Source organism: Agarivorans sp. JK6, assembly GCF_045277145.1.
Lineage (GTDB): Bacteria > Pseudomonadota > Gammaproteobacteria > Enterobacterales > Celerinatantimonadaceae > Agarivorans > Agarivorans albus.
In genome coordinates this window covers 3,632,967-3,690,637 of record NZ_CP113525.1, presented here as the reverse complement: position 1 = coordinate 3,690,637, position 57,671 = coordinate 3,632,967, and the positions used below count along the sequence as shown (strand labels likewise).

Here is a 57,671-nt window from a genome sequence, read left to right as displayed (position 1 = left end):
AGTGTCGCCAAAATCGGAACACAAACAGCGAGCAGAGATGATTTACCATAAGCTAAATAATGGTAAACATATCGAACCACTATGGAGTGGCAGGGTAGCAAGGGTATGGGCGTCTGCCATTATTTTGCTGATGGGCTTACTTTGGGTGTCGATGAATATAGACAGTCGTTATGCTTTGCTAGAATTGCTGTTTGTGGCTAGTTTATTTTTTCTTAATTTTAATGAGTTAGTCACAACGCCATGGAAGCTTAATAAGCTTAAGCAATCGTTTGATAGCCCTAGCCGTTATATCTACGAGGGCACCGAACTGTTTGATGTGGCTCGTTTCCATATAGGTTTATTGGAAGCGAGAATTAAAACCATACTTGGTCGCACGGCAGATTCAACCAAGCGCTTACAGATCCTTTCCAAAGAGCTCGCCACCATTTCTATCACCACCAGTAAGGCTGTCGATATTGAAACTGTAGAATTAGAGCAGTTATCTGCGGCCATTCATCAAATGTCGATGACCGCGTCAGAGATCAGTAACTCCACGGTAACCGCTACCGATAAAGTGGGTGAAACTCAAAAACACTGTGAGCAAACCCAGATCAATATGAGTGAAACCCGTCAGCAGGTAGAAACCTTGTCTGAGGATGTAAAACAAGCGGCAAACTTAGCCAAAGAGCTAACCGATGATGCTGATGGTATTGCTAAGGTGATGGAAGAAATCCAAGGCATTGCTTATCAAACTAACCTTCTAGCTTTAAATGCAGCCATTGAAGCGGCACGAGCGGGGGAGAAGGGCAGAGGTTTTTCGGTGGTTGCCGATGAGGTAAGGGCGCTCTCTAATCGCACCCATCAAGCCACAAGTTTAATCGAGCAGTCGGTGGATAAAATGCAAAATAGCTTAGCATCTTGGGAAGACAGAATGACGCATAGTAGTGGCCAAGCTGAGCAGTGCTTACTAACCGCAAGTCGTAGCTCAGAATTGGTGGCTGACATTTCTAACATGATGAATGAGGTGCATGACGTTTCTACCACCATATCTGTGGCTGCCGAGCAACAGTCTGTGGTGAGTGCCAATATTTCGGAAAATGTGGCTAAAATCAGCCAACTCAGTCAAGAAACCAAACATCATGCGAGTGAACTTAAAACCAGTAGTAGCGAGCTGGCTAAAAAGTCTAATGACATAGCTTCACTGTCGGATATGTTTGCCTAAACCTTAGTTACTGTAACTACTAATATGTACCTCTGCGGCCTTATCGCGCAGAGGTACAAGCGATTGATAAGTAGGCGAATGGTACCAACTCTCTAGTTGTTCAATACTGGCAAATTCGATCACTACGCTTTGCTCAAATTGACTAGAGCCCGCCAGTTGCTTATGCCATTTACCGCGTAGCAATACCTTGGCTTTATAAGGAGTTAACGACTCTCCCACAGCCTTAACATATTGTTGCCAAAGGGTCGGATCTTTAATGTTAACTTGTCCCAACAAATACGCTGCCATAATGCCTCAAAACTTGTTTTCCTTATTGCTTTTAAAGCTAGCCTTAATATGCTCACTTGGAAACCAATAAAATATCTAAATAAAGCGTAATGGTCTTTTCTCTAAGCGCTTGTATACTTTTGATATGAGTGAAGAAAATTTAGCACTGGTATTAGCCGGCCCAATCTTAAGACAAATCAGCACTACTAAGCTGAGCATGTGGATTGCCACCTCGCAGGCCTTAGAGCTACAACTTAGCTTGCAAGTAAAGGGCAAGCCGCCACAGTTGTTTGATCATCAGCAAATCATGCAAATTAGCCAATGCATTTGTGCTGGTGAGCGTCTTTATTACTACTTAATTGATCTAGAGCTTAAATCGGCTTTGCCTGTCGATACTTGGATTAGCTACGATTTAGGTCTTATTAAAGCTGGTGAATCGGAGCCTTTAACATGGCGAAATTGGGCACCCCAATTGGTGTATCCACCGCACAATTTACCAGGCTTTGTGGTACCTAATAAGGTAAAGCAAATGCTACATGGCTCATGCCGTAAACCGCACTTTGCTAGTGGCGACGGTTTGGTAAGAGCAGATGCTTGGTTAGCCGAACAAGAGTTAGATAACTGGCCAAGTTTGCTGATGCTAAGTGGCGATCAAGTATATGCCGACGACGTTGCTACTCCCATGCTAGTCGCTATTCACCAGTTAATTGCCCGTTTAGGTTTGGCGAATGAGCCTTTTCAAGACAGTAAACTCCCCGCTAGTGAACAGCTTCATGCTCAAGGGCATTATTTGTCTCGCCAACAGTTATTGCCTAAAGAGGGAGTAGAGCTGGCAGCTAATAAAGCCTTATTTAGTGCGGTAAAGAAACCTATCTTCACCTCTGATCATGCTAACAACCATTTGGTTTCTTTGGCCGAAATGCTCGCCATGTACTTGTTAGTGTGGTCACCCAGCGCTTGGTCGAAACTGGATATGAGCCCGCCAGACGCATTAAGTTTGGAGCAACTGGACGAGTTTGTTAAGCAGCGCGAAACCCTTGATGGCTTTGTTGCAGGTTTAGCTAAAGTGCAGCGCTTAATGGCGCATTTGCCTTGCGCAATGATGTTTGATGACCATGATGTCACCGACGATTGGAATTTAACCGCAGCTTGGGAGCAAAGTGCCTACGGTCATCCGTTTTCTAAACGTATTATTGGCAACGCTTTAGTGGCCTATTTTCTGTGCCAAGGCTGGGGCAATGCACCAGACAACTTTTCAGCGAAGTTGATGGGCGAACTACAAGCGAGCTTGTTGGCTCCTGGTGGTCAGCAACATATAGCGCTGATCGATACGCTACTTAGCTACCCCCAGTGGCATTACCATTGGGATACCGAACCTAAGTTATTGGTGTTGGATACCAGAACTCACCGCTGGCGCTCGGAGCGTAACCTTAATTCACCGTCGGGTTTGATGGATTGGGAAGCCCTTACCGATTTACAGCAGCAATTGATTGGACTAGATGCCGTTATATTAGTTTCCCCTGCACCGATGTTTGGGGTAAAGCTTATTGAAGTGATTCAGCGCCTATTTACCTTGGCAGGAAAACCATTGCTGGTGGATGCAGAAAACTGGATGGCGCATCCTGGTTCGGCAAACGCGCTATTAAATTTATTTCGTCACCCGAAAACGCCACAGCACTTTGTGATTTTGTCTGGTGATGTGCATTACTCTTTTGCTTATCAAATTCAACTGCGTGGCAGAGAAGGGGGGCCCGATATTTGGCAAATCACTAGCAGCGGCATAAAAAACCAATTTCCCGAAGGCTTGCTTAATACCCTCGATCGGATCAATCGCTGGCTATATTCACCTCGCTCACCACTTAACTGGTTTACTCGTCGTAGACGAATGCGGATTGTGCCTCACCGACCAGAAAATGGTGCACGTGGTGAGCGCTTACTTAATGCCTCCGGCATTGGTTTGCTTGAATTAAATAGCGATGGCTCTCCCAAGGCTGTGCTGCAATTAACGGCCAAAGGAGAGGCGATAGCGTTTGAAATGTCTGAGCAAGACGCGCGCTGGGAATAAACCTTTTTTGTAACTGATTCATTTTTATTGAAAATAAATTGCGTGTTGCTTGGTCTAGTTAAAAAGGCAGTATTTTTTAGTTAATAAAAGGCGGACTATGCAACAAACCAAGGCCACAAAGTTTATCCTAGGCATGCAACACGCTTGGGTGAAATTTGGCTGGCTGTTGCTGCTAATCGTTGCCTTAATGGGCTTACCCAAACTCAACTTGCAACCCAGCATTCAAGCCTATTTCTCTAAGGATGATCCAGAGCTTATTGCTCTAAGTAAATTTGAACAGCAGTTTGGTGCTGTTGCTAATCTTCAGGTTTTGCTAATCGGCTCTCAAAGCTGGACCAGCCCACATCAACTCGCTTTGCTCCAGAGTATTAGTCAGCAGTTACTGCTGCTTAAGGGAGTCGAAACTGTTAGCCCAACGACCGATTTAGCCTTGCAATCGGCCTTACCTCCCACACTAGCAAAACAGCTAGTTAGCGAAGACCGCTTAAGTGTTTTGCTTAGCCTAAATGTAGCGCCAAGTATTGCTGAGCAGGCGAAGCTTGTACCAGAGTTTTTCTCGCAGCTTGATAGTGTGCTGCAAGAGTTTGCAGCTGAAGGAGTCTCTTATCAATACGCTGGAGAGCTAGCGCTAAGTCAACAATATCTTAAGGTATTGAAGCATGATTTGAGCTGGTTTGCTCCTGCGCTGATCATCAGCTTTACCTTGCTATTTACTTTGGTTATTCGCAATCTGCGGTGGTTAGCTGCCATGGCCAGCTGCGCCTTTTTTAGCTTGCTGCTTACTTTGGGGCTAAGTGGGTGGTTAGGTTTGAAACTGGCGGCGATTAGTGCTTTTATTCCTTTGGTGATAATTAGTCTCATCATGGCCTATTGCAGCCATTTATATTTTGCATGGCGAGAACAGCTAGTAGTGAGCAATGATAGCTATCAGGCTATATTGGGCGCTTTAGAGCACAAGTTCTCGCCTTTGCTTTGGGGAGCGTTAACCACCGCTGCAGGTTTCTTATTATTGAATCTAAGCCCTTCACCACCGATTGCTGATTTTGGCTTAATGGTGGCATTTTCAGTGTTAGTTAATGGCTTGGCCTGTTGCTCCCTGCTGCCTTGGTGGCTAAAAGGCATTACATGTTCAAAAAATATAAACACAAAACAACCCGCTAAATTAGTTAACTTTTCTCTTTTGCTTAAGTATCGACGCGTTATTTTGCTGGCCGCACTTGTTGTGAGCTTAGTGGCGGGGTGGGCGGTAAGTCAGCTGCGCTTTGATGATGATCCTTTGAACTACTTTAAAGCCGATAATGCTTTTTCTTTGAGCAGAGATAAACTGCAGCAACAGTTTTTAGGTTTACATAGTGTGCGTTATCAGCTCAGCGAACAAAGCGATGATCCCTTTGCTCGTTCAGAGCCATTAAGCCGATTGCTAGGCTACTTAAATCAGCAAGCTGAAGTACGTCAAGTAAACAGCAAACATGATTGGTTAGATTGGTTTGCGCAAGACCCTACAGCAATTATGAGTATGTCTACAGTGCAGCAAAGTGGGCTTGATTTAGCTAAACAGGCAGAGTTAATCACGGTATGGTTACAGCCTTTAAGCAATCGCCAGCTTATTGAGTTTGAGCAACGTATTGCACAGTGGGCGGCGGCTGAGCAAATCCAATTATCACCGGCTTATAGCAGCAACCTCATTTTTGCTAAGTTTAACCAAGCTAATGGCCAAGCGATGTTGCTGTCTTTTAGCCTGGCTTTCTTGTTAGTGGCCTTGGTGGTACTAGTGTTAAAACGCAGTGGATATCTAATGGTGCTAGCGCTGCTGGCTAACGCCATTCCGCTATTATGGGTGTTTGCTCTATGGCAACTATTTGGCCAACACTTAAGCTTAGGCAGTGCGGTGGTAATGGGTATGATGCTAGGCATTATTGTTGATGATAGTTTGCACATATTGCTTAAGGTTGATCCGGTTCGTGGTGGCGCACAACTGCAGCAAGGTATGGCTAGCATTACTCCCGCTTTATTGCTTACTTCTGGGGCGCTAACGGTTGGTTTCGCCCTAGCTTATTTATCTGATTTTTTGCCTATTCAGCAAATGGGTTTGCTCTCAGCGCTTACTCTGTTATTAGCCTTAATGGTGGACTTATTGATACTGCCTTTGTGTTTGCCTCATGCTAAAAGCCGCTTGTCAGCAGAGTTAGGGGGGCAGCTATGAAACGACATGCTATGGGCAATTGTTTTGCTGCCAAGCTAGCGACACCGAGCTTAAACTTGCAGCACCCTATTGCCAGTTGGAGCAAGCAATATGCAGGCTCACCATTAGAGTTTTCTTCAGCACATACCGAGGCACTCGCGATACTTATGCCGCTATTATTGTGTGGCGAACAATCAGCCCAGTTGGTGTTTCAGCAGCAAGCATTGCAATTTAGCCAGCAACAATGTGCCGATTCAGTATTAGCCTTAAATGAAGTAGAAGCCGATGAAGCGTGGCATGATGAAGCGCTACAAACGGTCTTTTCTCAACTGCCAGAGCTTGCCGAACAGCATAAGGTTCGCCGCACTGCACAGCGATTTTATGCTGGCTTAGGCCGTAGCTTAAGCTTACAGCAGCAGTTTGTGCGAATTGCCAGTTTAGATGCCTGTGTAACCCAGCTCATGCAGTTGATTGAGCGCGGCAGCATTGGCAGTCGTCATCCTTTTTCTCTGCTATGCGGCTTAATTAAAAAAGACGAAGCCAAGCATGTGTATGTGAGCAAGCACTTTGCTCAGCATCTTGGGGCAAGTGTGAGTGACATGGCAGAGGAGCGTTTGTGGGTGCTTGGTGCATTAATGCAGCTGCTCAAACAGCAAGCCGATCAGTTTGAAATTATAGGCGTTGATTTGGATAAGTTAGAAAAAAGATTGGAGCTAAAATGGCAGTAAAATTTGCAAGCCATTCATTAAACTTATTGGCTGCTAACTGGTTTGTGCCACATCAGCCAGTCGCTAATGAACAGTTGTTGGGCTACTTGGCGGAGCAATGTGGTTGGCGCATGGCACGTAAAGCCAAAATTATTGCCAAACGTTTAGGGGTGGAGCGGCGCTTTTTAAGCCGCAGTTTTGCCCAGCCACGCAGTCAAGCTTCGCCAACTGGCGTGGATATGGCAAAGCAGGTGCTACAACAGTGCTTGCAGCAGTCGGATTTACAGGTTGAGCAACTAGGGTATTTGTTAAGTCATACCTGTACGCCGCACACCCAAGTTCCGCCCAATGCAGCTTGGTTGGCCGATGAGTTGGCATACCACGGCGCTTATGCCGAACTTCGCCAAGCCTGTACCGGTTTTGCCAATGGCTTGCAGCTAGCTAGTGCGTTATGTGCCGCTGACCAAGCGCCAGTGGCTATTGTGGGGAGTGAAACTGGCTCGGTGTATTTCGATTTAGATAAGCAATTTGTCGATCAGCAACAGTTAGTGAATTTTGTGCAAATGGGGGATGGTTGTGGTGGAGTTATTGTTGGCCCCGCTAGCCAGCCAGAGCGACTAATTAAAGACATTTACCTAGGGCAAATTGGTCATAACAAAGCCCCTGGCTTTTACTTAGATGCGGGGGCCAATACTGTTGGTGAGGGCAATATGGCGCGTTTTCATCACAATATTACTCAGGTGAAGAAAACTGGCTCACAGTTGTTCGAATTAGGCTTAGAAGCCGTGCTGTCGCGGGGTTATCAACTCAGTGACTTTAGGTACATTTTGCCGCATCAAGCCAATGGTCATATCGATAAACTACTGAGCAAAGCGCTAAACTACCCAAAAGAGCAAATCATTAATGATGCAAAACTATTCGGTAATCTTGGATCAGCAGCTATTTGGTTAAGCTTTGCTCGTTTACTTGAGAATTGCCCCTTAGAGCCTGGAGACCAAGTATTGGTGCTAGGCGCAGAAGCGACAAAATACCTTTATGGTGGTTTTGTTTATCAGCATTAGGGCCTTATTTGGCTGATTTTTTCTGTGAGTTAACGCGGTACTTGCTGTCTTATTCTGCGAGTAACTATCTCACTGTTTCATTCAGTTTCACTCTCTTTTGAAGTACTTCAATTTTTGCCAATTTAACTCAGACTGAAAGCTGGATTGCTCTTCACTAAGGGTAAGATTAAGCATTGTTAGAGTGAATTGATTTCAAAGTATTTAAGGGTGGGCAAAGTATGCAAGTAGCGGGTAAATGGGCCTTAGTGACTGGGGCAAGTCGAGGTGTGGGATTACGCATTGCCAAAGCACTAGCAGCTAAAGGTGCCAAAGTGATTGTGCACAGTCGAAGCTTGAGTGCATCGCAAAAAGTGGTAGATGAGATTACCTGCCTGCAGGGCTTCGCGGTTGCGGTAGAAGCCGAACTGTCTGATAGCCAAGCTGTAGCCAGTTTGGTGACTCAAGTTAATCAATTAACTCATCAATCTTTGACGGTGTTATATAACAATGCCGCAATTATGACGCCTTGGCGAGATGACGCCGTGGTTCCTGCCTCAGATTATGCCTTAAGTTTTCAAGTAAATTGCATTGCACCAGCAAGTTTATGTGACGCCTTTTTACCGCAAATGAAGCAGCAAGGTGAGGGACGTATAGTTAATGTTACCTCTGGCATTGCCGACCAACCTCAGCTTATGGCTTATAGCTGTTCTAAAGCTGCCTTAGATCGTTATGTGCGCGACATGCTGCCCAGCTTAGCTGGCAGCGGTGTATTAATGAACTTAATGGATCCTGGTTGGTTGCAGACCGACTTAGGCGGAGAGCAAGCGCCAAATCATCCAGATTCAGTATTACCGGGCGCTTTGGTCCCGGTATTACTTGAAGAAGAGGCAGGCAGTGGCCAGCTCTACTGCGCTCAGGATTACCGTTAAGTTCAAACCCCAAGTGTAGGTGGTAGGCGGCCTCGGCCAGTTTTTTCTTTGCTGGCCACAATCAACATATACATGCTGGTACTAGCCAAGACTAACGCGATATATAAGGGCAGTTTAAGCGCCAAGCTTTGAGCGGATTCCGCCAGCAACGGGCCGCTTATTGAGCCTATGCTATAGCTAATTAGCATTAATTCGGTGATAGCGACAATTTTCTCCGCTGGCACATTTACACAAGCTTGAGATATCGCGATGGGGTAAATAGAAAATGCCGCCGCTCCTAATGCAAATAAGCTTACTGACAAGGCTAACCAGGAGTTAGCCATGGCTATCGCCAACGCTGCTAGTACGCCTATGGCTGCTGCGAAAGCTTGTAGCAAGGTTTTGTTTAATCGTGCCGATAAGTAGCTACTTAAGGGTTGAACCAACATTCCACCAAGTACTAAGCTTGCCATTAACACTCCTACCTTGTAGCTCCACTGAGTTGAGCTACTTAAATAGCTGGGCATTAGCCCGTAGATAGGGCCCAGCACCAAACCGGATACAATACAGCCGATAAAGGCTGGCTTACTTAAGCTTGAAAGCTCCTTGATAGACACAGCGCTATGTAAAATCTGGTGGGGTTTGGCTGTGCGCGTAAACAGAGGTGCTAAAATAGCTAAAGCCAGCAGAGTCGCAATGCTTAAAAAGGGCGCTAAGCCCGCGGTCCCGATTGGCTCAATTAACAACTGACCAACAGCACTACCAGCGTAAAGAGTCAGCATGTAAACGCCTAAGCGAGAGGCTCGTTGTTTGTCGTCATCCACGAGTAAAAGCCAAGATTCAACCACCACAAAAATACCTGCGGTTGCCACACCCGCTACTAGGCGCAGGGCTAGCCAAGCGCTCGGATAGGGAAGCAAGAGCATCAATAAAACTGTGGTGAGCAATGCTAACAAACAAAGGATGAAGGCCATCCGATGGCCAATAGCTGCGATTAAGCGTTGCGCTTGTAAGGCGCCGAGTAACAAACCTGTGTAATACGCACTGGCCAACCATGCACTTAACGACAGTGGAAGCGCTAAGGCTGTTAAGGCCAGTGGTAATAGGCTCATGAGGTAGCCCGAGGCTACCGCAAATAAGCCCAAGCCTAACAATGGGCTAAGGATCCCTGAGCTTGGCTGTTGTGCAGAATTGTTTAACATGACGTACCTACAAACACGATTAATAGACAGTGCTTTATCCAAAGCCGCGCGATAATGTCAGTAAGTTTGTTCACGTTGAAACAAAGAATTTTTATGGTAACGATAAGAAAGTTTTACTCAGTAGGGAAATAACTCATTTTTACTTTAAAGCATTGTTTATTAATGGTTATTTGTTTTGTTGGATGGTTTTTACTAGCTGTGAAATAGATTGACGAAAGTAGGGTTTTTTAGCACATTTAAATGGCGGAAAAAGCTCAGCTTAGCTAACTTTTTGTCGCGCAATATAGCCTGTTATATTTTTAGTTAAATTAGGTTGCCAGCGATGAGATTTTCAAGATTTGATGATATTGATGAGTGGGAAGACGAAGACAAAGCCGCTCAGATTAAACACGCTAAAAAAGCCAAAAATAGTTCGCGTACTCGGCGCAGAATAGACGAGTATCATGAGCAAAAACAGTTGGCTTCGTATTTAACGGATTTCAGCTCATTTTCTTAAACACGATTAATGGTGAGACAGCTCAGCTAGCTCAGTTAAGTGCTTAGCAATAAAAAGAAAACGCCACTGCAGAGTGGCGTTTTTGTTTGTGCTTAGGCGTCGTCTGCGGCCAGTTGTTTGGCCAAAGTAAATGCTTCGATTTCTTCGCCTACTAAGTTTTCATCTAAGTCTATGGCCACCAATACTTTGTCTTCATCAAGGCTTGGTAACCATTCTTCAAAAAATTCTTCAAGTTTAACGGCTACTGGCTGATAGCTCGCCCAATCTTCAATACATAAGGCTTGCGCATTTGCTTGCTTAGAAAATAGCGGCATTACGTCGGTGGCTTCAAATTCGATGGAATCCACCACGACAAATTCATCATCGGCGCTAAGCACCCAAAGCTCCCCTGCAGCAATTACTGCTTGGCTAAAGGCTGATAGATTTGTTTCTGAAGTAGACATGTTTTGCTCCGATTTAAGTAATACTGGATCCTTGCCCATTGTTGGCAATTAGGCAATGTTTATCGATGAATTATTTGTGTCGCTTGTTATTGCCTAAGGCGCGTTGTCGGGCTTTACGCTTTTGTACAGAGCGCGAATTACGTTTGTTAGAGGGTGCGGGCTGGCTTAAATCGGGCTCAAAGCCAGGATACCATTGCTGAGGTAATCGGCGGTCGAGTTGGGCTTCTAAATCGTGCAGTAAGTGTTCGTCGTCAACACTCAACAATGTGATGGCAATGCCGCTTTGCCCTGCGCGACCAGTACGACCAATGCGGTGGGTATAGTCTTCGTTTTTGTATGGTAGCTCTAAGTTGATAACACAGGGCATATTTTCGATATCTATCCCCCGCGCCGCTACATCAGTTGCGACTAAGAGGCGTATTTCGGAATCCTTAAATTTAACTAAATTTTGTTCGCGGGCGGCTTGGCTTAAGTCTCCATGTAAAGCTGCAGCGCTTATATCGTTTTGAATCAGCTGTTTAACCAGTTTGTCCACGCCTTGTTTAGTGCGGCAAAATACCAAGGCTTGCTGCCAACTGTCCTTTTTAGCTAATTGGCAAAGTAATGCGGCTTTTTTATCTTGGTCAACGTTGTAAACGCGTTCTTCTATTTTTGCTGCCTTGCTATGAGCTTTGGCAACATCTAGTTGTTTGGCTTGGTTTAACCAAGGTTTAGCAAAGCGGTAAATACTCGCATCTAACGTAGCCGAGAACAGCATGGTTTGGCGCTGCTGCGGTAAATACTTGAATAGGGCTCTTAATTCATCTTTAAAGCCAAGGTCGAGCATGCGATCGGCTTCGTCTAATACCAAATGTTGTAAGTGTTTTAAGTCACAGGAGCCGCGCTTTAGGTGATCTAACATTCGACCTGGAGTCGCCACCACTATGTTGCAGGCTTGCTTAAGAGCTGATTGCTGCTTCTCTATACTCACACCGCCATACACTAATGCGCAATTAAGCTCGCAGCCTTTAGCGTAATTTTCTAGGTTTTGGTGCACTTGCTGAGCCAACTCACGAGTGGGTGTGATGATTAAGGCTTGGATATAGTGAGTACGTTCTTGTTGGCTAAGGGCTTGCAAAATAGGCAAGCAAAACGCTGCGGTTTTGCCGGTGCCGGTTTGGGCACAGGCCATTAAATCATGACCAGCCAACGCCAGAGGTATGGCTTGCTGTTGAATCTCGCTAGCTTGTTGATAGCCCAAAGCGCTAAGGTTTTTAAGTAAGTTAGGGTTGAGAGGCAGTTGGTTAAATGTCATTGGTTCTTATAACACGCTGATTGAGGCTGAGTTAAGTATACCTAATCGCTCACAAAGCTACTGGCTTTTGTTTTTATTGGCTTTTTTGTCACTTATTAGCCAGAACGCGCTAACGCGAGATTATCCAATAGAGACTACACTATAACTACACCTAGCCAGAGGGTTAGCAAACGAATAGTGAAGGAACCTTATGTCGCTCAAATGGCTAGTCTTGCTAATTGTCTCTTTAAGTTTAAGTTGTGTTGCCCAGCCGCTTAGAGTGTCTTTACTGTTAACACCCAAGCAACGCGATAGTTTTCATTTTGTATTTGAGGCTTTTACTCAAGAGACTGGCATTCATATTCAAACGATTATTCGCAGTGATGAAGATTATAAAAGCGAGATCGATAAGTGGCTTAAAGGGGGAGAAAACTCACCCGATGTGCTGCACTGGCAAGCTTCTGAACGCTTGTTTCAGTTTTCTCGTAAGGGCCTGATAAGGCCAATTAATCATGTTTGGCAAGAGTTAAAACTTGCTGATAGTTTTGCTCATTTACAAAGTGGAGTGAGTGAAGAAGGGCAGGTATATGCCTTGCCTTTTGCTTATTATCACTGGGGTATTTTTTATCGAAAATCACTTATCGATAAACATGGTGGCCCGCAACGTTTTTGGGAAGATTTTGTTCGTCAATGCGAACAGCTTAAACAAGCTGGTATTACCCCCATTGGTATTGGTACCAAAAACTATTGGCCAGCCGCAGCTTGGTTTGATCATTTAAACCTGAGAATAAACGACCTTAGCTTTCACCAGCAATTACTTCGAGGGGAAGTCTCTTTTTATGATCCTCGATTAACACCAGTCTATGAACAATGGGCCTCGTTAATCAAACTCGGCTTCTTTAATGCTGATCATCATGATTACGCCTGGGATGAAGTATTACCCATTTTTTACCGAGAACGGATAGCATTTTTGTTGTTAGGTAATTTTGTAGCCACCAAGTGGCCAGCTAAGTTGGAAGACGATATTGGATTTATGCCATTTCCTGTGCTGTATGATCTACCCACCTATGAGGTGGCCCCCACCGATGTGTTTATGATTGCTCAACACACCAAGAAGGTGTACCAAGCTGAAGAGTTTATAAAGTATATGGCAAGGGCAGAGGTACAAGCCCAAATAGCTGAAGGCTTAGGCTATATACCTGCTTCTACTGCGTCAGAAGTGAGTAGTGATAGTTTAGTGAGTGAAGGCGCGAGTATGCTAAAGGAATCTATTGGCGTATCGCAGTATTTTGATCGCGATACCATTCCTGCGTTTGAGCGAATCGCGGTAAAGGCTTTTACGCGTTTTCTAGACGATGCTGATATACCGCGCTTAAAGCGCGATTTAGAGCAGGCAAGGCAGTTTGCATTTAAGCTTTCTGCAAGCCTACCCAAGTCTAAGCTGTAAACAATTATTTCCAATTCTCACCTTAAAGATTTTACGTTTATGTGCTTTTAATTTGACCTTGCTTTGCTGTAGCCTGATTGCGACTTTTTGAGAAAGCCTTAAAGGAATCATAGGCTTAATACTAGCTAAAAGGGATTTTTTGCTAATGAGGGTCTTATTGTTGCTTGGGCTTTACTTGTTGCTAAATACTGCAACGGCTGAGTCAAGAGCGACTTGGCGAGTAGCCTATTCAACAAAGCAACATCTGCTGAGCCACGACATTATGAACTTGTTGGTTAAAGAAGCTCGTGTGGAAAGTGTTAATTACTACTTACCCTTTGCTAGGCGTTTGCGCAGTTTGCAGCTTGGCCAAGTGGACATAACCGCAGGCTTAATTAAAACTGAGCAGCGTGAACAAGATATCTACTTCTTAAAGCCCGCTTACTTAAGCACTGCTCGTCATTATTTCATTATACGTAAAAGTGAACTTCGAAGCTTAAACCAGTATTCAGATCTTTATTCCATGCGGGTAGGCATAAAGCTTGGGGCTAAGCATTTCGCGCGTTTTGATCAAGACCACAAACTATATAAAGTGAAGCTAAATAACCAAAGCGAATGCTTGAAAATGCTTGAACGAAAACGCGTTGATGTATGTTTAGCCGGCGAGACTGGCCGCCATAAAGCCTTGAACTCTTCCTTGTGGGCTGGAAAATTTAAGATTGCTAAGTTTGAAGTGCCTTACGATAGCAAGGTGTATATAGGTATCTCCCGTCAATCAAGCTTATATCAGCAGCGAGAAAAGCTAGAGCACTTGCTTAATTATCTTCATTACTCTGGAAAGCTGACTTCTACAATTGCTAATTACTATCACTCTCAACAGATACCTGTTCCCGCAATGACCAACTAACGGCTTGCTATGTAAGCTGAGCTCGGGAAAATAAATAGGTTAGGCCAATTCTACTTATTTCGGTGTTGAAGCGACTTCCGATAAGCTAGCTATTGGCGCGCAGCTTCACCTACAACTAAGCAAAACTATCTCGCCAGAAACAGGGAGCTAGATTAAATACTGGCTTTTAGAGTTCTCGTCACTTTCTTATCTCGAGTTCAGGTTATGTAATAAGTGTATGAGCTGGCTCACAAAATCACCGCTTGTCTCTGTTTTTAAACAATAATTCCCGAGAAAATCATCAATAAGTAGTTTGGTATTACAAATGTTGGTATGGGAAGGCCAATGCAGGGATTAATCCAACAAAGATTGGAGTAAAACTAACCTGATTTATTTGTGTTATAAGATTACTTATTTTGCGGCTTAGGAGTACCAATAACAGGCTGCAGTTTGCTATCGAAAAGAGACAGTACGGTAAACAAAAAATAAGGAAATTGAACATGTTAAAACGAGTACTATCGATACTCTGTGGGTGTGTATGCTCACTGGTAATTAGCCAAGCCGCTGCGGCCAAGGTCTTGGTGCTTAATCCTGATTTTGAGCAGGGCTGGTATGGCTGGAAGAAGTCTGGTTCAACCGCTATTTCAGGCCAAGGGCGCGATGATGAATCGTCTGCCAAAATAACCGGTGAAAGTGGCCGTTTTGAGCAAGAAGTAACTGTGCGACCCAATACCGATTATACCTTAGCGGTGTTTTTGAAAGGCTCTGGAAAAATAGGGGTGACTGTAACAACCGAGGCCACCGAAGAACAAAAACTTATTAACAAGTTTCAAGAGTTTTCCATCCAAACCTATGCGGACGATGATTACCATGGTGATTGGGAAGTTATTGAAGTCGATTTTAACAGCGGTATTAGCGATAAGGTCACCATATTTGGTGCTTATCGAAAAGGTGGGCAAGGTCGCTTCGATCGTATTAGAGTAAAGCCTAAGCGTGATTAGTCTGACTATAGTATCGCGTAGCTAAAGTTACTTTGTCGCTTCTTGTAATCCGTTAACTAGCTTTTCAAATATCGATGTTACTGGTTAATAGGTCTCTCTGGACTTTTGCTTGTCCATATTAGTTAAATCTTAAAGAACTACAGCATGTATTTTAGTGCTGTAGTTTTTTACTTTGGTAGTTCTTCTTAGATTTCGCTTGATCACAAATTCATCAACCTTTTATTGAGTTTTATATTATTAAATGTAGGGTGCTAAAAAACTATAAAGCTAAGGATGGGAAAGTGAGCATAAGGATTTGGTTTGGGCTAATTTTAAGCCTGTTTGTCGGTAGTGCAAATGCCGTTGTTGGTGGAGAGCAAGAGGCCGATAAAGATTGGCCAAGTGTGGTTTCGCTGCGATATTTTACTGGGCTTGGAAGCCTTGAGACTCACCAATGTGGCGGAGCTTATATCGGCCGGGGTTTGATTGTAAGTGCTGCACACTGTGTAGCTCTTGCTCCTGCAACACGTGCTTATGCTTGTATGGGAGGCAGTGGCACTGCAGCAAAGAATAATTGTTACCCTCTCGCTAAAAGCGTTATCCATCCTCAATATGTGGCTGGCAGCTATGATAAAGATATTGCTGTTTATCAAATGGCAAGTTATCCCGAAAACTATCCAGCGGTTCGATTGATTAGTGAAGCTGAAAATCTACAGTTACAAGCAGGAGAAAACTTAAAAATACTAGGCTTGGGTTCTACAGCCTATGAAAGCTATCAGCCCGCTTATCAGTTGCAAGGGGCTATATCCCCAATAGCAGATATCGATACCTGTAATAACCAAATTGCTGCGGATGTTCCGCATGCCATCGCAGATGAGGACTTTATCTGTTCTGGAAAGCGGACTAAAGGACCTGCCCCTGGCGATAGTGGAACGCCTGCATTTGTGTTTGTTGATGGTGAGGAGGTATATGCTGGTTTAGTGTCGCATGGCTATAACTACATGGGGTTATTCACCCGAATAGGACGCTACTTGGATTGGATTAAGGCGACGCAACTGGAGTTGCTTGGTCCTCTTGATTTTGCAAAAGAAGAAATCTGGCATATCCAAGATCCATATCAAAGCCAGCCTTTAAGCATAAACCTAAAAAATACCAGTGATTCGACAATTGAGCTAAGCGATTTTGACGTGGGCTCTGAGCACTTCAGTATTGTTGATACAAATGAATGTAGCGTGCTAGAAGTAAGTGCGAGTTGTCAGTTGAAGCTGGATGTATTGCTTAACGAAGCTAGTCACGCAGCAGCAGAGCTAACGTTTAACTTGGCTGATGAAGCCCTCACTATTGATCTCTTAGTATTACCGCAAATGCCTTCTGAATTGCTAGCTGTATACGATACTCCGTTTGATGTGTGGAATGTTAGTGGATTGCAGCAATGGAGCAGTTTGCTTGATGAAGGAATTGCTTTCGAATCTGGTAATGAGCAAGTGCGCCAGTATTTAATAGGCGATATTGAAGGCCCTGGGCAGTTGGCTTTGGATGTTTTCCTTGGCAGCTATAGTGGCTCTGGTTCTTTATCCATAAGTGTTGATGAGCATTCTAAATATCAGTTAAGTGGAGATTGTAAGGCTGAACTAGCAGTCGATATACCCGAAGGGGTTCACTCGGTTAAAATTGCTTATCAAGCTGATGCAGCTACTACGACTCAGGTTAATACTAACTCCAGTGTGGGTGCAAAAATGAGCCCTAGCGAGAGGCATTTATATACCCAAATCATGAGACTAGAGTTTGAAGAGGGAGCTAATAAGTCTAGTTCTATAGATTGTGATTTCACCTCAAAATTGGCAGACGAGCTGGTGAACAACAGCCAACCAGCAGCGGAGTCTGGTGGAGGTAGTATTGGCTTTGCCGGTTTAGCTCTGCTGTCTCTTGCTTGGCTTCGCAGAAAACAATTAGCGTAATTTCGAACGTCGCTTAGCGGCGCTTTAAACTGCCATCGTTACTCGGTGTTGGATTAGGTCGCCAAACATTACGTAAGCGCTGTAAGATGTGCTCGGGAATCTCTTTTGAGCACTCTAGGTTTATTTGACGACCTCGGCGCATCCCGTAGATTTTGCCTTTAATTGCTTGGGCGCTGCGCTGTACCAGCTTAATTTCTCGAATAAAATACTCTGGTACTTGTCCCTTACTTACTTCTACTCGAATACCATCTACTTTAATTACAAATTGTGCACTGATCGCTTTTAACATCTTCACCTACTACTGCTAACTTACCCATCTAGTTAGATTTTTAATCATAAAATAATACGTACTCATTTGCTATTTAGCTTAACTGAACGCGCTAGATACTTTTACAAAACCTGAAGTTTGCTTAGCGCATTAATCAAATACTTTCGTTCTGGCTAACTCGAACTTGCAGCTTAGCTAAATTGCTTAGTAAAAGCTTAGTTACTACCTTTAAAGCTCTCTTGTTAAAAACTTAGGGTAATGAATATGGGTAATTTAACACGTGGTAAGTCATTTGTTTATTTAGCTTTACTTACAGCAGTACTCTTTGCTCCGCTGACTTGGGCGCAAACTAAAGCCCCTGAGGGCGCTAGCGTATACATCATTTCTCCTGCTAACGGCGCGGTGGTGAGCAATCCAGTTACGGTGAGTTTTGGACTTAAGGGGATGGGCGTAGCGCCAGCAGGAATTGATAAGGCTAATACCGGGCATCATCATCTACTGATTGATGTGTCTGAGCTTCCTGCGCTCGATATGCCCGTTCCAGCCGATGCTCAACATATACACTTTGGTGGCGGACAAACCGAAACCACTATTGAGTTAGCACCGGGTGAACATACCTTACAGTTGCTGTTAGGTGATATGACCCACATCCCTCATTCTCCGCCAATTCTATCTGAGAAAATAACCATAACCGTGAAATAAGCTTCTCACTGATTAGTTAATCAAGCACAGTGCTGGGGGCTTATCTTTCGAGCTGATTTTTGCAGCCACAAATGCTGCTCGAAGGGTTCGGCTAAAATTGTTTTTTGCTTTGTTAAGCCGTATTTACCTAGAATGCTAGGCTACACCCGCCTTGCCGCGCCTAAAACGATTTTCTCGCGAACAAAATCTTTTCGCGAAAGGTAAACTGCCCCTAGATAAAATAGGGGCTTTACTAGGGGCTGTTGATCTTTGCTGATGGTTTTTGCAGCAATTAATTAGCCATTTAGGCAAGGCAGTGAGTGTGCAGTTAAGTGGGCTTAATAATCACTCGCTAACGCTGAATAAATGGCTAAGAAATGCTGCCCGAAGGGTTCGGATAAGCGGACTTTACTCTTTGTTAAGCACTTCTTGCTTAGCCCACTAGGCTTCTAAGTGCTCGCCGCGATTAAAGCCCGCTTATCTCGAACAAAATTTCAACACCAAAGATCAACAGACCCTAAGGAGTAGGCATTAAAATTCTCAGTTTGAATCTACTTAATTACTTAGCTCCTCCCTATGCGGCGTATGAGTTCGACAATATTTTGGACTCGCAACAATGGCAGCAAAAGCAAGCTTGGTTAAGTAGAATAGTTGCCTTAGCTGATGCCGATGTGATGGCTTTTCAGGAAGTATTTAGCGCAGAAGCGTTGGCTGAGCAATGTAAAAGCCTTGGCTACCCACACTTTTTATCTACACCCAGTAGCCTCGACGAGTCTAGCTATGTTTACCGCAAACCGGGTTTAGCGCTGGCTAGCAAGTATCCGCTTCGTAGTGGCAGCCTTTATAATCCGAATCACTTGAATACTTTTAGTCGTGCTCCTTTAATTGCAAAAGTTAAGTTGCCAGAAGTAGGCTGGATTAAAGCTTATGTGGTTCATCTCAAATCCAAGCGGCCGATCTTAGATGAAGACCTAGTGGGTGAGCCTAGTGATATTGATGAATACATGGGCCGCTGGCAGTCCGATACCTTGCGAGCACAGGAAGTAAGTCTATTGATGCAGGATATCTTAAGTTGTCGTAAACATAAGCTCGAGGCAGTAATGATGCTGGGAGACTTTAATGATGACCTATCTCAAGGTGCTCTTAGCCATGTATTCGACTTGCCTTTAGTGCAGCATGATGAAATTGAACAACACTGGCGAATGCATGACAGTTTCACCTTAAGCCAAACTGACCAGCCACGTTCCGCAACGCATTATTGGGGCGGACAAGGTAGTGTATTAGATTACATTTTGCTATCTGGAGAGTTTTCTCCTGATTATCAACAGCAGTTGGCAGAGGTAGTGGCTTATCGCTGTTTTGACCGCCATCTCACCCACGCAGATTACTCTGTAGACAGCCAAGCCAGTGACCACGCAGCGGTAATGATTGAACTGAGCGCAAGGGCTTAATGCTCTAGCCGATAAGGCTTAAATAGCTGTTGTAAGTTTATTTTGGCGTTTAGTCGGCTTGCCAGTAAATACATGCCACCAATTTTTCGCTGTATTAACAGCACGTCGATGGGGGCTGGGGGATAACTGCCAGTGGGCATGAGTTTGACCAAGCTTATGTCTATTAGGCTGTGATTATTGACCGGAGCGCAAGAGCTTAGTGCTCTAACCGGTAAGGCTCAAACAGCTGCTGTAAGTTTACTTTGGCGTTTAGCCTGCTTGCCAGTAAATACATGCCACCTATTTTTCGGTGGATTAACAGCACGTCGATAGGCGGAGTGTGCCAATAGTCATGTTCATAACTAAGTGCCATGCCTGCTTCGCGTAGTTCTTTAGCTAGCGGTGAGTTTGCAAAGTTGTAGTCGCCAGGGTACTTAAGCGGTTGTATCACCATCTGCAGCATACTGTTTAGGGTGGTTATTTGGCGTTCGGTACTGTTTGAGTTAACAAAACCGAGTTGTTCTAAGGCGCTTACATCTAGAGTAAATGGCTGTGCCAATGCGCTACTCAGTAACTTGCGATAACCCTGGCTAATGTGTGGGGGTATTTGCCGAGTCGCGCCAAAGTCTAACAAAACAATTTTATTTGATTGCGTTGAATACAGGTAGTTGGCAAAGTTGGGATCGGTTTGCATTAGGCCAAACTCAAACAGCTCCATCATCAACAATTTGAATAAGTTATGCATGACTTGGTCACGTAATGCCTGAGGTTGCTGCTGTAATTGATCTATAGCTTCTCCTTCATGATGACTCATGGTGAGAATGTTACTGGTACTTAAATGGCCAATTAGCTCTGGTAATTCAAATTCTGAATGCTTAGCGAGTTTAGCTTGATATTGGCGCAGGTATTCGGCTTCTTGAAGGTAATCAGCTTCTTGGTGAAGCTGTAGTTTGGCGTCTTGAAGAATTTGCTGATAATCAAACTGCTTGGGCAATATACCGCTGATATTGAGCAGGCTTACAACGTTGTCAACATCACTGTCGATGCTGCCTTTAACGCCAGGATATTGAATTTTAATCGCGACTCTTTGTTGTTCGGATAAGTAAGCACTGTGTACTTGTCCAATAGAAGCTGCAGCTATTGGCTGTAAAGAAAACTGTTTAAATTGTTGCTGCCAGTTTTCTCCCCACTCATTGAGCAATACTTGGCTAAGCTGACCAATTGGCATTGGGTCGGCATCTGCGCGCAAACGCGCTAATAGCTCACTCACTTCTTTAGGAAGCATCTCTCCAGCATCCATCGACATAAGTTGACCTACCTTCATGGCTGCACCACGAAGTTTTGCCAGCTGATCGGCCACCCGTTTTACATTGTTGGGGGTAAGTAGTATTTCATTTAGTTTTGGGCGTTTGCCTGCTGCTAATTGGGCGGCGCCTTCTGCTAGCATGCCTCCTGCTACACGCGAGGCTAAAGACCCTAGTTTTCCTAAGCGAGCAATGCGCGAACTGGGCACTTTAGAGGCTTTATTGTTATCTGAGTGGCTGATAATGGTTTATCCCTAATGGTAGGTTACTGCTTAAGTTTACGTCGAAAAGGTGTTTATGGATCTATATCTACCGTATTGATTCCACGTTGTTATTTAGCTGCCTTTTCAATTTACTAATGCATTCATGGTTTATTAAGTCATTACTATTCAAAGCTTTATGTTGATTATTATAACTTGGCTCGTTGCTTGCTCTATCCCAATTAAATGGTGTTATTTGCAACTTGCAAGAGAGGCTTTATGAGAACCCTATTGATGTTTATATACTGCTTACCCTTGGTAAGCCAAGCTGGAATTATTAGCAACGGCAGTTTTGAACAAAATGATGTTCGTTATGGTGGCTGGAGTTTTTTTGCCAGCGAGGATGTAGTTGGTTGGCAGGGACACAATATCGAAATTTGGGATAACTTGTTCAATATTCAAGCGGCGCATGGGCAACAGTTTATTGAGCTAAACGCACACTGTTCTGGCAAAGGCAAAAAGGCCTGCCAACCCGGCAAGTACCATATTTACCAAGATTTTGTTACCGAACCTGGAGCGAAATATCGTTTTGGTTTGGACTATCGTGCACGCACTAACAAACCAGAGGCCTTTACTGTGAGCATTCAAGATAGCAGTGGCAGCGAGGTATTTGAACAAGTTATTGATGATCATGACGCCAGCTCTTGGCGACACTTTTATGGTGACTTTGTTGCAAGCGATTCCTTATCACGGATCCGTTTCGACTCTATGGTAAATGGTTCGTTGGGTAACCTTATCGACAATGTATATGTAGAAGTTATTCCGCTTAGTGGTTTTAGCGCAGCGGCTTTTTCAGTATCAGAGCCAGTGACAATTGTGCTGTTCATTTTTGCCTTGGCGCTGCTTATTGTCACCAGAAAACCTAAGCAATCCTAAACCGAGCATAGCTGTATTTAATCAGCAGCTAGTGCATCGACGATTGGTGGTAACAACAATGAAGGGGAGACTAATGTCTCCCCTTTTATTGATTAGCTAAGTGGTTAAAGCATTAACGCTTTAGGTAGGCTTGCAATAACTCACCACCGGTTGCGGCATTTAACGGTTTGAAAATAAATCCTTGAATGCCTTGCTCTTGGCAGGCGTCAACCACATTGCTGTCGGTGACCGAAGAGAGCATTACGATGGGGGTTTGTTTATCCAGTTGGCGCATTTGGCCCAGTGCTTTGTCGCCATTCAAGCGATTCATTACCACATCCATAAACACAAATTCGGGTTTATGCTCGGTTAATGCGGCTACTGCACTGTCGCCGTCATCTGCTTCAATAACGTTGTTATAACCAATGCCAGCAAGAATGCGTTTCATGGCTTTGCGGATCAATGGGCTGTCATCCACTGTCATAATTAGCGCATCTTTAGCTAAGGTTTCACCGGTGGTAGGTGGAGCAACAATACAAGCGTCAGAATTGAAAACCGCTTCTTGGTAGTCGTTTTGTTGATTAAGCTCGCGTACTAACAAGTTAAAGTAATAGCGGCCAACACCTTCTACATGCACTGGCACAGTAACAATTTGCTGTACGCCTTCTAAGTAACGGCTCATATCGGCTAAATCAAGAGCAACATGGGGGCTGGCAAACTCAAAGCCCAAGTTGTGTTTTTGTAGAATATGGGTAGCCCGACCCACAATGGTATTGCCCCATTCTTCAAGGGCTGCAACTAGGTCGTCATCTAAGCTTTCGCTGCTACTTGCTTCTCCTACTAAGGATTGTTGCACTGCTTGACCAATTGCTACGGCGGTTTCTTGATAGTGGTGCATGAGTACCACGCCATCTAGCTGGCCTTGCATGTCAGAACAAACGGCATAACCTTTAAAGCGGAAGTCTTCAACATTATCGATAAATGGTTCATCGGCGCGGCCATCAAGGCCGGTCATTAGCTTAAGGCTCTGTAAAGATTCTTGGATGAAAGGATGAAGAATAATTTTATGAATGGTTTCTACTGTCATAATTTTCCTTTTTAATAGACTTAAGCTGAATTGGCTTACTCTTCCTAGAGTATTTGTCATATCTTTGATTGCGAGAAACCACTCTAGGCAAGAAGCTATAGCGATTCAAGCAGTCTGATCAAATGTGCGATCCCTGACCAATAATGGCGAGGATTGAGTTAATGGAATACAACACAGATTAAGGAATCCCCATGCCACACTGCGTAATAGAATGCCCTGCTGATTTAGCCCGCATAGTCAATTTTGATGTTTTGGTGGAAGCGGTACACGATGCGGCCGATGCTAGTGGCCTGTTTTCACCTGGTGATGTAAAAGCGCGCTTAGTGTTAGCCAACCACTATCGAGTAGGTGGTAAGCGAGCCCCTTATGTACATACCGAAGTGCAAATTCTAAGTGGCCGTAGTGAGCTACAAAAGAAAGCCTTAGCCACTGATATTGCCCGCGCTGTATGTGAGTTATTGCCCAGTGTCGACATGATTTCAGTGGAAGTACGTGATATCGCTGTTCAAGCCTATGCTAATCGTGCGAGTTTAACGACCTTGAGTGAGGCGGTGTAAACAGCACAGTTTGGAACATCTATAAGCAAAGTTCTGGCCTTGCGCCAGGCTTTTGATTAGGCTGAATATTCGGCAATAACTGCCGAGAGTTGTTATGCCAATTACACTAAGTAAGTGACCAGAAATAACGCAGAAAAATACTTGAGAATAAAGCAGGATTTTTCGATAAGTGCTTATTCTACAATCAAAAATTCTAATGCAGTTATCAAGTATTTTAGCCAGATAGAATGAACAGTTACTTAGTACGATTGGTATTACCCCTTTAAGTAGGAGCGAAATGCTAAAGCCTAAGCAGCAACATTCGAATCTTGGATTAGCAGTAGTGCAAGAACTTAGTGCTACTGCTAAGGCTAGCTTGCAGACAGGTATTCAGCGCTTTTCTGCTCAAGCTGCGTATTCCACGCAAGTTCAGCATGATTGTTTAGCGATAGAAGAGCCCTTGCAGCTTTCTTTGCAATGGTTTTGCCAACGCACCAACCAATATCAGCAGCGGCCACTTAGCCTTACCATGCGCACACCAGGTAACGACGTGGTCTTGGTTCTGGGCTTTTTGCAAAGCCAAAATATTATAGAGTCACTAAACGACATCGACGATATTCGCTTTGCACAAGGAGCTGCGGCTGCGCAAGTTGAAGATTACAATCACCTAGAAATACAACTCAATCGACAACGCCAATTTGACTGGGCGGCACTAGAGCGTAATTTTGCCAGCTATTCGAGTTGTGGTTTGTGTGGCGCGAGCTCTGTTAAGGCCTTGGCTTTAAACCAGCAGCCTGAATTAAACATGCAAGAAGAGTGGCTAGCCGCATCGCTTATTTATCAGTTGCCTAGCTTGCTGCAAGAACATCAACCCTTGTTTAAGCAAAGTGGTGCGGTGCATGGTGTAGGTGTTTGGGCTGATGGCAAGTTCCTTAGTGTTGCCGAAGATATCGGTAGGCACAATGCATTAGATAAAGCATTAGGCCAATTGCTGTTGGAGTCTCAACAGGCGGCTTGCAGCGTTTTGGTATTAAGCGGTCGAGTGAGTTTTGAATTAATGCAAAAAGCGCTGATTGCCAATATACCGGTAGTGGTGGCGGTTGGAGCTCCTTCTAGCTTAGCATTATCGGTAGCAAAACAATTTAATATCACCTTAATTGGCTTTACTAAAGACAGCCAATTTAATGTTTATCACGCTCCATGGCGAATAAGTAAAGAGGGTGGGTCCCTGCATGAGTCATAAACCTTATCAGGGTGCTGCCGGAGGTTGGGCTGCCTTAGCTAGCACCGCGAAGCATCTCGTAAAAAGCGAAAACGTCGCTAAAAATCTCAGGAATTTGCTCAATACCAATCAAGACCATGGCTTTGACTGCCCCGGTTGTGCGTGGGGTGAAAAGGGACACAAAGCCACTTTTCGCTTTTGTGAAAATGGCGCAAAAGCAGTTAATTGGGAAGCGTCTTCCAAGCGGGTTGGCGCTAGTTTTTTCGCCCAACACTCAGTGCAGTGGCTAGCGAAGCAAAGTGACTACTTTTTGGAGTACCAAGGGCGCCTAGCCGAGCCAGTGGTTTTTGCGCCGGGCAGTGACCATTATCAAGCCATCTCTTGGGATGATGCCTTTACGTTGATAGCCGAGCACCTACATCAGTTAGTCAGCCCCGACCAAGCCGAATTCTATACCTCTGGGCGAGCTAGCAACGAAGCGGCATTTTTATATCAGTTGTTTGTACGCCGTTATGGCACCAACAATTTTCCTGATTGTTCCAATATGTGCCACGAAGCCAGTGGTCATGCGCTTACTGCCAGTATTGGCATAGGCAAGGGCACGGTTACCATTGAAGACTTTGAACTGGCCGATGCGATCTTTTTGTTTGGGCAAAACCCCGGTACTAACCATCCTCGAATGCTCGAAACCTTGGCTCACGCCACGCAACGTGGTGCAAAAGTGGTGGCCTTTAATAATCTTAAAGAGCGCGGCTTAGAGCGCTTTGCCAATCCTCAAAAGCCGGTAGAAATGCTGGGTGGAGCTGCCAGCCCTACAACGAGTCACTATTTTACGCCAAAACTTGGCGGCGATATGGCGGCGGTTCGTGGCATAGTAAAAATACTGTTAGAGCGTCATCAACAAGCTTTACGCCATGGTGATAGCGTGTTTAACCAAGCGTTTATTGAGCAGCACTCGCAGGGAATAGAAGCATACTTAATAGAGGTGGAACAAAGCTCTTGGCAGCATATTGAACAGCAATCAGGGCTTAGCCAAGCGCAGCTAGAAAGTGTTGCTGATATTTATCAGCAGTCGGAGCGAGTCATTATCGCTTGGGCCATGGGAATTACCCAGCATAAACACTCGGTGGCAACAATAAACGAAATCACCAACTTGCAGTTATTGTTTGGCCAAATAGGTAAAGAGGGGGCTGGTGTTTGTCCGGTGCGTGGCCATTCAAATGTGCAAGGTGACCGGACCATGGGCATTAACGAAAAGCCCAACGCTGCATTTCTGAAAAGTATTGAAGATGTGTTTGGCTTTGCCCCACCAAGCAAACCTGGTCACAATGTTGTGCAGGCCATCGAAGCGATGTTAAAGGGCCAGAGCAAAGTATTTATTGGCTTAGGTGGTAATTTGGTGGCTGCAGCACCAGATACCGGCCTAAGCGAGCAAGCGTTAGCGAACTGTGAGCTTACCGTGAGCATTGCCACCAAGCTTAATCGTACTCATGTAACACCGGGGAAATACTCACTTATTTTGCCTTGCCTTGGTCGCACCGATGTCGACATGCAAGCTGCGGGGCCACAAAAAGTAACTGTTGAAGACTCATTCTCTATGGTGCATGCCTCTGCCGGCTTGGTAGATGAAAGTGCCGATGATATGCGCTCTGAGCCGGCGATTATTACCGGCATTGCTAACGCCGTATTAGGGGCATCGCCTATCGACTGGCTAGCTTGCGTGCAAGACTATGACAAGATTCGAGACTATATCGAGCAGACCATTCCAGGATTTGAGCACTTTAATCAACGAATACAGCAGCCAGGTGGTTTCTACCTAGGTAACAGTGCGCGGCGTAGAGAGTGGAATACCGCAACCGCCAAAGCCCAGTTTATTAGTCATCCTCTGCCAGATGATGTTTTACCCGCCGAAGTGCGTGCATTAAGTGAAGACCGAGTATTGGTGTTGCAAACCTTGCGGTCGCATGACCAATACAACACCACCATTTATGGTTTTGAAGACCGTTATCGTGGCATTTATAACGAACGTAAAGTACTACTGATTAACCCTAAAGACATTCAAGCTTTAGGTTTTAAAGAAGGCGCATTGGTGGATATAGAAACGCTTTGGCCTGATACAGTAGAGCGTAAGGTGAGTGGTTTTAAGTTGATTGCCTATGATATTCCTCAGGGCAATGCCGCGGCTTATTTTCCCGAGGCAAACCCTTTGGTGCCGCTAGCTAGCAAAGGTGATTTTAGTGATACGCCAACCTCTAAATCGGTCGCCATTGTGCTAAGTGCATCTAATCAATCTTCAATTGATACTAGGTCTGCTTAAGACTCTGCCAATAATTTAGGAGCTTGCTCTGCGCTAATTAATTGTTCAACTTGGTCAATAGGTAAAGGTTTAGCAAAGTAGTAGCCTTGCAGGTAATCCACCCCAAGGCTTCGCAGGATATTCATTTGGCTTTGGGTTTCTATGCCTTCAGCAACTACCGAGTAGTTTAGGGCTCTGGCCATGTGCATCACCGCAGTAATAATCGCATAGCCATTGGTATCAATACGCTCCACAAAAGAGCGGTCGATTTTAACAATATTTACCGCTAAATCTTGCATGATGGAAAGCGAAGAATAACCAGTACCAAAATCGTCAATAGATACTTTTACTCCTTTGTCTTGCAGCGTTTTAATTTGCTCGGCCAACAAACCAATGTCGCTGGTAAATACCGATTCGGTCATTTCGATGTGCAGCAACTCAGGCGCTAGTTGACTGTGTTGCAGAGCGGCATCCACAATGTCTACAAAGTCATCATTTTCTAATTGGGCCACCGATACATTTACGCAAATGGCTATGGGGTGGCGCTGCGCCCAAGTGCTGGCGGTTTGGCAAGCCTGCTCCAATACCCATTGGCCAATTTTTCGGATTAAACCATATTGCTCGGCAATGCTAATGAACTCATCGGGCGGGATCATCTCATCATTCAAGCGCCAGCGCAGCAGCGCCTCAAAGGAGACTATTTGGCAATCATTAGCGTCAATGATCGGTTGGTAGACCAAATGCAGCTGATTTTTATCTACTGCTTGGCTTAAACCATCTTTTAACAGTAATTCGCGGTGAATTTGTTTTTCTAGTTGGTCAGAAAAAACGCCAACCGTAGAGGGCACTCGTTTTTTCTGGGCGTACATTGCGGTATCGGCAAGACGAATTAGGCTGTGCTCATTTTGTGAATGCTGCGGATAAAGCGCGATGCCCACCGTAGCACCAACTGACAAACGATTATTGGCAAAGGTATATGCTGCAGATAGGGTTTGAATAATCTCTTCTGAACGGCTTATCGCAAGTGATTCATCGCAACCTTCTATAGCAAGTAAAAACTCATCACCACCCCAGCGGCACAGCAGTTGATGATTATGACAAAGGTGTTTTAGGCGCTGCGCAGTGTTATTTAATACTTGGTCTCCAGTATCGTGGCCAATAGCATCGTTAATCTTTTTAAAGCCATCTAAGTCGATAAACAAAACCGCTAAAGACTGTTGCTGTTGTTTGGCTTCTAGTAGGCGAAGCTTTAAGTGCTGCAAAAAGGCAGTGCGATTAAACAAACCGGTGAGGGGGTCTAGGTTAGACAGCTCATAAATGGTGTGGGTACGCCTCTCTACTTTTTCTTCCATGTGATGAACCAGCACTGCATTTTGGTTTTTTAGTAACACGGCTTGGGCGGTAAACTCGGCATTTTTTTTAGCAATCACCACCATAACAATGCCAAATAACACTCCCAGAATACCCAGCATTTGGCGCTCGTAGATACCAGAGAACATTAATCCGACTGAAGGCGGAGCTAGCAAAATAAAGGCATAAGCCATGGCGGTGTATTTGTGCCCAGCCAGCACTGTGGCTGAGCCGCCGGCCATGGCAGAAATAATGATAATGTGAGTGCTTAAATCGATATCACCACTTAGTGGATTAGAAATAACTTTGAGAATATAAACCGACCACATTATAGCGGTAATGTTTGCGCCTAATATGAAACGCCGAATGGCTTTTCTACCGTTAAAAGCCTTATGCTGCTCGCGGTGTTTCCATACTCGCCAATCCAGTAATCGGATAAGTAATAAACTTGTCATTACTACCCACCAGGCGTGTTTAAACTGCTGAGTGCCACTAATATTGAAGGCAAAAACTAAAAAGCTGGACGCGATGATCGAGATTACAATGCCAGAAAACGCGTTGTCGTATAACAGGTTGGCTCTATCTCTTTCGTTGCTCTGTTCTAATTCATTGTTATTGATAAGAATTTCTCTGCTTAAACCTCGTTGAGTGCACTAGCTCGATTGATCGGTATCATTGCTTTGGGTGAGCGTTAACAGCTTACGCTTTTGCTTAGTATTGCAGCAAAATCAGAAGAGTTAGTTGCTTGCAATAAAAGCATAGCTAAGGATCTCTAGAATCTACCAGTTCACAAGTGAATTATGTTTGCGAAACATAGAGCTAGCTTACGTTTTAAAGGTTTTATGCTATTTCTAGCGCTAAAAAGTGCGGCTAGCTTAGCTGAAACGCACTGTTTATTTGTCTGCAAAATCCCAAATTATTATCACATTTAACAAAAGCTTATAGTTCATAGCCAATAGCCCAATCTTAGGTGCTGAAGAGGCCTGGAAAGGAACCAAGCAATCAGCCTAAGTTCCTTCTTGTTGCTATTACAGATGGAGAGCTAGCCCTTTTGTGCTAGCTCTAATTCATCAATTTGTATTTGTAAATTTAGCGAGTTTTGATTTATCTGCGTGGCATTATTTTGCAACTTCTCTCCCTCTAACTCGGTACTAGAGGCCTGCGCGCTAATGCTTTCGATACTGCTAGCCATTTCATTTGCAACCACACTTTGTTGGCTCGCGGCAGTGGCGATTTGAGTACTCATTTGGTTTATTTGCTCAACCCCTTCGGTAATTTGCACAAACTTTTCGCGAGATAGGCTTACTTTCTCTAAGGCTTGGTTTGCCGAGTTGTTATTGTGGTCGATAGTGCTGGCAGAGCTGCTAATGCCTGAAGAAAGGTGCTCTAACATGGTTTGAATTTCTTTGGTGGCTTCTTGAGAGCGAGCGGCTAGATTACGTACTTCATCTGCTACTACCGCAAACCCACGGCCTTGTTCCCCGGCTCGTGCTGCCTCAATGGCGGCATTTAATGCCAGTAAATTGGTTTGCTCGGCAATACTGCTAATGGTGTCGGTAATCGAGCTAATTTGCTGGCTCTCTTGAGCAAGGTTTTTAATTTTTTCGGTGGTACTGGCCATTTCACTGGTAAATTGCTGCATGGTGACTAAGGCATCCGCTACGACTTGGTCACCTTCGTCAACGGTTTTACTCAAAAACTGGGTAGTTTCGGCAGTATGTTGTACGTTCTCTCTTACCCCGTCTACGGTTACCGACATTTGATTCATACCGGTTGCTATTTGCGTGGTGTGGCTGCTTTGAGTACGCATGCTTTCCAGCACGTCATTACTGGTTGCAGACAAACTGTCCGCGGTGTTTATCATGGTTTTCACAGATTCAGATACTTGCATAAACATTGCTTTATAGCGGGCTTGAACAATTTTTATCGAAGCTAAGGCTTGTAGCATTTCTAAGTTGCCATCAACCGCAATGGGGCGAGTAAAATCTCCAGCGGCTAAGTCTCGGTTATGCTGCTGAATCAACTGAATTCTTTTATAAACATGCTGATGACTATAAAACCAATAACTAGCCTGTAATATTGCAGCGCCAATTGCTAAGCCACTGAGTAGGCTGCTGTCTGCCATGAAGACAATAGCCAAGGAAAAACACAGTAAAGCTAGGCTAAATATGCTGTTAATAGTGCTAATAGAAGTACGTTCGAACAGCGGTGCTTTGGGAATTTTTATACTCGAGTCATTGCGCATTTTAGCGTAAAGCTTTTCGGCATCGCTTACTTGCGCAGCTGTGGGCTCTGAGCGCACCGACTGATAACCCACGGTTTGGCCCTGTTTTACGATAGGAGAAACAAAAGCATCTACCCAATAGTGATCGCCATTCTTACAGCGGTTTTTTACAAATCCCCGCCATGGGTTGCCCGATTTAACGGTGCCCCAAAGGCTTTCAAAAGCAGCGGGCGGCATATCTGGGTGACGCACAATGTTGTGATCTTGACCAATTAGTTCTTCACGGCTGAAGCCGCTTATTGCAACAAACGCGTCGTTTACGTATTTAATTTTACCTTGTAAATCGGTGATGGAAACGAGGTCTTCTTTAGAAGTGAACTTCTGCTCTTGCTTAGTGATGGGTTGATTATTTCTCATCTACCTTCCTTTACTTAACAGGTGGTGTGCCAGCTAATCTAAGTTTGTTATCGACTTAACTTTAGAAATGCTTTAGCTGTGGCGTGATAAAAGTTTGCTTTGTTTGCGGGTTTTATAAGCAAAAGTGTAGCCAGTGATTTTATTTACAAAATCAATATTAGAGCTGAGCGTTACTGTCTTGGATGTGTTATCACGCTTTTAAGCTGTGAAGCTTTACTGTGGGCAGCGAGCTGAATAAATTGAACTAACCAATGGTTTTTGAGCCGAGTATAGTTTTTGTGAATATTAGAAAAGTAGATTTAAACCTATTAGTTTACTTAAATGTGTTGCTCGAAGAGCGCAATGTTTCGCGAGCCGCCAGCAAGCTAGCGCTTACTCAACCTACTATGAGCAATGCACTTAAACGCCTTAGAGATCTATTTGATGATCCTCTACTGGTGCGCACCGCAGAGGGTATGACCCCTACCGAAAAAGCCACTAAGTTAAAGCCAGAAATTGTAAGCTTATTAAGCATGGCCGAGAAGATCACCCAGCCCGACAAGGACTTTTCACCGGCCCAAAGCAGCGTTACTTTTCGAATAATGTGTAACGACTACATTGAAGCAACCTTATTGGCTCCTTTTATTCAAAGTGTGCTTAGTAGTGCGCCCAAAATTAACTTCGATATTTATGCGCCTGGTGATATTCGTTTAGGTGACATGGAAAAAGGCCAGATAGATTTAGCCATTAATCGCTTCACTAGCTTGCCAAAAACCTTTCATCAATCGAGCATTTGGCGCGATAACTTTTGCTGCTTGGTACATAAAGATCATCCTTATGTAGAACACTTAGATTTACCCAGTTATTTAGCTGCTGAGCATGTTTGGTTAAACCGAGCGGGCTGGGGCGCAGAAACAAGCATTGGTAATCAAGCCGCTAGCCAAAAGCTTGGCTGGGTAGATGAAGCCTTGGCGCAGTTAGAACAAGTTCGTAATATTCGGGTGTATACGCGCCATTATGCGCTGGCAGGTTTGTTGGTGGCTCAGCCTCAGCTGGTGGCTACATTGCCGCGCCGACAGGCAATGCTTTATAAAGACAGCCCCGATCTGCGCATAGTAAGGGTGCCTTTTCAAATTGTACCTATCGAGACCAAAATGATTTGGAGTCCTTTGTTACAACATTCGAAAGCCCACCAATGGTTGCGCCGTTCGCTTACTGAGTTTTCAACTACGGTGTTAGATCGCTAGTCTTTATGATTATTGCTAATCGCTACTGTTTTTTAGCAATATTGTTGGATTGTTCTCAAAGCTTTAGTCGGCATTAGTATGTTTGAATAAGCTTATGAACTGGCTCTCAAAACGGGTGTGTTGGCTGTGGCAAATTAAACAGTCCAAGTGATGGAGCGAGTACAGGCTTATCCCTTCTATTCAAATGCTTATGTCTTGTTTCTTTGCTTAAACCGTGGCTTAAATTTAATGCTCAAGCTGTGAGATAAGACTATGCATACTTTTGTAAAATGGCTTAAACCTATCACCCCAAGCAATACTCTCTTGGTAGTAATGTTGAGTAGCGGCTTGTTAGCCTGTAATTCTTCGCAACATGTAAATCAAACCACTTCCACCCAGTTAGAGGTGGAGTCTCCAGCACTTGTTTCACTGCAACCAGCCTTAGCTCAACGCTTAAGTGACGATATGAGTCTGCCGCATCAAATGTTACCAAGTGGCGTGCCCAGCTCTTATGATTGGTCTCATGTTCCTCGGCTTGGTTATGGTAATTACCCTGGTGAATTTAGCGCCTTTTTAAGCTGGGGGCAGGCTTACTTGGCTGCTGGCAGTGAGTCAGTTGATAATGTTCGAATTCAAATAGCTCACCTTACTAGCTATGTATTAGATAGCGAAGATAGTCTTTGGTACGTGCTGCAATCTTCTGCAGATGTTGATGGTCATTATTATCGTGAAGACTTTGTTGATGATGAAAACAAAATGGCTGACAGGCGCAAAGAAGGGCTTGGCAGTTCGGTAAGCTTAACAGCGGATTACAATTTTCATTTTTGGCCTAAATCTAGTGGACGAAAAGCAATTAGTGAATCGCGTATAGCCGGGGTGATTTCGGTAGTTGCAGCTCGTTTGGTATTAGATGATCCCGAGGGCCCTGATAATCGCGACCAAGCGCAATACCTTATGAGTGTCGGTTCCGATTACTGGCTTGATAAACAAGCGGGTTGGCAACAATGGACCACCAACGGTGATGTAGGCATTGGCAGGTTTAGCCGTATTAGTAATGACTGGCAGTGGTTTACCATGCATACCTTATCACAGCAGCAGTTAACGGAGGCGCTGCCGACATTGCCTGCTCTTTAGATTGTTAGGGTACAATACGGCACGCAATAAGCAGGGGCTCAGTTGTTTGTTTTTCCTAAGTTAGCACTGTCACCAATGTGTAAATTGGAGGGACTAACTTACTACTATTCACAGAATCTATAGTTTGTATTGAAAACTACAATTTCATTTTATTTTGGTGGCGCGCTATCTTGAAGTTGAGGCTTAGCTAAACGAATGACTTAGCCAATAAAACAATAACAAAATACCACCAGAAGGAATTTGACCATGAATACAACACAACAAAGCGGTCAAGGTTACCAACACAAAGACAACCTATTTATTGACGCTCCCCTTGCGACCTTTATTGAGCAAAAATTGCTAGGCAATAATACTGCCGACGCGGCTCAGTTTTTTGAAGCGCTGTCTGTCTTGGTAGAAGAATTTGGTGGAACTTACCGTAAACTAAACCAGAGCTGCCAAGAGATGGCCTGTGAGATCCACTTAAAGCAGTGCCAAGCCAGCGCTGACAAGCCTAGCACAATCAATATTAGCCATGGCAGCAGCAAAGCCATTTTAGATGAATACAGCTGCGCCATCCCAAGCTGTTTATTGGATGTGTTAACCACAACGGTAATTGCTAACAAGCAAGATATGATGCTATCGCTTAGCACCACCAATCAAGCTGAAGCAGAGTTAATGGAAGCGGTGTTTGCTCGCGCTCATTGTTTAATGGGCTTTGATTCTCAACATATAGAAGTGATTCGCCCTGTAGACAATGTGGCTTGTATTGCTCAAGCGCGTAAACGTGCTGAGTACCACGATAGCCAAGCTATGGTCAGCCATGGTTAAGTGATTATAAAAAACGAGGCATTAGCCTCGTTTTTTATTGATGTAACTTTAGTAGCCGAGCAACAAAGTCCAATAGATACGGTAGTTACTACTACTATTCTCTGCGCTAGCACCTCCAAAATCGACATGGTTTGGATTCATGATGTGGCTACAATGGCCAGAGCTATTTAACCAGCCGTTCATCACATCAGCTACAGAGCCATAGCCTGCACCAATGTTCTCTCCAGCCCAGTATTTGTCGTAGCCATGCTTTTTGGCTCGGTCGTTTGAATCAGAACCATCCAGGCCAGTGTGTGAGAAGAAGTTGTTGTTTGCCATGTTGTCAGAATGCTCTTGCGCAGCCAGTTGCAAGGATTGGTGGAATTACACTGGATTAGTTGCCGCGTAGTAGGTGCTACCGCAGTTGCGGCCGACGCTTCTGGCTTCATTCACTGCAGCAAGTAACTCAGCTGAAATCGTACCGGTTTCGCCGCCATCACCAGGATCGGTTGGGTCTGTCGGATCGCTCGGGTCAGTTGGCGTTTCGCTTTCTTGCCAGTCGTTTAGCTTGGCGTCATCAATGATGAACTCTGTGCCAGCGTCTGGTCCGAAGAAGAACAGCTCAGCACTTTGAATTGCGCCAGTGGCTTGCACAGTAAAATCTGCCGTTAGCTCTTGCCAGCTACTGTTACCAGACACTTGACCTAGCTTATGCCAAGTATGACCAGCATCATCGCGAATCAACAGGCGTGATTCAATCTTGCTAGTTCCAGATACCGTGCGCACTTGGGCGGTTAGCTGGTAGCGTTGTCCTGCTTGAACCACGTTGAACACGTCTTGCTTGGGACCGTGATACCACTGGGTACGGTTCTTACTTAGCAGCGCATAGTTGCTGTTGTAAGCGCTGGTGGTAATAGTAGTGGTGGCACTGTAGCCAGACTTCCAATTGGTGGTTTGGCCGCTCTCAAAATCACCATTTTTCAGAAGATTAGTTTCTGGTTGTGGAGGCTCACTACCGCCGTCGTTATCACCGCCATTGTCACCGCCGCTTCCGTCAACTGGAATGAAGCGGACTTGGTCTAGGCGGGTACCGTCTTCGCGAATGTAGAAAGTAATGGTGTTATTGCCTTGAGCGAGCTCTACTTCGAAAGTGTCTGAAATGCCGCGAGAGTTTAGGTCCATCTCTTGGTACTGAGCTTGGTTATGGGTATCCCACAGATGGCGCTCACCGTCATTGATGCTAAACCAGAATGAGTCTGCGGTTGCGGTTGGTGCATAGCTGGTAGCTTTCACGCTGTAGAGCCCAGCTCCGGTAGCGTAAAAGCTTAACTCTGCGCGATTTGCTATTGCAGCGCTGCCTTCGTAGTAGCTGCCGTTGTGGGCCGAATCTATGTAGCTGCCTGCGCTAGCTGCACTGTCATTACCTCGGCGGAAGATGCCATAGAGCTGGGCTTCTTCTGCTTCAATCACAATGGTGCTTGGTTCGCCGCCGGTTTCGCCACCGCCGTTATCTCCGCCACCATTGTCACCACCGCCGTTATCGCCATTATTACTATCGCCTGTGCGAACTAAGCGGATTTGATCCAAGCGAGTGCCATCTTCACGAGCGTAAACCGTGATGTAGTGCTCGCCGCGGCTCAGGTCAACTTCAATGGTGTCACTAAGGTTACGCGAGTTTATGTCCATCTCGTCGTAACTTGGGGTGCTTAAGGTATCCCACAGGTGGCGAGTACCATTATCAACTTGCAGCCAAAACGAGTCGCTTTGGTTGCTAGAAGAATAAGCAGTGCCTTTTAGGCGATAGATTCCCGATCTTTCGAGGGTAAACTTCAGCTCGGCGCGATGTGTGCTAACGGTATCGTCGTAGTAATTGCCTTGAAAAGCGGTATCGATGTAACCACCTGCACTTGCTGCGGTATCTGAGCCGGTTCTAAACAAACCAAACAAGCTAGCGCTTTCGGCTTCTAAAATGACGTCCTCACTGTTGCCGCCATTATCACCACCGCCGTTGTCTCCGCCGCCATTATCACCGCCGCTGTTGTCGCCACCGTTGTCACCGCCATTATTGACGGTTGGATACCATGCCGCTAGCTGGGGAGCGACAGCATTAATCGCGTCCACAGCTTCAGCGCCGTTAGCGGTGTTCTTGTCTACACCGCAAGGGTAACCGCGGCAGGTCGATACAGAAGCATCAGAAAACTGACGAACTCGAGTATAGGTGCTGAAGGCTTGAGGATAGCCCATAATGGTACTAAATGAGCGGTCAACCCCGTAGCCGGTGCCGTAGTCATATACACCTCCTAAGCTGTTTTGCTTACGCGAATGACCAAGTCCCATGTTGTGGCCAAGTTCATGAGCAAAGGTAAGTGAATCACAGCCCGAGCTGCCACCCACAAAGTTGTAAGCCCAATCTTTGAAATAGCCATCAAAGCGCCCATTGGAACCAGTGCCTACATAGCCTAAGCCGCAAGTACTGTTGCTGGGCATAGTGAGTAGGGTAACGATGTCGGCACCATGCTCAGTGCGTAGGTTTTTTACAATTTGGTCTTGGCGAAATTGATTTAGCGCATCGCCATTCATCGCAGTAGCGCTCGCTTTGTTGTACTCGCTGCTATGCACCAAGCGCACTTCAATGTCCATGCCGCTAGTTTGATAGGCAGTGTTTGTGGTGCTGATTAAGTGGCTAATATAAGTGTCGATAGCACTATTTTGTTCGGCTTTTACCCCAGGGGTATAAAGCACCATCACATCAACAGTATGCGTAGCTTGTGCAACGGCAGAGCCGAGCAAGCCCGCGAGGCAAATTCCTAGCTTTGCTTTAGTTTTGTTCGTTCCTTGAAACATGTTGTGGTTTTCTCTTATTTGGTTTGTAGTGAATTAATTAACGGGTGGTTTAGGTGCTTTCACTGGTTCTGGCAGTAACTCATCGGAGTGATCCCAGCTACGCAGTGAGCTCATTTCCCGGCTAGATATGACCCAAGCTTCACCACCGTGCCCTTGGACAAAGTAGGTCTCGTAGGGGGTGTCAATGGTGGCGTATAGCGCGCCTTGGCCCGAGGTAAGCGTGACTCGATAGTTCTCGCCGTTTCCGGTATCAAAACGAGAGGTAATGTCCTTTCCGCCGTGCTCTAGGGGAACCACACTGACGACTTCGGTGACGAAGTTTTGGTCCAGTTGTGGGACTGGGATGTCAAGTTGATCGCCAACCCGCAAATCTTGCACCTTGAAATTTGAATACTCGACAAAATGGCGCTCGGTGCCGTCTTTGAGCAGCTCTTCAAACTGGGCTGGCACTTCTGGCAATTCGTTCCAAGCGCGAGCATGTGTTGCGCGCGGTAAGTCGCCGGCTACGTTTTCCTCATCGCTTGCTGCTTGAAGTACAGTCTGCTGTTTTACTGCGTTGGCCGGCTGAGGCGTAATAGTCTCGCTCTGTTGAGCAAGTTGAGTGCTGCCTTCGCTTGGCGTTGTTTGCTCAGCTTCAGGACTAGCTGATTTTTGCTGAGGCGTCGGTGGAGCTAAGGCTTGCTCTAAGTCTTGTTGTGGGTCATCACTATTTAGGCCGTATATGGCAGCTAGGCTCGCGGTTAGCAAAGCAAGTGCGCCTATGGGGGCTGTCTTTTTCATGTTGTTCTCTTGTACTAAATACAAATAAAGCAGTGAGAGGATGGGGCTTGGCCAGCACTAGGCTGGCCAACCTCAAAGGTTTATTGCTCGGTCAGCGAGACTTCATCAATGATGAAGTTGTTACCTGCATCCGGGCCGAAGAAGTACAGCTCGGCATTGATCAGGCTGCCACTCGCTTGAACGGTGAATTCGGCGCTTAGCTCTTGCCAGGCGGTAGTGCCTGATACCTGGCCGAGTTTGTGCCATACATGGCCGGTGGTACCTCGAGTCAGTAAGCGAGACTCAATCTTGGTGCTGCTACCAGAAACCATGCGTACCATGGCGCTGAGTTTGTAGCTGCTACCAACATTAAGCTTACTGATGACGTCTTGTTTAGGACCGTGATACCAAGCGCTACGGTCTTTACTCAGCAGTGCATAATTGCCGCTGTAAGCACTGGTGGTGGTAGTGGTGGTAGCGGAGTAGCCAGAAACCCAGCCGGTGCTGTTGCCACTTTCAAAGTCACCATTTACCAGCAAGTTTACTTCAGGCTCAGGAATTGGCGGTTCTTCACCACCGCCGTTGCCATCAAGTGGCAGTAAACGCAGTTGGTCTAAGCGAGTTCCATCTTCACGCACGTATACGGTGATGGTGTTCTCACCTTCGTTCAGCTGGACTTCAAGGGTGTCGGAAACGCCACGAGAATTTACGTCCATCTCGTCATACGCTGCTGTAGCCAAAGTATCCCAGAGGTGGATCGTCCCGCCATTTACTTGCACCCAGAACGAGTCTGCACTTTGTGTTGGTGAGTAGGCCGTACCTTTTAGCAGGTAGCGACCTGCGCCCGTTGCAATAAAGGACATCTGAGCACGATTAGGGTTGCTAGCATTTCCCTCAAAATATTGGCCATTGAGGGCTGAATCAATATAAGCACCGGCATTTGCCGCTGCGTCACTACCTTTGCGGAATAATCCCGATAGGGTGGCGCTTTCTGCCTCAATGGTGATTGGGCGTGGAATGCCGTCATAGCCACCATTCTCACCATCATCTTGACCACCATTACCTTCACCAATACGCACCAGGCGTAAACGGTCTAAACGGGTGCCATCTTCACGTACATAGACCACAATTTTGTGTTGGCCCGCTGAGATATCTATCTCAACTTGGTTAGCTTCGTTGCGGTAGTTAACATCCATCTCTTCGTAGACTGAGCTGTTGGTGGTATCCCAAATCTGACGAGGGTTGTCGTTAACTTTTATATAAAACGAATCAGCTTGATTGCTCGGCGCGTAGGTGGTGCCTTTTAGGGTATACAAACCCGCTTGAGGTGCTGTAAAGCTTAGCTCGGCACGATTGGCTTCAACGTTTTCTCCGTAGTAATTTCCTTGGTACTCGGAGTGAATGTACTGACCAGCTGAAGCGGCGCTGTCATTGCCTACTTTGAATAGGCCATAGAGTTGGGCATCTTCTGCTTCTATAATGATGTCGCTGTCATTGCCACCACCGCCATTGTCACCACCGAGCTCATTTTGAATTTGCGTTTTGGCCGAGCTAGAGATACTCCAGCGCAGCGTGTTTTCAAAATACTGGGCTTGGTCGCTGCGGCTAGCACGGCTAACCATGCGGTACCAGTTATCCCTAGCACCTTGATGGTCGAAGCGATCGCGTAATTTGGGGTTGTTTTCTATCTGTTGATATAAGCGCTGAACAAAAGCTTTGCCACCGAGATCGTCGTACCACTCAAGCAATACCGCTGACATTAGCGTATTAATGGTGCCATTGCGCCAAGGCAGTTTGCTGGTTGCCCACACATTGTCAAAATTATAGGCGTTGTTGTTTAGGTACTTGTCTAGCTCGTCTTTGTGATCTTGGCGAAAGCGTGCATAGTCTTTACCGAAGTAGTGCAACCCTACACCTAAGTCATCCACAATCCAAAACGCAGCGGCATTGTTGAAGCCGACTGTCCAATAACCGTAGTTAGAGTTATTGCCATCGCAGGCCCAGTCTATCCAAGCGTTCCAACCGTTGCTGCCACTCTTGTAGAAGTTACGATTCATCTCATAGAGCCACACTTGGTCGATGCTGATATCTCCCTGTTTGACTCGCTCATAAAAAGGGTTAAACAGGCCGCTACCAACAGAAAGGCCAAATACACCATGTGCTGCTAGGCCGCCCGCGCCATTGTTGTCTCTAGGAACTTGAATGGTGGGTAGACCTCTATAAGAGCCATTTAGAGGCAGATTACGTAGGCCGGTGAACTCTTCAAATGAGGCCTTAGACGCTGCCATCAACGCAACAATCTTCTCCATGGTTGCACGTTCATAAGTGCTTGCTGATGCGCCCTCGATGGCGATAGCCATGTTATTGCTATACCAAACGGTAGCGGTACGGTTGCCTTGATTGGCAATGCCAAAATTGAAAGTGACGTTTTGATCTATGTTAATCGCCACACCGCCAGTGTAGCGAGCAGCTTGTAAGTGGCTAGAAAAGGAGAGGAGTAGGCAGCAGAAAATGATGCTGCGACACACTATATTGTTCATGTATTTCCCTATTGATTGTTAACACTTAACACCTTTTTGTTAGTCCATTAATTAGGTGTTTATTTACCAAACGGTCAAAAAGCTTGGCTTATTTGAATTAATATAATATTTATAAAATAACTAACAGATATCATTATAACTGATGAAAATTCATAATAATTATATAGATAGTTTAGTTTCATGGATTCTGAAAACGATACCTAGCCAGTAGTTTTGAGGGTTCTTGTGTGATTATTTAGCGCTTAAGCCTTAAGCATGTTTTTATGATTTTTCTGCGCCAGATCTCATATTTAAGCTTTTACTGATTATTTGGGGGGGAAATATTGAGTGATGCGCAAGATAAAAGAAGGATATTTGTTAACAGGGTTCTAAGAAGCCTTGGTTAAGCGATGACTAGTTTGTACCAAAGTGGGTTAGCTTAAGATAAGTGGTGTATACATTTACTTGTTTCTAAAAAGGTAGCTAGTAAAGTCCTTGGTTGACATGAACCCAGATATCGATAAATATTGACTCATGAGTATATTATTTAGTCATGAGTCAGCGCGAATTATCATCATTCCATAGGAATGGTGGGTTTGCTGATGTGCTTAAAATTTAGAAACCCGCCCTTGAGGCGGGTTTTCTATTTCTGCCTCTGGGGTATTTACTGTTAGGAGGTCATATGAAAAAAGTAGCGATATTTGGAAAACCAGGCAGTGGTAAGTCAACCTTAAGCAAAGGTTTGACCCAAGCAACACATCTAGAGTTACACGCGTTGGACTCCATCTTATTCAAGCCTGATGGCAGCCAAATAGAGCGCGAAGCTTATGATAAAAAGCATCGCGCGATATTACATTCAGACAGCTGGATAATAGACGGCTTTGGACCAATTTCTTCTTTTTATGAGCGCCTTGAGGCAGCTGATACACTTATTTATATCGATTTGCCTTATGCAGTGAGTTACTGGCTGGTGACTAAACGGCTACTAAAAGGCTTATTTGTTAAACCAGCTGGTTGGCCTAGTGGTAGCTCGGTGATTAAAGGTTCGATGCAAAGCTATAAAACCTTGAAGCTCTGCCCTAGGTTTTGGAATGATGATTTTATGCAGAAGCTGCAAACTATAGCTAAAGGCAAAAAGCTTTATGTGATTCGTTCAATAAAAGAGTTAAACCACTTTGTTGAACAAGTCTAAAAGTACCCGTTTAGTTGCTCATGTGTTTGATCACTTCATCGCCAAAGGCAGAGCAGCTTACTTCGGTTGCGTTGTCGATCATTCGGGCAAAGTCGTAAGTGACGGTGCGTGCGCCAATGGCACCGTCTACGCCTTGGCTAATCAGGTCGGCTGCTTCTATCCAACCGATGTGTTTTAGCATCATTTGCGCGCATAAAATAATAGAGCAGGGGTTTACTTTATCTTGTCCCGCTAAGCGTGGAACGGTGCCATGTGTGGGTTCAAAAAAGGCTACTTCGCTACTCATATTAGCGCCCGGTGCAATGCCAATTCCTCCCACATGGGCAGCTAATGCGTCGGCCAGTAAATCTCCATTTTGATTCATGGTAGCAATTACATCGTAAAGCTCTGGGTGCAAGGTTACTTGCTGGAACATACTATCGGCAATAATGTCTTTGATCACTAGCGGGGCTTGGCCGTCTTGTCGCGGGATCTCTAACCAATAGCCGTTGTTGTGGGTTTGAGCGCCAAATTCTTCTTGGGCCAGTTGGTAGCCCCAATTTTTAAAGGCGCCTTCGGTAAATTTCATGATGTTACCCTTGTGCACTAGAGTAACGGAGTCGCGTTGGTGATCTATTGCGTACTGAATCGCATGGCGGATTAGCCGTTTTGAACCTTGCTCCGAGATATGTTTTATCCCTATGCCACACTCCTCACTAAAGCGCATTTTGGTTACGCCCATTTCTTGTTGAAGGAAGTCGATTACTCGCTCTGCACCTGGGCTGCCGGCTTTCCATTCGATGCCGCTATATATGTCTTCAGAGTTTTCTCTAAACACCACCATGTCAGTTAGCTCGGGATTTTTAAGTGGTGAGGGCACCCCTTGAAACCAGCGAATCGGACGAATATTTACAAACAGATCCATCTCTTGGCGCAGGGATATATTGAGCGAGCGAAAGCCTCCGCCAATCGGCGTAGTAAGTGGCCCTTTAATCGCTACTTTATGTTCACGTATTGCACCCAATGTTTCTTGTGGAAACCAGTCGCCATCGTACATGTTGGCGGCCTTTTCACCATTAAAGACTTCCATCCACATGATTTTTCGTTGTTGGCCATAGGCTTTGGCCACGGCAGCATCAACCACTTTTAACATCACTGGAGTGATGTCTACTCCCACGCCATCACCTTCTATGTAGGTGATAATGGGTTTGTCGGGAACCTGTAATTCTTGCAGCTGGTTAAGGCTTATTTTCTCTCCGCCAGCGGGTACACGAATATGTTGATATGGCATGCATAGCCTAAAAGTAACGAGTGCTTAGTTTTACTTTACTTGGCTAGCTAAAGAGGGGCAACGCTATGTGTAGTAAGAAGTGACCTAGTGTGGATTTAAGCTAAAAGAAAAGGCTAGCTGCTGGTTTGGCAGCTAGCCTTACACTCTATTTTAGTTCGTTTGCTACACCTTCAATGGCAGGTTTCTGCTCAAGGCTGCTGTTAAATAACAGTGGCCAATCATTGTGGCCGGTAAAGTGAGGGATCCAGCTATCAGCGTCACTTACACCCCAAACAGTAATGCCGCCGCGTAAATTAGCAGGTACGTTGTCGTAATAGGCTTTGATGATTTCTTGGTAACGTAATTTTTGCTCTTCGGCCATAGCGGCAGTAAAAGTATTTCGGTCACCGTTTGGATTCATTTTTATATCAAGCTCGGTTACTTTCACTTTCAGTCCTTTTGCCACAACTTTGGCAAAGGAAGTACCAATCGCTTGAGCACTTGGCCAATCGTAGCTAACGTGCATTTGGAAGCCAATTCCATCAATGGGGATATCATCGGCAAGTAACTCATCGGCCATTCTTAGTACCGAGGCTAGCTTGGCTCCGTCGTCTTCGATGTTGTAATCGTTATAATAAAGCTCAGCACCAGAATCTGCAGCATGGGCCATTTTAAAGGCTTCAGGTATGTAGTCTTTCCCTAAGTTTTGGTACCAAGGGCTGCCATGGCCGCCGCTATTTGCATCGGTATCACGGTAGGTGGCATAACCGTTATCGTTATTGTCGTTAAACGCTTCGTTTACCACGTCCCAACTTACTACTCGGCCTTTAAAGTGATCGGCCACGGTGCTTACGTGGGTATCCATCATAGTGAGCCAGTCACCTTGATAGTTCTCCATCCAGCTAGGCATTTGTGAGTGCCACACTAAAGCATGAGCATGCACTGTAATATTGTTGTCGAGGGCCCAATCAACTAGGTTATCGGCATCCTGAAAGGTGAAATCGCCTTGGCGAGGCTGTATGTATGCCGATTTCATAATGTTTTCAGCGGTGATCTGATCAAAATGTTGAATAACAACATCCTGTAATTCTGGGCGTGTTTCAATACCGTTACTAAACTGGTCCTCGTATCCTGCTGGTACGGCCGCCCCCATGTAGGTAGTGCTTAGTGCTTTTAGACTTTCTACTTGAGGTACTTCGATGGGTTCTCCCGAATCAGAACTTGAGCCTCCACAAGCGCTTAGGCCAATGCTTATAGCTGTAGAAAGTAGTGCTAATGGTAGTACACGCATAAATAATCCTTGATGTCTGTTAGCGCTAACAACGCAGGGGAGCAAGCAGTCATTTGCTTTAAGTCTGTGTTATTAAATCAGATTAAAGCGCTTTCACATGATTACCAAAAACACTAATCGTCTTATAGTAAATAGTTTTTGTGATCTAGGTTCTAACAGGGCGCATTGATATTTATTGCTAATAAAATCAGTAGTGTAGGGTGGCGAGCTGACGTTTATCTAATTGCACTGATTGAGCTTTACAACAAGCAAATATTGTTCAAATTAATTTTTCGTTGATTTTTCTTTATGCTGTTTATTGTGCGATTTTTGAAACTTATTTCTTAAAATTAAGTTTATTTGTGATTTTTATCTTCAATATTACCATTTTTACTTGATTATATTTTTTACAGTTATTGCTGCTATTTTTGTGATCTGAATCTTTGGTAAGGTTTTCATGCGTGATATTGCTCTCAATAATTAGGTTTATTTGGAGTTATATTCTTTTCGCCTAGAGATAAATCCATTCGGGCAGAATAAAAAGATAAAATAATTACTATTCCAGGAGTTTTTTAATGAATGTGAAAGCGCTTACATCCGCTGTGGCAATCGCACTTACTTGTTCCCCCCTCGTTAGCGCTGCAGAAGACGAGGTTAATTCTGAACAATTTCAACAAATTAAAGATTCTCAGCCAGTGGTTTTAGACCCTGAGTTTGTTGTTGAAGAAGGCATTATCTTTTCAGGATATGCCCGATACGGCTTACATTATTCAGATGACTTTCAAAAGTATGTTCAAGCTGAAGGTGAACTTGCAGGCCGTGCTGTTGGTCGTTTAGGTAACGAAACCAATGGTGGTGAATTCCAATTCGCTAAAGCATTTCAAAGTGAAAGTGGTGCTATTTGGGATGTAGTGCTGATGCTAGAAAACTGGTGGAAGTATGAATCTGAGCTCGAAAGTGGCGAAGAAATTAGTGAGTATGGTGATATTGCTCTTAAAAAATTCTACGCCGGCGCCACCAATATTTTTGCATCCCAGCCTAATGCGTATATTTGGGCGGGTCGAGATTTCCACCAACGTCCACAACAGGGTTTAAATGATTACTTTTGGATGAGTCACGATGGTCAAGGTGGAGGTATTTATAACCTTGAACTAGGTGATATGGCCAAGTTAGATTTCTCGGTAGTTGGCCAGGTTGATGGGCCGGGAGACAATGGTAACTATGCCTTAACGTCTAAGCTGCATGCCCTGCAACTCGCCGACTCTGTTGCCTTGAGCTTTCTATTTAACTATGGCTTTGAAAGCGACCAATATGATGACAATGGCGTAATAGAAAACAAAGACAAGATTAATGCCTACCACCTAGCTGCGGTGATTGACCAAAATTGGTCTAAAGGTCGTAATCAGTTTATTGCACGCTATGCAGATAATGCAGACACCAGCGTATTTAATAAAACTGAAGATTTAACCACATTGTATTTAAGCTTAGAAGGCGCGGTTAATTTTAGTGAGCAAGTAGCCCTAGAGTATTTAGGTGCCTACCACAACTACGATGCGAACTCGTCGGCAGATGACCGCACCAACTACAGCGCTATTGTTCGACCTATGTATAACTGGAACGATACACACTCTACGTGGTTAGAGGCTGGTTACTCAGTAGTGGATTACGATCAAGGTGGTAAAAACACGGCTTGGAAAGTGACACTATCGCAAAACGTAACCATTAATGCCTTTGGTAACGCTCGTCCAATGTTACGTTTTTATGCCACTACTGGCCAAGCCGACAATCAAGTTCGCAGCAACGAAGCTATCGAAGCCAAGCAAGATACTTTGGCGCTAGGTGCTATGTTTGAGTCTTGGTGGTAAAGCGTTTTACTCTTGAATTGTAGCTTCACCGGTTGAGGCTGTGCATAATCAAAGGGGCGTTGTTTACGCCCTTTATTTTGTTTGTAAGCCTTTAGTAAATTCCCGCCTAGTAATACTAACTTCTTCTTTAGTTAACGCCTCTATATCTAAATCACAACATTCCCGTTTGGAGTTTTATGCTGATTGGATTAAACGCCACCTTTGCTTTTATGCTTTTTGCATTAAACTTTTATATCTATATTTTGACGCTTATGTGTATTTTGATCTAATTTGTAGTTATTTAATGATATTTTATCCTTAATTATCTTAATTTATCGCTAACATTTAAATCGCAGTAAAAGCTTTTGTTTTTGTGATCTGTAGTTATTTTATTCTGCTTCCGCGTGATATTTGTCTCAATTTAATTTGACTCTCAAAATTATACTCAGGCTCGAAGGTGAGGTTCACTCGCCGGATAAACTAATAAAAAAAATTTATTCCATGGAGTTGTAAACATGAATATGAAAGCGCTTACAGTTGCGATGATGAGTGCCGGTATGGCATTTAGTGGTTCTGCTTTTGCGAAGGAAGAAGGCCTAAGTTACAACGGCTACGCCCGCATGGTTGCGGGTTTTAATACAGAAAAAAATAATAGTGAACATGAAGCTCAAGCTTATAACGCGGTACGAAATGGTATTGCAATTATTAAAGCTCCAAGCAGCCCGCAACAACCTGGTCGTATTGGTAACGAAGGTACCGGTATGGAGTTAGGTATTAATTATCACCAAAAAAGTGAAAATGCGGGTGATTGGGATATCTACTTTATGGCGGACGACGGCTATGGCTGGCAGCGCGATCACAATGATAGTACAACGTACAATTTAAGAATGGCTCAGGCTTTTGCCGGTGGTTCAAACTTGTTTGAAAGCCAGAAAGATATGTATGTGTGGGCAGGTAAACGCTTTAATGGCCGAGCTCAGTTTGGCTTAAATGATTACTTCTATTTCATGAATGACGGTGCCGGTGGTGGTTTCGACAACATGGATTTTGGTATGGCTAAATTTGATTTGGCAGTGGTATCTGGCGATAACGGTAATAACGGCCGTTACGCGGTAACCTCAAAGCTACACAGCATTGAAGTAGGCTCAGGTAGCATAGGCTTTAACTTTAACTATGGTTTTGGTGACCAGTCTGATGAGCATGATCCAAAACACGTAACCTCGCTTCAAGCAGCTGCTTTTTATAAAGTGGGCTGGAGCATGGGTACAAACGAATTTGCTATTCGTTACAACGACAATGTGAGCGATAACAACTTGTTGGATGCCGGCCAAATTAAAGGTGACATTAATTCAACAGCATTTTACTGGTTTGGTAACTTAGGTCTAAGTGATTCGTTTGCTATTGATTATGGTTACAGCTTTGAACAATCTGATTTAGAAAACAACGATGAAAGCACCTGGAATCAGTTTGTTATTAAACCTCATTACCGTTGGTCTGATATCCACTCTACATCGTTTGAGTTTGGTTACGACTGTGTAGATTTCAAAGATAACCAAGACGAGAGTGCTTGGAAAGTCAGTATTCAGCAAAACATGTCGATGGGAAGCTTCTTGTGGTCGCGCCCAGAGATTCGATTCTTTGTAACTCATGGTGAAGTGAAAGTGGGTGACAAAACAACACCGGCTACTAACGTAGGCATGATGTTCGACGCGTGGTGGTAATTATTACCACTTTTATGGGCGATAGGGACAGAGCTTAATCTTGGAATTTTGGCGCAGCTTAGCTGCGCCCTTTTTGTTAGCGTAACTCGCGACGCAAAATCTTACCTACATTGGTTTTAGGTAGCTCTTCACGGTAAACAATGTCTTTTGGCATTTTGTAACCGGTAAGGTGTTTGCGGCAGTGCTTTTTAATTTCTTCTCGGCCAACCCGCGCATTACATACCACAAACAAGCGAATGCGTTCGCCACTCACATCGTCTGGAACGCCAACTGCTGCAGCCTCAACAATGGATGGATGTAGCGTTGCAACTTCTTCAATCTCGCTAGGAAAGACGTTAAAGCCAGACACCAAAATCATGTCTTTTTTACGGTCTTCAATAAAGAAGTAGCCTTGTTCGTCCATGCGACCTATATCGCCAGACTTAATCCACCCATCTTTGGTGATAACGTTGGCGGTTTCTTCAGGTTGTTTCCAGTAGCCCTGCATAACTTGCGGGCCTTTTATTTGTAGCTCACCGACACCACCCACATCCAGCTCGTTACCTTCTTCATCTACCACTCGAATTTGGGTGCTAGGCATCGGTACCCCAATAGAGGGGATAAAGGCTTGTTGTTGGTGGGTTCCTGCAGCCACAACTGGCGAACATTCGGTAAGCCCATAACCTTCAATAATTGGCATTTGGGTAAGCTCTTGCCATTGCTCGGCAATGTGCTTTTGGGTAGCCATGCCACCGGCAATGGTGAAACGTGCTTTCGAAAAATCTAGCTGCCTAAAGCCAGCATGATTAAGCAAACCATTAAACAGCGTGTTTAAGCCAAAAATCATCGTGAACGGGTACTTGCGAAGATCGTTTACAAAGCTATTAAGATCACGTGGATTAGTAATTAATAAGTTTTTGCCACCAATATACAAGATGAACATCATGCTCACTGTGTTGGCGAAGATGTGGTAAAGCGGTAGGGGCGTTACCGCGTGTTCTTGGTCTAATAAGGTGCGTGGGGCAAAGTGATAATAAACCTGAATCACGTTAGCCAGCACATTGCGGTGAGTTAACATTGCCCCTTTCGCCACACCAGTAGTGCCGCCGGTATATTGTAAATAAGCAATATCATCACCGCTAAGCTGGGGCTTTTGATAAGCCATGGTTTTGCCCTGAGTTAAGGCGCGGCGCATTGATATGGCGCCAGGCAGGTTGTACTTAGGCACCATTTTTTTAACGTACTTAACCACAAAGTTAACTAGGGTGCGTTTATGCACGGCTAGTTGGTCGCCGATACTAGTAAGAATTACATGTTTAACTTGGGTATCTTTAATCACTTGCTGCAGGCTATTACCAAAGTTGGTTACGGCCACTATTGCGCTAGCTTCTGAGTCGCAAAGCTGGTGCTTTAATTCACGTGGCGTATACAGCGGATTCACATTGACTACCACTAAGCCTGCTCGCAAGGCGCCATAAAGTGCAATGGGGTATTGCAACACGTTGGGCATCATTAAGGCGATACGCTCGCCAGCTTGCATGCCTAGCTCTTGTTGTAAATAGGCGGCAAAGGCCAGCGATTTTTGGTCTAGCTCTTGATAGGTGAGGCTTTTACCCATATTGATAAAGGCGGTTTGTTTAGGAAATTGTTTACAGCTGTGCTCAAACAATTCCAGCAAATTCTCAAATTGCTCTGTGCTTACTTCTGCGGGCACATCGTCTGGGTAGCTTTTTAACCAAGGTTGGTCTGATGAATTCATATTCTATCCTCACCCATTAGTTAGCACGAAAAGTCCAGTTTGGCGAACCAAGCGGTTTTACCAAGCAGATAATATGCTGTTTGGGGCTTATCTATTTTTGCCCGCAAGATTAGCTGATTGCGATAATAAACCCTAGCGTATTTTTGTGAATCGTTGAGCTAAATCATTAGCCAATTTCGCCAAGTAACCAGTTTTGTGGATAAAATGGCAAGAAGTGTTGGATTTATTTGAAGCTAGCGAAGTTATTGAAGCCTTTAAATGACGGAGAGTGAGTTTGCTAACTAGCAAAGCCTAAACGAACAATGGCAGTGGTGTTTAGGCTTTGCATTAATACTTAGTCATTTTTTTGCTGTGTTTGACTGATGATGTTGTTAGCGAGAGCCTGCACTTCTGCTACTTTTCGTTTTAAATCTTCGGTGGCAAATTTGTTTAAGTTATTGCGTGAAGCTTCTAAAGTGATGCCTATTCCGATCATATCTAAAGTGTCACCCATGAGTATTTCCTCTGCTTGTTGGCTTTAGCGATATTGCTAGTGCGTGCTCGCAGTGTAGATTGAATTGGCGACACTAAAAACTCCCTTAGGGATTGAATTTGTATCTCTTGGTTTGTGAGTGACATATTTCACTACTTGTAGCTTGGTAGGTAAGCTTGTTTAGGGTATAGCAAAATAAACTAATGGATTTTCGAAATAAAATTCTGTTATTTATCTTCCAGTTTACAGAAGTATTGAGTAAAGGCTTGCATAGCGAGGTTTTGGGGGCGTTCTTTTTTCCAGACAACATCGCAGTGCCAGTGCTCTTTGTTCATTCCATTCACCCACAGCTCGCTAAGTTGTTGCTGGGCGAACAGTGGCTCACATAAATAGCGCGGTAAAATCGCCCAGCCTAAACCTGCTTTCACTAGTTCGATAATTTGCTGACTATTGCTGGCGCGAATTAAACGGTGGCTAATAGTTTGAGAACTCGCTAAACCCAACTGATTGAAAAAGTTGAAGCCGATTTGCCTAAGCTGGCGAAGCTCTAGCTCCGAGACTTCTGCTTTCTGTTGGTAGGGCTCAACCTTAATCGCGCAACACAATTCAAACTGATAAGCGCGTGAATAAACCAGCTGAGGGGAGTATTCAAAGGTTCCTAAACTAAAGCCGATATCTACTTCACCTTGTTCTACCCAGTGGTGAATACTTATGGTGTCGCCGCTAAGCACATCAATATCCAGGCTTGGATACTGTTGATTAAGCGCCTTTAGCCCTAAGGCAAATTGCTCATCCATTAGTGATACATCAACCGCTATGCACAGTTTATCGGGTTGTGCTTCAAGTAAGCCTTGGGCTTTTTGCTCAAAGTAATTTAGCTCGCTAAGAACAGATTTGGCATAGCAGTACAGTGAGCTGCCTGCTTCGGTAAGTGTTACTGATTTGGCTGAGCGAGTGAACAAGCTTAATTCTAAGTCAAGCTCTAAGTCGTTTACTAAATGACTAACCGTAGTGCGATGTTTTCCTAACTTGCGGGCCGCTGGGCCAAACCCTCCGCACTCTTTGGTATAAACAAATGCTTCGAGTTGCTCAATCGATAGCGACATAGACCAGCCTTGAAAATCGTTGATTTTGAGTACTATATCTTATTTAGAGTCAGATTGTTTTTGGTGTTATTGTTTACTACTTTTAACTTAAGTAGTGGCAAAAGGAACTGCCAGTGTTACGACTATTCACTTTTATTGTCAGTTGTTTATGGCTTGCATCAGCGCAAGCCGCATGCGAGAAAATTCGCGTGAACGGTGAGCATAATTGGTTTGACGTGTCATACAGAGTTAATGCTCAAGCTCCTTTGCAAGGCTTAGCGGTAGACTTGGCAAATCGAGTTTTTGCCGAGGTAGGCATTGATGTTGAATATCAAGCAATGGTGCCTTGGAAGCGGCAGTTTTTGCAGTTGGAAACGGGTGATTTAGATGTGGTTATTGCTGCTTTCTATAATCAACAGCGCGGTAGTAAGTTTGTATTTAGCGATGCGGTAGGCGTGGAGTACAGCACTGCCTTTATTCATAAAGAGCAAAGTGCTGCTTTTAGTGGCTTAGTAAGCTTAGAGGGCAAGCGTGGTATACAAATGCTGGGCAGTAGCTTTGGTGACCAGTTTGATAGCTATGCCAAGCAAAATCTTACTATTTCTACAATGGATGACCTAGATAGAGCGATTAAGCTGATTGCCTTAAAAAGAGCTGACTATTTGCTATATGCCACCCATGGGGGCAGGCTAAAAATTGCTGATACAGAATATGCCGATGTATTGGTAGATATGCAGCCTAGTATTAGCGAGCAGAACATCTATATGGTGATGTCTAAATCTTCTCCTTGCTTAGAGCATTTAGATGATATTAATCGCGCAATTAGGCGCAACCGGGACAATTTTTAGCGGTTGCCTCACCAATAAAAAAGCAAGCCCTAAGGCTTGCTTTTTAGTGAGGTAAATAGCGAAGGCTTAAACCTCTTCTATTTCTTCTAATTTTGTAGAGCCACCATGGTGTGTTTCGCGGCGACGCTGAATCATCGCGTAAAAACCAGGAATTAAGAAGGTGCCTACTAGTAATACACACAGCAATCCACCCACTAGCGATATTCCCAAAGAGTTTTGGCTAATATGGCCTGCGCCATTCGCTAATACCAGTGGGATCATGCCAAAGATAAACGACCAAGAGGTCATGTTAACCGCTCTAAAGCGCAAGGTGCCTCCGGTTACAGCGGCTTGATTGATGGGCATGTCCTTATCTTCTCGTTGCATACGAGCAAACTCAACAATCAAAATGGCATTTTTGGCGGCCAGGGCAATCAGCAGTACTAAGCCTATTTGCGCATATAAGTTCATTGGCAAACCAGCAATGGCTAACGCAACAAAAGAACCTAAAGTGGCTACGGGCACTACCAGGATAATGGCAAGCGGAATCGTCCAGCTTTCGTATTGTGCCACCATAAACAGGTAGATGAATAGCAGTGCTAAGGCAAAGGCGAATATGGCCATATTACCCGCTTGGATCTCTTGGTAAGCCATGCCTGTCCATTCATATTGGTAACCATTTGGCAGCTCTTCAGCAGCTATTCGTTCCATTGCTGCAATGGCGTCACCAGATGAGTAACCCGGCGCTGGTTGGCCTTGCAGTACTGCGCTGCGGTACAGGTTGTAACGCCAGGCAACGTCGGGGGCAAACTGCTGTTCAATGGTGACCAAGGTACTCAGTGGCACCATGTCGCCGCTCATGCTTCGAACATGAAACTGACCAAGGTTATCTAGGCGGCTACGGTATTCATCCTCTGCCTGCATGGTAACTCGGAAGTTTTTACCATAGAGGGTAAAATCGTTCACATATAACGAGCCAAGGTTAGCTTGTAAAGTTGTAAACAAATCTCCAAGTGGCACGCCTAGCTGTTTGGCTTTGCTGCGGTCGATGTCTACATAAAAATGCGGAACATCGGCTCGGAAAGTACTAAAAGCACTGCCAATTTCTGGCGCTGCATTGGCCTTAATAGTGATGTCTTGCATCACCTGTGCAAGGTCGCTGCGCGAGCGGCCTAAGCCATCTTGCAGCACAAACTCAAAGCCAGAAGCGGTGCCCATGCCAGGAACAGCTGGAGGGCCAAAGGCGAAGATCATTGCATCTTGAATTCGCCCATAGGCTTGTTCATTAATACGCTGGCTAATCGCAAAAGAGCTGTGGTCGCCCGTAAGGTCGTTGCGCTCGTCCCAGTGTTTTAGTTTTACAAACATGGTGGCAGCATTTGACTGAATAGCCCCAGCCAACAAGCCGTAGCCGTTAGCCAAACTCACTGCTTCTACGCCGGGCTCTTCAAGGATAATGTCGTTGAGACGCTGAGAAACTTCTGCTGTGCGACTAAGTGAAGCTGAATCGGGCAGCTGCACGTTAACCAGCAATACGCCTTTGTCTTCTTGCGGAACAAACGCTTTAGACGTGTTGTGGTTCATCCAGGTTACAGCAGCAATGGCTAAGCAGAAGAATACCACTAATGCTGCACTGCGCCTTACTAACATGCCGGCAGCTTGTCCGTAACGGGTGGTGATTGCCACTAAACCGCGGTTAAACAGCGCAAACCAACGCGCTTGTTTTTGCTTACCGCGCTTTAATACTAACGAACAAATCGCCGGTGAAAGGGTTAAGGCGTTGATTGAGGAAATAACCACCGAGATACAAATGGTAATGGCAAATTGACGATACATTACCCCGGTAATTCCTGGCAGCATAGCAACCGGTAAGAACACCGCTAGCAATACCAAGGTGGAGGAAATAATCGGCCCAGTTACTTCGCGCATGGCTTTTAAGGTGGCTTGGCGTGGGGTGAGTTCTGGGTGCGCCGACAGTTTGCTGTCGACGTTTTCAATCACCAGAATCGCGTCATCCACTACAATACCAATAGCCAAAATTAAACCAAATAAGGTAATGGTGTTAATGGTAAAGCCGGTTGCCAACATAATGGCAAAGGTGCCGATCAGCGATACCGGAATAGCCACTACCGGTATTAGCGTTGAACGCCAACTTCCTAAGAATAGGTAGGTAACTAAAATCACCAGCAAAATAGCTTCAATTAAGGTCTTAATTACACCTTTGACCGACTCTTCCACAAATAAGGTGGTGTCGTAGGCAATTTCGTAATCCATTTTCTCTGGCATATTGGCTTTAAGCTGGCCCATTAAAGCCATTACTGCTTCGCCACTTTCTAAAGCGTTAGCGCCAGTTTGCAAGGACAAAATCACTGATACCGAAGGCTGGTCCCTAAATTCGCCAAAGGCGGCATAACCACGTTTGCCTAACTCTACCCGGGCTACGTCTTTCAAATATATTTTTGAGCCATCGGCATTAGCGACTAATAGAATATTTTCAAAGTCTTCTACGGTATCTAAGCGGCCTTTGGTGAGCAGACTAAACTGCACGTCGTTGTTAGCTTGGTAGGGCGGTGCACCAATAGAACCCACAGCCACTTGCACGTTTTGCTCGGCTAAACTGGCGCGAATATCACTGGTAGTTAAGTTAAGGTTGGCAAGTTTTAAAGGATCTAACCAAACTCGCATTGAGTATTCAGCCGAGCTAATTACTCGTACGTCACTAATGCCTTTTACGCGAGCGAGTTGGTCTTCAATGTTTAATGTGACGTAGTTATTTAAGAAGGTATCGTCGTAGTGGCCGTCTGGAGAATAAAAGTTAAGCACCATTAATAGATCTGGTGAACGTTTACGTACGGTTACACCCACTTGGCGCACTTCTGGAGGCAACTTAGATTCAATTTGAGTAACCCGATTTTGCACATTAATTTGTGCCATGTCGGGGTCGGTACCAATATCAAAGGTTACCGTTAGTGAATAAGAGCCGTCGTTAGCGCTTTTGGAGTTCATGTATAACATGTCTTCCACGCCATTCACCGAGCTTTCAATCACTTCGGCGACGGCTTCTTCTACGGTTTCGGCGCTGGCACCAGTGTAGTAAGCGGAAACACTTACCGAAGGCGGGCTAATTTGAGGATATTCGGCCACTGGCAAAACCATTAGGGCAATAGCCCCTGCCAACGACAATAAGATAGAAATTACCAAAGCAAACTTTGGCCTTTGAATAAAAAAGCGACTAAGCATAGTGACTAATTACCTTATCCTTGCTGCTTTTCAACAACTTGTACTGGGTGGCCATGGCGTACACGTTGTAAGCCAGCAGTGATGACCTGCTCGTTACCTTGCAAACCTTTATGTATCACAACGCCTTGCTCTAGCACTGGGCCAATGGTGACATTACGACGCTCTGCCTTGTTGTCTTCGCCCACTAACATGACAAATTCGCCCTCTAAGTCACTTTGTACCGCGCGACGAGGGATCACTGTTGCTTCAACTAATGCGGTGCTGGTAAGGCCTATTTCTACATACTGACCGGGCAAAAGCTGCTGTTGCGGGTTGTCGAACTGAGCACTGATATTGATGGTACCGGTTTGTAAATCGATTCGGTTGTCGATGAAATCTAAACGGCCTTTGTTGGGGTAACTGCGGTTATCGCTAATCACCAAATCAACGATGGTATCGTCGGTTTGTGCGCTTGAGTGAGCGTCTACATGATCAAGCCCCATCGCTAGGCGCTCGCGCTCCGATACACGAAAACTAGCGCGAATTGGATTCAAGCTCACAAGGTTAGTTAACGCGCCGCTAGTCATAGTGATTAAGTCACCTTTACTTACTTCACTTTGGCCAATTCGCCCATCAAAAGGGGCAACAATGCTGGTGTGTTTTAAATCGACTAAACTGGCATTAAGTTCTGCTTCTGCAGCTTCTAACTGAGCTTCGGCAGAGAGCTTTTCCGCGGTTAAGCGATCAAACTCTGAGCGGCTAATATTGTTCTTTGGCAACAAACGTTCGCCACGTTGCCAGTTTATCTCGGCATTTGTTAGTGCTGCCTTAGCTTTTGCTAGTGAGGCTTTGGCTTGAGCTACTGCGGCTTGGTAGCGGGTAGGGTCAATTTCATAAAGCAGTTGTCCGCGTTTTACCATCTGGCCATCTTCAAAATGGCGTTTTACCAAGTAGCCACTTACTTGTGCGCGAATATCAACATCTTGATAAGCCTCAATGCGACCAACAAATTGCTGGGAAGGCGCGTATTGAAGGTTTTGTGCCAATTCAGTATTAACTAAGCTGGCGGGTATCTGGGCGGCAGACTCGGTAGAAGAGTTGCACGCACTGAGCAAAACTAATGCTGCGGCAGTCACAAGCATACGAAGACGGGTGGAAAACATGAAACTATCCTCAAACTATACAATGGTGCGGAACAAGTTGCCGAAAGAGCCGAAAGCTCCCTGCATTGGTATAGTTGGCGGATGCTAACTAGAACGCGATCCTTGCGAAACGCCTTTCTGACGCCTTTATTTTTAGTAATTACTAAAAATAAATAGGGGCTAAATATACACCCATATTTGCCAAAGGTAGTCTCAGTAATACCGAATCTAAGCTTCGGGATTTATCCGCAGTCTTGATGTTTGCTTGATGCTTTATCGGGTGAGTGAAGAATAAAGCAGCTTGTTAGTGTTTGATTTCTCTATAAAAGCTATTTATGAAATGGATAAAGCACAGCATTGGGCTTGGCTTTACGCTATTATCTAGCCAAATTTTAGAGCGCGTAGAGGGCATGATGGCACGCCAAGTGACATACAAATATAAACGTCAAACCAAGGTCATAAATTTTTCTTTTGATAAATATCATGATGTACATGAAGCAGTAGCGGCAGCTGAAGGTGTTGATATTTCTTCATTTTTAGCTATGGAGAAACAGTTAGCTATGTCTACTAGAGACAAGGCTACCTTGAAAGAATACCGAGCAAAAGAGTTCCAGCGTTTGGGCTTTAGCGATATTCGCTTCTTAAAAGACGAAGAAAAAGAAGCCAAATAGTGATTTAGTGCTTGAAAGCGCTTTTCTATAAAGTGCCCCTATATTTAACAGGTTTTTTTATTAAGCTAGCCTGATAAACAACAGGGAATGTTAAATATGTCTGAATCTATCCACTTCTTAGCGCTAGTTGATGAGCTATCAGCGCTTGCTCAAGTTGACGCAATTTTACTTGCGGGCTCAAGAGCTAGCGGCCTTTCTGATAGCTATTCTGACTACGATGTATATGTCTATTTAAACGCCCCCTTGGCGGCTGAAGCACGTCAAAAGATAGTGGCAAAGCATTGTCAGTATCTTGAGTTGAATAATCAGTTTTGGGAAACTGAAGATGATGGTGTATTGCTCGACGGAATAGAGATTGAACTCATCTATCGAGACTTTTCCTTCTTGGAAAATGAGCTGCATTACTTAGTGGAGCGCCATCAAGCCAAGGTGGGTTATAGTTCCTGCTTTTGGGCAAACTTGCTGGATTCAAAAATCCTTTACGATGCTAACGGTGAAGCCAAGCGTTTACAACAACGTTTTGATGTGGCTTATCCCAGCGCACTGCAACAAGCAATCGTAAATAAAAATGCGCCTTTACTTATGCAGCAAATGCCCGCTTACTACTTTCAATTAGCCAAGGCCTTAAAGCGCCAAGACCGAGTTAGCTTAAATCACCGTTGTGCAGAGTTTTTAGCCAGCTATTTCGACATTCTGTTTGCTATTAATGTGCTGCCGCACCCTGGAGAGAAGCGCATGCTTGAGTTCGCTGAACTGCACTGCAATATTTGTCCAGACCAGCTAGCTGAAAACGTAGAACGTTTGCTGGCTGAGGTGGGGCAAGCAGCAGACAGTTTATTAGATACAGTAAGTTTGCTGACCGAAACCTTGCAGCAGGTGGTAACGACTCAAACATCCTTAAGCTGGCCTACTAAGTCCTAGCAGATAAAAGATAAGCTACATTGATCTATCTCTATTGATTTAAATAATATTTAATGTGAAGGTAGCGCTAATCATAGTAGTAAAAACAAGGATGTATTGATGCTAA

At 44.7% G+C, this 57,671-nt stretch carries 48 protein-coding genes (2 of these 48 cut by a window edge); 27 read left to right on the top strand and 21 right to left on the bottom strand.

Annotated features, from left to right (window positions below):
- Window positions 1-1,201 carry the 3' portion of a methyl-accepting chemotaxis protein gene (locus tag OV592_RS17030; protein ID WP_406609410.1) on the top strand. Its footprint begins 332 nt before the window's first position, so 1,201 of the gene's 1,533 nt are visible here — the last part of the coding sequence; its start codon lies beyond the left edge, outside the window; the stop codon is at window positions 1,199-1,201.
- A gap of 3 nt (window positions 1,202-1,204) precedes the next feature.
- Here the strand turns inward: OV592_RS17030 and OV592_RS17025 are convergent, their stop codons facing one another.
- Window positions 1,205-1,489 carry a DUF1330 domain-containing protein gene (locus tag OV592_RS17025; protein WP_406609409.1) on the bottom strand — a complete coding sequence of 95 codons (285 nt, stop codon included), beginning with the start codon at window positions 1,487-1,489 and terminating at the stop codon, window positions 1,205-1,207.
- A 124-nt stretch (window positions 1,490-1,613) separates the two neighbouring features.
- On the opposite strand from OV592_RS17025, the gene OV592_RS17020 reads away from it, so the two are divergent.
- From OV592_RS17020 to OV592_RS17000, 5 genes are all read left to right on the top strand, one after another.
- Window positions 1,614-3,533, top strand: a complete 1,920-nt coding sequence (locus OV592_RS17020; protein WP_406609408.1) for an alkaline phosphatase D family protein — start codon at window positions 1,614-1,616, stop codon at window positions 3,531-3,533.
- Between the two features lie 97 nt (window positions 3,534-3,630).
- Entirely contained in the window at window positions 3,631-5,736 is a 2,106-nt protein-coding gene (locus tag OV592_RS17015) for an RND family transporter (protein WP_406609407.1), read from the top strand.
- Window positions 5,733-6,443, top strand: a complete 711-nt coding sequence (locus OV592_RS17010) for a hypothetical protein (protein ID WP_152780203.1) — start codon at window positions 5,733-5,735, stop codon at window positions 6,441-6,443. The genes OV592_RS17015 and OV592_RS17010 overlap by 4 nt, the downstream gene beginning before the upstream one ends.
- The gene (locus OV592_RS17005) at window positions 6,434-7,483 is read left to right on the top strand and encodes a 3-oxoacyl-ACP synthase III family protein (protein ID WP_406609406.1); all 1,050 of its coding nucleotides are present in this window, start codon (window positions 6,434-6,436) and stop codon (window positions 7,481-7,483) included. Before OV592_RS17010 ends, OV592_RS17005 begins: the two co-directional genes overlap by 10 nt.
- Before the next feature lie 218 nt (window positions 7,484-7,701).
- Window positions 7,702-8,391 (top strand): SDR family NAD(P)-dependent oxidoreductase, encoded by a 690-nt coding sequence (locus tag OV592_RS17000; protein WP_406609405.1) that lies wholly within the window; start codon window positions 7,702-7,704, stop codon window positions 8,389-8,391.
- A 2-nt stretch (window positions 8,392-8,393) separates the two neighbouring features.
- On the opposite strand, the gene OV592_RS16995 is transcribed toward OV592_RS17000, so the two are convergent.
- Window positions 8,394-9,572, bottom strand: coding sequence for an MFS transporter (locus OV592_RS16995; RefSeq protein ID WP_406609404.1), 1,179 nt, complete (start codon window positions 9,570-9,572; stop codon window positions 8,394-8,396).
- A 322-nt stretch (window positions 9,573-9,894) separates the two neighbouring features.
- Between OV592_RS16995 and OV592_RS16990 the strand changes: the two genes are divergently transcribed.
- A complete protein-coding gene (locus OV592_RS16990) occupies window positions 9,895-10,068 on the top strand; it encodes a PA3496 family putative envelope integrity protein (protein WP_016400439.1) in 174 nt (57 codons plus the stop codon).
- 92 nt (window positions 10,069-10,160) lie between these two features.
- Here the strand turns inward: OV592_RS16990 and OV592_RS16985 are convergent, their stop codons facing one another.
- Window positions 10,161-10,511, bottom strand: a complete 351-nt coding sequence (locus OV592_RS16985) for a DUF2750 domain-containing protein (protein WP_016400438.1) — start codon at window positions 10,509-10,511, stop codon at window positions 10,161-10,163.
- A gap of 70 nt (window positions 10,512-10,581) precedes the next feature.
- Window positions 10,582-11,805 (bottom strand): DEAD/DEAH box helicase, encoded by a 1,224-nt coding sequence (locus tag OV592_RS16980; protein WP_406609403.1) that lies wholly within the window; start codon window positions 11,803-11,805, stop codon window positions 10,582-10,584.
- A 190-nt stretch (window positions 11,806-11,995) separates the two neighbouring features.
- Here OV592_RS16980 and OV592_RS16975 point away from each other — a divergent pair, with 190 nt between their 5' ends.
- The 4 genes from OV592_RS16975 to OV592_RS16960 all read left to right on the top strand — a co-directional run bounded on the left by OV592_RS16975 (window position 11,996) and on the right by OV592_RS16960 (window position 17,034).
- Entirely contained in the window at window positions 11,996-13,231 is a 1,236-nt protein-coding gene (locus OV592_RS16975; protein ID WP_406609402.1) for an ABC transporter substrate-binding protein, read from the top strand.
- A 145-nt stretch (window positions 13,232-13,376) separates the two neighbouring features.
- Entirely contained in the window at window positions 13,377-14,117 is a 741-nt protein-coding gene (locus tag OV592_RS16970) for a substrate-binding periplasmic protein (protein ID WP_406609401.1), read from the top strand.
- Window positions 14,118-14,596: 479 nt separating this feature from the next.
- Window positions 14,597-15,097, top strand: coding sequence for a carbohydrate binding domain-containing protein (locus OV592_RS16965; RefSeq protein WP_406609400.1), 501 nt, complete (start codon window positions 14,597-14,599; stop codon window positions 15,095-15,097).
- A gap of 281 nt (window positions 15,098-15,378) precedes the next feature.
- Window positions 15,379-17,034 (top strand): trypsin-like serine protease, encoded by a 1,656-nt coding sequence (locus OV592_RS16960; protein WP_406609399.1) that lies wholly within the window; start codon window positions 15,379-15,381, stop codon window positions 17,032-17,034.
- A gap of 13 nt (window positions 17,035-17,047) precedes the next feature.
- Here OV592_RS16960 and OV592_RS16955 read toward each other — a convergent pair whose 3' ends face one another.
- Entirely contained in the window at window positions 17,048-17,323 is a 276-nt protein-coding gene (locus tag OV592_RS16955; RefSeq protein WP_016400432.1) for a DUF3634 family protein, read from the bottom strand.
- 243 nt (window positions 17,324-17,566) lie between these two features.
- On the opposite strand from OV592_RS16955, the gene OV592_RS16950 reads away from it, so the two are divergent.
- Window positions 17,567-18,004, top strand: a complete 438-nt coding sequence (locus OV592_RS16950) for a DUF4399 domain-containing protein (protein ID WP_016400431.1) — start codon at window positions 17,567-17,569, stop codon at window positions 18,002-18,004.
- A gap of 524 nt (window positions 18,005-18,528) precedes the next feature.
- Entirely contained in the window at window positions 18,529-19,434 is a 906-nt protein-coding gene (locus OV592_RS16945) for an endonuclease/exonuclease/phosphatase family protein (RefSeq protein ID WP_406609398.1), read from the top strand.
- Here the strand turns inward: OV592_RS16945 and OV592_RS16940 are convergent.
- A complete protein-coding gene (locus OV592_RS16940) occupies window positions 19,431-19,574 on the bottom strand; it encodes a hypothetical protein (RefSeq protein ID WP_406609397.1) in 144 nt (47 codons plus the stop codon). The two genes, OV592_RS16945 and OV592_RS16940, sit on opposite strands and share 4 nt — an antisense overlap.
- 56 nt (window positions 19,575-19,630) lie before the next feature.
- Complete coding sequence (locus OV592_RS16935) at window positions 19,631-20,926, bottom strand: ABC1 kinase family protein (RefSeq protein WP_406609396.1); 1,296 nt, start codon at window positions 20,924-20,926, stop codon at window positions 19,631-19,633.
- A 270-nt stretch (window positions 20,927-21,196) separates the two neighbouring features.
- Between OV592_RS16935 and OV592_RS16930 the strand changes: the two genes are divergently transcribed.
- Entirely contained in the window at window positions 21,197-21,853 is a 657-nt protein-coding gene (locus OV592_RS16930; protein ID WP_406609395.1) for a hypothetical protein, read from the top strand.
- A gap of 112 nt (window positions 21,854-21,965) precedes the next feature.
- Here the strand turns inward: OV592_RS16930 and OV592_RS16925 are convergent, their stop codons facing one another.
- Window positions 21,966-22,919 carry a response regulator gene (locus OV592_RS16925; protein ID WP_220720467.1) on the bottom strand — a complete coding sequence of 318 codons (954 nt, stop codon included), beginning with the start codon at window positions 22,917-22,919 and terminating at the stop codon, window positions 21,966-21,968.
- A 191-nt stretch (window positions 22,920-23,110) separates the two neighbouring features.
- On the opposite strand from OV592_RS16925, the gene OV592_RS16920 reads away from it, so the two are divergent.
- The 3 genes from OV592_RS16920 to OV592_RS16910 all read left to right on the top strand — a co-directional run bounded on the left by OV592_RS16920 (window position 23,111) and on the right by OV592_RS16910 (window position 26,994).
- Complete coding sequence (locus OV592_RS16920) at window positions 23,111-23,476, top strand: 5-carboxymethyl-2-hydroxymuconate Delta-isomerase (protein ID WP_016400425.1); 366 nt, start codon at window positions 23,111-23,113, stop codon at window positions 23,474-23,476.
- A gap of 277 nt (window positions 23,477-23,753) precedes the next feature.
- On the top strand, window positions 23,754-24,698 hold the full coding sequence (locus OV592_RS16915) for a formate dehydrogenase accessory sulfurtransferase FdhD (protein ID WP_406609394.1): 945 nt from the start codon (window positions 23,754-23,756) through the stop codon (window positions 24,696-24,698).
- Window positions 24,688-26,994: an FdhF/YdeP family oxidoreductase gene (locus OV592_RS16910; protein ID WP_406609393.1), complete on the top strand. Its 2,307-nt coding sequence runs from the start codon at window positions 24,688-24,690 to the stop codon at window positions 26,992-26,994. The genes OV592_RS16915 and OV592_RS16910 overlap by 11 nt, the downstream gene beginning before the upstream one ends.
- On the opposite strand, the gene OV592_RS16905 is transcribed toward OV592_RS16910, so the two are convergent.
- A complete protein-coding gene (locus OV592_RS16905; protein WP_406609392.1) occupies window positions 26,991-28,778 on the bottom strand; it encodes a putative bifunctional diguanylate cyclase/phosphodiesterase in 1,788 nt (595 codons plus the stop codon). The genes OV592_RS16910 and OV592_RS16905 overlap by 4 nt on opposite strands.
- Window positions 28,779-29,365: 587 nt before the next feature.
- Window positions 29,366-30,964, bottom strand: a complete 1,599-nt coding sequence (locus tag OV592_RS16900; protein ID WP_406609391.1) for a methyl-accepting chemotaxis protein — start codon at window positions 30,962-30,964, stop codon at window positions 29,366-29,368.
- A gap of 278 nt (window positions 30,965-31,242) precedes the next feature.
- Here OV592_RS16900 and OV592_RS16895 point away from each other — a divergent pair, with 278 nt between their 5' ends.
- The 3 genes from OV592_RS16895 to OV592_RS16885 all read left to right on the top strand — a co-directional run bounded on the left by OV592_RS16895 (window position 31,243) and on the right by OV592_RS16885 (window position 34,113).
- The gene (locus tag OV592_RS16895) at window positions 31,243-32,190 is read left to right on the top strand and encodes a LysR family transcriptional regulator (RefSeq protein ID WP_406609390.1); all 948 of its coding nucleotides are present in this window, start codon (window positions 31,243-31,245) and stop codon (window positions 32,188-32,190) included.
- 252 nt (window positions 32,191-32,442) lie between these two features.
- On the top strand, window positions 32,443-33,303 hold the full coding sequence (locus OV592_RS16890; RefSeq protein WP_406609389.1) for a hypothetical protein: 861 nt from the start codon (window positions 32,443-32,445) through the stop codon (window positions 33,301-33,303).
- Window positions 33,304-33,549: 246 nt separating this feature from the next.
- Window positions 33,550-34,113 (top strand): hypothetical protein, encoded by a 564-nt coding sequence (locus tag OV592_RS16885; protein WP_152780162.1) that lies wholly within the window; start codon window positions 33,550-33,552, stop codon window positions 34,111-34,113.
- Window positions 34,114-34,161: 48 nt separating this feature from the next.
- On the opposite strand, the gene OV592_RS16880 is transcribed toward OV592_RS16885, so the two are convergent.
- The 4 genes from OV592_RS16880 to OV592_RS16865 all read right to left on the bottom strand — a co-directional run bounded on the left by OV592_RS16880 (window position 34,162) and on the right by OV592_RS16865 (window position 40,235).
- Entirely contained in the window at window positions 34,162-34,464 is a 303-nt protein-coding gene (locus tag OV592_RS16880) for a CAP domain-containing protein (RefSeq protein ID WP_406609388.1), read from the bottom strand.
- A gap of 12 nt (window positions 34,465-34,476) precedes the next feature.
- The gene (locus OV592_RS16875; RefSeq protein ID WP_406609387.1) at window positions 34,477-36,936 is read right to left on the bottom strand and encodes a carbohydrate binding domain-containing protein; all 2,460 of its coding nucleotides are present in this window, start codon (window positions 36,934-36,936) and stop codon (window positions 34,477-34,479) included.
- Between the two features lie 33 nt (window positions 36,937-36,969).
- Entirely contained in the window at window positions 36,970-37,716 is a 747-nt protein-coding gene (locus OV592_RS16870; protein WP_406609386.1) for a hypothetical protein, read from the bottom strand.
- 80 nt (window positions 37,717-37,796) lie between these two features.
- Window positions 37,797-40,235 carry a carbohydrate binding domain-containing protein gene (locus OV592_RS16865; RefSeq protein ID WP_406609385.1) on the bottom strand — a complete coding sequence of 813 codons (2,439 nt, stop codon included), beginning with the start codon at window positions 40,233-40,235 and terminating at the stop codon, window positions 37,797-37,799.
- A 661-nt stretch (window positions 40,236-40,896) separates the two neighbouring features.
- On the opposite strand from OV592_RS16865, the gene OV592_RS16860 reads away from it, so the two are divergent.
- On the top strand, window positions 40,897-41,406 hold the full coding sequence (locus tag OV592_RS16860) for an adenylate kinase (RefSeq protein WP_406609384.1): 510 nt from the start codon (window positions 40,897-40,899) through the stop codon (window positions 41,404-41,406).
- Between the two features lie 10 nt (window positions 41,407-41,416).
- On the opposite strand, the gene icd is transcribed toward OV592_RS16860, so the two are convergent.
- Complete coding sequence (gene icd, locus OV592_RS16855) at window positions 41,417-42,676, bottom strand: NADP-dependent isocitrate dehydrogenase (RefSeq protein ID WP_406609383.1); 1,260 nt, start codon at window positions 42,674-42,676, stop codon at window positions 41,417-41,419.
- Window positions 42,677-42,821: 145 nt separating this feature from the next.
- Window positions 42,822-43,946, bottom strand: coding sequence for an endo-1,4-beta-xylanase (locus tag OV592_RS16850; protein ID WP_406609382.1), 1,125 nt, complete (start codon window positions 43,944-43,946; stop codon window positions 42,822-42,824).
- Window positions 43,947-44,500: 554 nt separating this feature from the next.
- On the opposite strand from OV592_RS16850, the gene OV592_RS16845 reads away from it, so the two are divergent.
- On the top strand, window positions 44,501-45,790 hold the full coding sequence (locus tag OV592_RS16845) for a carbohydrate porin (RefSeq protein ID WP_406609381.1): 1,290 nt from the start codon (window positions 44,501-44,503) through the stop codon (window positions 45,788-45,790).
- A 494-nt stretch (window positions 45,791-46,284) separates the two neighbouring features.
- Window positions 46,285-47,490: a carbohydrate porin gene (locus OV592_RS16840; protein ID WP_406609380.1), complete on the top strand. Its 1,206-nt coding sequence runs from the start codon at window positions 46,285-46,287 to the stop codon at window positions 47,488-47,490.
- Window positions 47,491-47,566: 76 nt separating this feature from the next.
- Here OV592_RS16840 and OV592_RS16835 read toward each other — a convergent pair whose 3' ends face one another.
- The 3 genes from OV592_RS16835 to OV592_RS16825 all read right to left on the bottom strand — a co-directional run bounded on the left by OV592_RS16835 (window position 47,567) and on the right by OV592_RS16825 (window position 50,806).
- Window positions 47,567-49,228 (bottom strand): AMP-binding protein, encoded by a 1,662-nt coding sequence (locus OV592_RS16835; RefSeq protein WP_406609379.1) that lies wholly within the window; start codon window positions 49,226-49,228, stop codon window positions 47,567-47,569.
- A gap of 334 nt (window positions 49,229-49,562) precedes the next feature.
- On the bottom strand, window positions 49,563-49,721 hold the full coding sequence (locus OV592_RS16830) for a hypothetical protein (RefSeq protein ID WP_016400405.1): 159 nt from the start codon (window positions 49,719-49,721) through the stop codon (window positions 49,563-49,565).
- A gap of 206 nt (window positions 49,722-49,927) precedes the next feature.
- A complete protein-coding gene (locus OV592_RS16825; RefSeq protein ID WP_406609378.1) occupies window positions 49,928-50,806 on the bottom strand; it encodes a LysR family transcriptional regulator in 879 nt (292 codons plus the stop codon).
- Window positions 50,807-50,919: 113 nt separating this feature from the next.
- Here OV592_RS16825 and OV592_RS16820 point away from each other — a divergent pair, with 113 nt between their 5' ends.
- Window positions 50,920-51,633 (top strand): substrate-binding periplasmic protein, encoded by a 714-nt coding sequence (locus OV592_RS16820; protein WP_406609377.1) that lies wholly within the window; start codon window positions 50,920-50,922, stop codon window positions 51,631-51,633.
- A gap of 66 nt (window positions 51,634-51,699) precedes the next feature.
- Here OV592_RS16820 and OV592_RS16815 read toward each other — a convergent pair whose 3' ends face one another.
- Both OV592_RS16815 and OV592_RS16810 read right to left on the bottom strand, forming a co-directional pair.
- Window positions 51,700-54,852: an efflux RND transporter permease subunit gene (locus OV592_RS16815; protein ID WP_406609376.1), complete on the bottom strand. Its 3,153-nt coding sequence runs from the start codon at window positions 54,850-54,852 to the stop codon at window positions 51,700-51,702.
- A 14-nt stretch (window positions 54,853-54,866) separates the two neighbouring features.
- Entirely contained in the window at window positions 54,867-55,994 is a 1,128-nt protein-coding gene (locus OV592_RS16810; RefSeq protein WP_406609375.1) for an efflux RND transporter periplasmic adaptor subunit, read from the bottom strand.
- Window positions 55,995-56,308: 314 nt separating this feature from the next.
- On the opposite strand from OV592_RS16810, the gene OV592_RS16805 reads away from it, so the two are divergent.
- From OV592_RS16805 to OV592_RS16795, 3 genes are all read left to right on the top strand, one after another.
- Window positions 56,309-56,644, top strand: coding sequence for a DUF2960 domain-containing protein (locus OV592_RS16805; protein WP_152780136.1), 336 nt, complete (start codon window positions 56,309-56,311; stop codon window positions 56,642-56,644).
- A 96-nt stretch (window positions 56,645-56,740) separates the two neighbouring features.
- Window positions 56,741-57,565: a DUF4037 domain-containing protein gene (locus OV592_RS16800; protein ID WP_406609374.1), complete on the top strand. Its 825-nt coding sequence runs from the start codon at window positions 56,741-56,743 to the stop codon at window positions 57,563-57,565.
- A gap of 99 nt (window positions 57,566-57,664) precedes the next feature.
- Window positions 57,665-57,671 carry the beginning of a S1 family peptidase gene (locus OV592_RS16795; RefSeq protein ID WP_406609373.1) on the top strand. It continues 959 nt past the right edge of the window, so only the first 7 of its 966 coding nucleotides appear in the window; its start codon is at window positions 57,665-57,667; its stop codon lies off the right edge, out of view.

Bases quoted from the DNA above. Each gene is read 5' to 3' on its own strand.
- OV592_RS17025 (WP_406609409.1), bottom strand. From the start codon at position 1,489: ATGGCAGCGTATTTGTTGGGACAAGTTAACATTAAAGATCCGACCCTT.
- OV592_RS17020 (WP_406609408.1), top strand. From the start codon at position 1,614: ATGAGTGAAGAAAATTTAGCACTGGTATTAGCCGGCCCAATCTTAAGA.
- OV592_RS17015 (WP_406609407.1), top strand. From the start codon at position 3,631: ATGCAACAAACCAAGGCCACAAAGTTTATCCTAGGCATGCAACACGCT.
- OV592_RS17010 (WP_152780203.1), top strand. From the start codon at position 5,733: ATGAAACGACATGCTATGGGCAATTGTTTTGCTGCCAAGCTAGCGACA.
- OV592_RS17005 (WP_406609406.1), top strand. From the start codon at position 6,434: ATGGCAGTAAAATTTGCAAGCCATTCATTAAACTTATTGGCTGCTAAC.
- OV592_RS17000 (WP_406609405.1), top strand. From the start codon at position 7,702: ATGCAAGTAGCGGGTAAATGGGCCTTAGTGACTGGGGCAAGTCGAGGT.
- OV592_RS16995 (WP_406609404.1), bottom strand. From the start codon at position 9,572: ATGTTAAACAATTCTGCACAACAGCCAAGCTCAGGGATCCTTAGCCCA.
- OV592_RS16990 (WP_016400439.1), top strand. From the start codon at position 9,895: ATGAGATTTTCAAGATTTGATGATATTGATGAGTGGGAAGACGAAGAC.
- OV592_RS16985 (WP_016400438.1), bottom strand. From the start codon at position 10,511: ATGTCTACTTCAGAAACAAATCTATCAGCCTTTAGCCAAGCAGTAATT.
- OV592_RS16980 (WP_406609403.1), bottom strand. From the start codon at position 11,805: ATGACATTTAACCAACTGCCTCTCAACCCTAACTTACTTAAAAACCTT.
- OV592_RS16975 (WP_406609402.1), top strand. From the start codon at position 11,996: ATGTCGCTCAAATGGCTAGTCTTGCTAATTGTCTCTTTAAGTTTAAGT.
- OV592_RS16970 (WP_406609401.1), top strand. From the start codon at position 13,377: ATGAGGGTCTTATTGTTGCTTGGGCTTTACTTGTTGCTAAATACTGCA.
- OV592_RS16965 (WP_406609400.1), top strand. From the start codon at position 14,597: ATGTTAAAACGAGTACTATCGATACTCTGTGGGTGTGTATGCTCACTG.
- OV592_RS16955 (WP_016400432.1), bottom strand. From the start codon at position 17,323: ATGTTAAAAGCGATCAGTGCACAATTTGTAATTAAAGTAGATGGTATT.
- OV592_RS16950 (WP_016400431.1), top strand. From the start codon at position 17,567: ATGGGTAATTTAACACGTGGTAAGTCATTTGTTTATTTAGCTTTACTT.
- OV592_RS16940 (WP_406609397.1), bottom strand. From the start codon at position 19,574: ATGCCCACTGGCAGTTATCCCCCAGCCCCCATCGACGTGCTGTTAATA.
- OV592_RS16930 (WP_406609395.1), top strand. From the start codon at position 21,197: ATGAGAACCCTATTGATGTTTATATACTGCTTACCCTTGGTAAGCCAA.
- OV592_RS16925 (WP_220720467.1), bottom strand. From the start codon at position 22,919: ATGACAGTAGAAACCATTCATAAAATTATTCTTCATCCTTTCATCCAA.
- OV592_RS16920 (WP_016400425.1), top strand. From the start codon at position 23,111: ATGCCACACTGCGTAATAGAATGCCCTGCTGATTTAGCCCGCATAGTC.
- OV592_RS16915 (WP_406609394.1), top strand. From the start codon at position 23,754: ATGCTAAAGCCTAAGCAGCAACATTCGAATCTTGGATTAGCAGTAGTG.
- OV592_RS16910 (WP_406609393.1), top strand. From the start codon at position 24,688: ATGAGTCATAAACCTTATCAGGGTGCTGCCGGAGGTTGGGCTGCCTTA.
- OV592_RS16905 (WP_406609392.1), bottom strand. From the start codon at position 28,778: ATGACAAGTTTATTACTTATCCGATTACTGGATTGGCGAGTATGGAAA.
- OV592_RS16900 (WP_406609391.1), bottom strand. From the start codon at position 30,964: ATGAGAAATAATCAACCCATCACTAAGCAAGAGCAGAAGTTCACTTCT.
- OV592_RS16890 (WP_406609389.1), top strand. From the start codon at position 32,443: ATGCATACTTTTGTAAAATGGCTTAAACCTATCACCCCAAGCAATACT.
- OV592_RS16885 (WP_152780162.1), top strand. From the start codon at position 33,550: ATGAATACAACACAACAAAGCGGTCAAGGTTACCAACACAAAGACAAC.
- OV592_RS16875 (WP_406609387.1), bottom strand. From the start codon at position 36,936: ATGTTTCAAGGAACGAACAAAACTAAAGCAAAGCTAGGAATTTGCCTC.
- OV592_RS16870 (WP_406609386.1), bottom strand. From the start codon at position 37,716: ATGAAAAAGACAGCCCCCATAGGCGCACTTGCTTTGCTAACCGCGAGC.
- OV592_RS16865 (WP_406609385.1), bottom strand. From the start codon at position 40,235: ATGAACAATATAGTGTGTCGCAGCATCATTTTCTGCTGCCTACTCCTC.
- OV592_RS16860 (WP_406609384.1), top strand. From the start codon at position 40,897: ATGAAAAAAGTAGCGATATTTGGAAAACCAGGCAGTGGTAAGTCAACC.
- icd (WP_406609383.1), bottom strand. From the start codon at position 42,676: ATGCCATATCAACATATTCGTGTACCCGCTGGCGGAGAGAAAATAAGC.
- OV592_RS16850 (WP_406609382.1), bottom strand. From the start codon at position 43,946: ATGCGTGTACTACCATTAGCACTACTTTCTACAGCTATAAGCATTGGC.
- OV592_RS16845 (WP_406609381.1), top strand. From the start codon at position 44,501: ATGAATGTGAAAGCGCTTACATCCGCTGTGGCAATCGCACTTACTTGT.
- OV592_RS16840 (WP_406609380.1), top strand. From the start codon at position 46,285: ATGAATATGAAAGCGCTTACAGTTGCGATGATGAGTGCCGGTATGGCA.
- OV592_RS16835 (WP_406609379.1), bottom strand. From the start codon at position 49,228: ATGAATTCATCAGACCAACCTTGGTTAAAAAGCTACCCAGACGATGTG.
- OV592_RS16830 (WP_016400405.1), bottom strand. From the start codon at position 49,721: ATGGGTGACACTTTAGATATGATCGGAATAGGCATCACTTTAGAAGCT.
- OV592_RS16825 (WP_406609378.1), bottom strand. From the start codon at position 50,806: ATGTCGCTATCGATTGAGCAACTCGAAGCATTTGTTTATACCAAAGAG.
- OV592_RS16815 (WP_406609376.1), bottom strand. From the start codon at position 54,852: ATGCTTAGTCGCTTTTTTATTCAAAGGCCAAAGTTTGCTTTGGTAATT.
- OV592_RS16810 (WP_406609375.1), bottom strand. From the start codon at position 55,994: ATGTTTTCCACCCGTCTTCGTATGCTTGTGACTGCCGCAGCATTAGTT.
- OV592_RS16805 (WP_152780136.1), top strand. From the start codon at position 56,309: ATGAAATGGATAAAGCACAGCATTGGGCTTGGCTTTACGCTATTATCT.
- OV592_RS16800 (WP_406609374.1), top strand. From the start codon at position 56,741: ATGTCTGAATCTATCCACTTCTTAGCGCTAGTTGATGAGCTATCAGCG.